At 70.1% G+C, this 57,671-nt stretch carries 46 protein-coding genes (1 of these 46 only partly in view); 28 read left to right on the forward strand and 18 right to left on the reverse strand.

Annotated features, from left to right (window positions below; genetic code table 11):
- From D457_RS0104910 to egtD, 10 genes are all read left to right on the forward strand, one after another.
- Window positions 1-871, forward strand: the end of a protein-coding gene (locus D457_RS0104910; protein WP_017579530.1) for an ABC transporter substrate-binding protein. The gene continues 977 nt to the left of window position 1, outside the view; only the last 871 of its 1,848 coding nucleotides appear in the window; the start codon falls outside the window, past its left edge; the stop codon is at window positions 869-871.
- Entirely contained in the window at window positions 868-1,938 is a 1,071-nt protein-coding gene (locus tag D457_RS0104915; RefSeq protein ID WP_017579531.1) for an ABC transporter permease, read from the forward strand. The genes D457_RS0104910 and D457_RS0104915 overlap by 4 nt, the downstream gene beginning before the upstream one ends.
- A complete protein-coding gene (locus tag D457_RS0104920) occupies window positions 1,935-2,927 on the forward strand; it encodes an ABC transporter permease (protein ID WP_017579532.1) in 993 nt (330 codons plus the stop codon). The genes D457_RS0104915 and D457_RS0104920 overlap by 4 nt, the downstream gene beginning before the upstream one ends.
- Window positions 2,924-3,976, forward strand: a complete 1,053-nt coding sequence (locus D457_RS0104925) for an ABC transporter ATP-binding protein (protein ID WP_017579533.1) — start codon at window positions 2,924-2,926, stop codon at window positions 3,974-3,976. The genes D457_RS0104920 and D457_RS0104925 overlap by 4 nt, the downstream gene beginning before the upstream one ends.
- Window positions 3,973-5,073 (forward strand): ABC transporter ATP-binding protein, encoded by a 1,101-nt coding sequence (locus D457_RS0104930; protein WP_017579534.1) that lies wholly within the window; start codon window positions 3,973-3,975, stop codon window positions 5,071-5,073. Before D457_RS0104925 ends, D457_RS0104930 begins: the two co-directional genes overlap by 4 nt.
- 106 nt (window positions 5,074-5,179) lie before the next feature.
- A complete protein-coding gene (locus D457_RS0104935) occupies window positions 5,180-6,130 on the forward strand; it encodes an arylamine N-acetyltransferase family protein (RefSeq protein WP_017579535.1) in 951 nt (316 codons plus the stop codon).
- Window positions 6,131-6,343: 213 nt separating this feature from the next.
- Window positions 6,344-7,636 carry an ergothioneine biosynthesis glutamate--cysteine ligase EgtA gene (gene egtA / locus D457_RS0104940; RefSeq protein WP_017579536.1) on the forward strand — a complete coding sequence of 431 codons (1,293 nt, stop codon included), beginning with the start codon at window positions 6,344-6,346 and terminating at the stop codon, window positions 7,634-7,636.
- Window positions 7,636-8,982 carry an ergothioneine biosynthesis protein EgtB gene (gene egtB, locus D457_RS0104945; protein WP_017579537.1) on the forward strand — a complete coding sequence of 449 codons (1,347 nt, stop codon included), beginning with the start codon at window positions 7,636-7,638 and terminating at the stop codon, window positions 8,980-8,982. The genes egtA and egtB overlap by 1 nt, the downstream gene beginning before the upstream one ends.
- Window positions 8,982-9,761 carry an ergothioneine biosynthesis protein EgtC gene (gene egtC / locus D457_RS0104950; protein ID WP_017579538.1) on the forward strand — a complete coding sequence of 260 codons (780 nt, stop codon included), beginning with the start codon at window positions 8,982-8,984 and terminating at the stop codon, window positions 9,759-9,761. Before egtB ends, egtC begins: the two co-directional genes overlap by 1 nt.
- Window positions 9,762-9,853: 92 nt before the next feature.
- A complete protein-coding gene (egtD, locus tag D457_RS0104955; RefSeq protein ID WP_017579539.1) occupies window positions 9,854-10,825 on the forward strand; it encodes an L-histidine N(alpha)-methyltransferase in 972 nt (323 codons plus the stop codon).
- A 25-nt stretch (window positions 10,826-10,850) separates the two neighbouring features.
- Here egtD and D457_RS0104960 read toward each other — a convergent pair whose 3' ends face one another.
- Window positions 10,851-11,555: a VIT1/CCC1 transporter family protein gene (locus D457_RS0104960; protein ID WP_017579540.1), complete on the reverse strand. Its 705-nt coding sequence runs from the start codon at window positions 11,553-11,555 to the stop codon at window positions 10,851-10,853.
- Window positions 11,556-11,624: 69 nt separating this feature from the next.
- On the opposite strand from D457_RS0104960, the gene dapB reads away from it, so the two are divergent.
- Window positions 11,625-12,368 carry a 4-hydroxy-tetrahydrodipicolinate reductase gene (dapB, locus tag D457_RS0104965; RefSeq protein ID WP_083926675.1) on the forward strand — a complete coding sequence of 248 codons (744 nt, stop codon included), beginning with the start codon at window positions 11,625-11,627 and terminating at the stop codon, window positions 12,366-12,368.
- A gap of 85 nt (window positions 12,369-12,453) precedes the next feature.
- On the opposite strand, the gene D457_RS0104970 is transcribed toward dapB, so the two are convergent.
- The 5 genes from D457_RS0104970 to D457_RS0104990 form a co-directional block, all read right to left on the reverse strand.
- Window positions 12,454-13,140, reverse strand: coding sequence for a class I SAM-dependent DNA methyltransferase (locus D457_RS0104970; protein WP_017579542.1), 687 nt, complete (start codon window positions 13,138-13,140; stop codon window positions 12,454-12,456).
- 67 nt (window positions 13,141-13,207) lie between these two features.
- Window positions 13,208-13,702: an NUDIX domain-containing protein gene (locus D457_RS0104975; RefSeq protein WP_017579543.1), complete on the reverse strand. Its 495-nt coding sequence runs from the start codon at window positions 13,700-13,702 to the stop codon at window positions 13,208-13,210.
- A gap of 85 nt (window positions 13,703-13,787) precedes the next feature.
- Window positions 13,788-15,338 carry a serine/threonine-protein kinase gene (locus tag D457_RS33990; protein WP_051072869.1) on the reverse strand — a complete coding sequence of 517 codons (1,551 nt, stop codon included), beginning with the start codon at window positions 15,336-15,338 and terminating at the stop codon, window positions 13,788-13,790.
- A 66-nt stretch (window positions 15,339-15,404) separates the two neighbouring features.
- Complete coding sequence (locus tag D457_RS0104985; RefSeq protein ID WP_026116340.1) at window positions 15,405-16,277, reverse strand: 1,4-dihydroxy-2-naphthoate polyprenyltransferase; 873 nt, start codon at window positions 16,275-16,277, stop codon at window positions 15,405-15,407.
- A 129-nt stretch (window positions 16,278-16,406) separates the two neighbouring features.
- Window positions 16,407-16,961: a GNAT family N-acetyltransferase gene (locus tag D457_RS0104990; protein ID WP_017579545.1), complete on the reverse strand. Its 555-nt coding sequence runs from the start codon at window positions 16,959-16,961 to the stop codon at window positions 16,407-16,409.
- Between the two features lie 115 nt (window positions 16,962-17,076).
- Between D457_RS0104990 and D457_RS0104995 the strand changes: the two genes are divergently transcribed.
- The 9 genes from D457_RS0104995 (at window position 17,077) to D457_RS0105035 (ending at window position 27,924) form a co-directional block, all read left to right on the forward strand.
- A complete protein-coding gene (locus tag D457_RS0104995) occupies window positions 17,077-17,457 on the forward strand; it encodes a phage holin family protein (protein WP_017579546.1) in 381 nt (126 codons plus the stop codon).
- A gap of 420 nt (window positions 17,458-17,877) precedes the next feature.
- The gene (gene dapA, locus D457_RS0105000) at window positions 17,878-18,849 is read left to right on the forward strand and encodes a 4-hydroxy-tetrahydrodipicolinate synthase (protein ID WP_017579547.1); all 972 of its coding nucleotides are present in this window, start codon (window positions 17,878-17,880) and stop codon (window positions 18,847-18,849) included.
- The gene (locus D457_RS0105005) at window positions 18,846-20,531 is read left to right on the forward strand and encodes a ribonuclease J (protein ID WP_017579548.1); all 1,686 of its coding nucleotides are present in this window, start codon (window positions 18,846-18,848) and stop codon (window positions 20,529-20,531) included. Before dapA ends, D457_RS0105005 begins: the two co-directional genes overlap by 4 nt.
- Window positions 20,532-20,764: 233 nt before the next feature.
- Window positions 20,765-23,251: a DNA translocase FtsK gene (locus D457_RS0105010; RefSeq protein ID WP_026116341.1), complete on the forward strand. Its 2,487-nt coding sequence runs from the start codon at window positions 20,765-20,767 to the stop codon at window positions 23,249-23,251.
- 158 nt (window positions 23,252-23,409) lie between these two features.
- A complete protein-coding gene (locus tag D457_RS0105015) occupies window positions 23,410-24,597 on the forward strand; it encodes a helix-turn-helix domain-containing protein (RefSeq protein ID WP_193374446.1) in 1,188 nt (395 codons plus the stop codon).
- Window positions 24,598-24,794: 197 nt separating this feature from the next.
- Window positions 24,795-26,243, forward strand: coding sequence for a 30S ribosomal protein S12 methylthiotransferase RimO (gene rimO, locus D457_RS0105020; protein WP_017579551.1), 1,449 nt, complete (start codon window positions 24,795-24,797; stop codon window positions 26,241-26,243).
- Complete coding sequence (pgsA, locus tag D457_RS0105025; protein WP_017579552.1) at window positions 26,240-26,863, forward strand: CDP-diacylglycerol--glycerol-3-phosphate 3-phosphatidyltransferase; 624 nt, start codon at window positions 26,240-26,242, stop codon at window positions 26,861-26,863. Before rimO ends, pgsA begins: the two co-directional genes overlap by 4 nt.
- A 5-nt stretch (window positions 26,864-26,868) precedes the next feature.
- The gene (locus D457_RS0105030) at window positions 26,869-27,408 is read left to right on the forward strand and encodes a CinA family protein (protein ID WP_017579553.1); all 540 of its coding nucleotides are present in this window, start codon (window positions 26,869-26,871) and stop codon (window positions 27,406-27,408) included.
- A gap of 159 nt (window positions 27,409-27,567) precedes the next feature.
- Window positions 27,568-27,924: a helix-turn-helix domain-containing protein gene (locus D457_RS0105035; RefSeq protein ID WP_017579554.1), complete on the forward strand. Its 357-nt coding sequence runs from the start codon at window positions 27,568-27,570 to the stop codon at window positions 27,922-27,924.
- Window positions 27,925-28,038: 114 nt separating this feature from the next.
- Here D457_RS0105035 and D457_RS0105040 read toward each other — a convergent pair whose 3' ends face one another.
- From D457_RS0105040 to D457_RS0105060, 5 genes are all read right to left on the reverse strand, one after another.
- Window positions 28,039-28,503: an RrF2 family transcriptional regulator gene (locus tag D457_RS0105040; RefSeq protein WP_017579555.1), complete on the reverse strand. Its 465-nt coding sequence runs from the start codon at window positions 28,501-28,503 to the stop codon at window positions 28,039-28,041.
- A gap of 249 nt (window positions 28,504-28,752) precedes the next feature.
- Complete coding sequence (locus D457_RS0105045) at window positions 28,753-30,219, reverse strand: glycoside hydrolase family 3 protein (RefSeq protein ID WP_017579556.1); 1,467 nt, start codon at window positions 30,217-30,219, stop codon at window positions 28,753-28,755.
- Window positions 30,220-30,370: 151 nt separating this feature from the next.
- Window positions 30,371-31,252: a carbohydrate ABC transporter permease gene (locus tag D457_RS0105050; protein WP_017579557.1), complete on the reverse strand. Its 882-nt coding sequence runs from the start codon at window positions 31,250-31,252 to the stop codon at window positions 30,371-30,373.
- The gene (locus D457_RS0105055; RefSeq protein ID WP_017579558.1) at window positions 31,249-32,229 is read right to left on the reverse strand and encodes a carbohydrate ABC transporter permease; all 981 of its coding nucleotides are present in this window, start codon (window positions 32,227-32,229) and stop codon (window positions 31,249-31,251) included. The genes D457_RS0105050 and D457_RS0105055 overlap by 4 nt, the downstream gene beginning before the upstream one ends.
- Before the next feature lie 247 nt (window positions 32,230-32,476).
- Window positions 32,477-33,769: an extracellular solute-binding protein gene (locus D457_RS0105060; RefSeq protein ID WP_017579559.1), complete on the reverse strand. Its 1,293-nt coding sequence runs from the start codon at window positions 33,767-33,769 to the stop codon at window positions 32,477-32,479.
- Between the two features lie 264 nt (window positions 33,770-34,033).
- Here D457_RS0105060 and D457_RS0105065 point away from each other — a divergent pair, with 264 nt between their 5' ends.
- Window positions 34,034-35,248, forward strand: a complete 1,215-nt coding sequence (locus D457_RS0105065; RefSeq protein ID WP_026116344.1) for an ROK family transcriptional regulator — start codon at window positions 34,034-34,036, stop codon at window positions 35,246-35,248.
- A gap of 90 nt (window positions 35,249-35,338) precedes the next feature.
- Here D457_RS0105065 and D457_RS36725 read toward each other — a convergent pair whose 3' ends face one another.
- The 3 genes from D457_RS36725 to D457_RS0105080 form a co-directional block, all read right to left on the reverse strand.
- Window positions 35,339-37,051 carry a serine/threonine-protein kinase gene (locus D457_RS36725; protein ID WP_051072870.1) on the reverse strand — a complete coding sequence of 571 codons (1,713 nt, stop codon included), beginning with the start codon at window positions 37,049-37,051 and terminating at the stop codon, window positions 35,339-35,341.
- Window positions 37,052-37,152: 101 nt separating this feature from the next.
- The gene (locus D457_RS0105075; protein WP_026116345.1) at window positions 37,153-37,632 is read right to left on the reverse strand and encodes a GNAT family N-acetyltransferase; all 480 of its coding nucleotides are present in this window, start codon (window positions 37,630-37,632) and stop codon (window positions 37,153-37,155) included.
- Between the two features lie 110 nt (window positions 37,633-37,742).
- Window positions 37,743-42,314 carry an ATP-dependent helicase gene (locus D457_RS0105080; protein ID WP_017579562.1) on the reverse strand — a complete coding sequence of 1,524 codons (4,572 nt, stop codon included), beginning with the start codon at window positions 42,312-42,314 and terminating at the stop codon, window positions 37,743-37,745.
- A 129-nt stretch (window positions 42,315-42,443) separates the two neighbouring features.
- On the opposite strand from D457_RS0105080, the gene D457_RS0105085 reads away from it, so the two are divergent.
- From D457_RS0105085 to D457_RS0105095, 3 genes are all read left to right on the forward strand, one after another.
- Window positions 42,444-42,638: a DUF3046 domain-containing protein gene (locus D457_RS0105085; RefSeq protein WP_026116346.1), complete on the forward strand. Its 195-nt coding sequence runs from the start codon at window positions 42,444-42,446 to the stop codon at window positions 42,636-42,638.
- Window positions 42,639-42,818: 180 nt separating this feature from the next.
- Entirely contained in the window at window positions 42,819-45,035 is a 2,217-nt protein-coding gene (recA, locus tag D457_RS0105090; protein ID WP_017579564.1) for an intein-containing recombinase RecA, read from the forward strand.
- Entirely contained in the window at window positions 45,028-45,660 is a 633-nt protein-coding gene (locus D457_RS0105095; RefSeq protein WP_026116347.1) for a regulatory protein RecX, read from the forward strand. Before recA ends, D457_RS0105095 begins: the two co-directional genes overlap by 8 nt.
- 67 nt (window positions 45,661-45,727) lie before the next feature.
- On the opposite strand, the gene D457_RS0105100 is transcribed toward D457_RS0105095, so the two are convergent.
- Window positions 45,728-46,537 carry a hypothetical protein gene (locus D457_RS0105100; RefSeq protein ID WP_017579566.1) on the reverse strand — a complete coding sequence of 270 codons (810 nt, stop codon included), beginning with the start codon at window positions 46,535-46,537 and terminating at the stop codon, window positions 45,728-45,730.
- Window positions 46,534-48,657 carry a S9 family peptidase gene (locus D457_RS0105105; protein ID WP_051072871.1) on the reverse strand — a complete coding sequence of 708 codons (2,124 nt, stop codon included), beginning with the start codon at window positions 48,655-48,657 and terminating at the stop codon, window positions 46,534-46,536. Before D457_RS0105105 ends, D457_RS0105100 begins: the two co-directional genes overlap by 4 nt.
- Before the next feature lie 384 nt (window positions 48,658-49,041).
- Here D457_RS0105105 and D457_RS0105110 point away from each other — a divergent pair, with 384 nt between their 5' ends.
- The 4 genes from D457_RS0105110 to miaB all read left to right on the forward strand — a co-directional run bounded on the left by D457_RS0105110 (window position 49,042) and on the right by miaB (window position 55,350).
- Window positions 49,042-50,094, forward strand: a complete 1,053-nt coding sequence (locus D457_RS0105110) for a TAXI family TRAP transporter solute-binding subunit (RefSeq protein ID WP_017579568.1) — start codon at window positions 49,042-49,044, stop codon at window positions 50,092-50,094.
- Between the two features lie 50 nt (window positions 50,095-50,144).
- Window positions 50,145-50,630, forward strand: coding sequence for a DUF1850 domain-containing protein (locus D457_RS31925; protein ID WP_017579569.1), 486 nt, complete (start codon window positions 50,145-50,147; stop codon window positions 50,628-50,630).
- Window positions 50,631-50,674: 44 nt separating this feature from the next.
- On the forward strand, window positions 50,675-53,731 hold the full coding sequence (locus D457_RS0105120) for a TRAP transporter permease (RefSeq protein WP_017579570.1): 3,057 nt from the start codon (window positions 50,675-50,677) through the stop codon (window positions 53,729-53,731).
- 152 nt (window positions 53,732-53,883) lie between these two features.
- The gene (miaB, locus tag D457_RS0105125; RefSeq protein ID WP_017579571.1) at window positions 53,884-55,350 is read left to right on the forward strand and encodes a tRNA (N6-isopentenyl adenosine(37)-C2)-methylthiotransferase MiaB; all 1,467 of its coding nucleotides are present in this window, start codon (window positions 53,884-53,886) and stop codon (window positions 55,348-55,350) included.
- Window positions 55,351-55,437: 87 nt separating this feature from the next.
- On the opposite strand, the gene D457_RS0105130 is transcribed toward miaB, so the two are convergent.
- Both D457_RS0105130 and D457_RS0105135 read right to left on the reverse strand, forming a co-directional pair.
- Window positions 55,438-56,736, reverse strand: coding sequence for a cytochrome P450 family protein (locus D457_RS0105130; protein WP_017579572.1), 1,299 nt, complete (start codon window positions 56,734-56,736; stop codon window positions 55,438-55,440).
- A 19-nt stretch (window positions 56,737-56,755) separates the two neighbouring features.
- Window positions 56,756-57,496, reverse strand: a complete 741-nt coding sequence (locus tag D457_RS0105135; RefSeq protein ID WP_017579573.1) for a TetR/AcrR family transcriptional regulator — start codon at window positions 57,494-57,496, stop codon at window positions 56,756-56,758.
- Window positions 57,497-57,671: the final 175 nt, after the last annotated feature.

The following is a 57,671-nucleotide window of genomic DNA, read 5'->3' on the forward strand; positions in this document are numbered from 1 at the left end:
CAACGACGAGATCGTCCAGCAGGGCGCCAACGGCCAGGCCGTCGCCGCGGGCGGGTACATCCCGCCGCGTTACACGGACTTCCACTGGGCCCCCGAGGGCGACGAGGCCATCCTCGACTTCGACCCCGACGCCGCCAACGAGATGCTCGACGACGCGGGCTACGAGCTGGGCGACGACGGCGTGCGCGTCTCGCCCGACGGAGACCGCCTCGAACTGCGCATGCACGTGCACGCCGACCGCCCGGACAACGTCCAGGCCGGACAGGTGATCGCCGAGCGCCTCGCCGACATCGGCATCGAGATCGACAACCAGACCGTGGACCCGGGCATCCTCAGCGACGCCCTCTACGACGCCGAGTACGACCTCATCTTCACCGGGTGGACAGTCAACCCCGACCCCGACTATGTGTTCAGCATCCACACCTGTGGCTCGCTGCCCACCGAGCCGGGCACCATGCAGGGCGACGCCTACTTCTGCGACGAGGAGTACGACGACCTCTACGCCGCCCAGCTGGCCGAGTACGACCGCGAGGCCCGCGCCGAGATCATCCACCAGCTCCAGGAGGTCCTCTACCGGGAGGCCGTGGTCAACGTCCTGACCTACCCGAACATCATGGAGGCCTACCGGACCGACCACATCGCCAGTATCCAGCTGGAGCCGGCCGAGGGCGGCAACATCTGGGGCCAGGACGGCTACTGGGCCTGGTGGTCCGCCGAACCCGCCGAGGGTGCCGCCAGGGGTGGCGGTATCGGCGGCAGCGGCGTCTCCAGCGGCGTGCTCATCGGGGTGGGCGCCGGTGTGCTCGTCCTGCTGGCCGCCGGAGCTTTCTTCTTCTTCCGCCGACGCTCCACCGTGGAGGACCGCGAGTGACGACCACGCCCACCGAGGCGGACGAACCAACCGGGGTGGGAACGGCTGACGTCCCCGCCCCGGCGGGCCCCCGGGGGCCCGGCCGGGCGGTGCGCGTGGTCACCTACGTGCTCGGCCGCCTGACCACCGCCGTGGTCTCCCTGTTCGCCGTGATCGTCGCCGGGTTCTTCCTCTTCCGGATCCTGCCCGGCGACCCCGTCCGCGCCATGACCGAGGGTCGCGAGGTCTCCGCCGAACAACGCGAGGAGCTGCGCCGCCAGTTCGGCCTCGACCAGCCCCTGTGGCAGCAGTTCCTCGACTACGCGGGCGGTCTGCTCCGCCTGGACTTGGGCATCTCCTTCCAGTACCGCGAACCGGTCGTCGACCTCATCCTGGAGCGCCTGGGCCCGACCCTGCTGCTCGCCGGGACCGGCACGGTCATCGCCGCTCTGCTGGGCCTGTTCCTCGGCGCCCGAGCCGGGTGGAAGCCGGGCGGACGCGGGGACCGGACCAACACCGCGGTGGCGCTGTTCTTCTGGTCGGTGCCCACATTCTGGCTCGGTCTGCTGCTGATCGTGCTGCTCGCCTCCGGGCGCGGCTTCATGCCTGGCCTGTTCCCGACCGGCGGCATGGTCGACCCCCGGGTGAGCGGGACACTGCCCACCGTGCTGAGCACCGCCCAGCACATGGTGCTGCCGGTGATCACGATGGTCGCGGTCATCTACGCGCAGTATCTGATGATCATGCGTTCGTCGCTCATGGACGAGAAAGGCGCCGACTACCTGACCACGGCGCGCGCCAAGGGGCTGCGCGACGCCCTGGTCCGCCGCAGGCACGCCGTGCCCAACGCCCTGCTGCCCACCGTGACGCTCATCTTCCTCAACCTCGGGCAGGTTGTGTCCGGGGTCATCCTCGTGGAGACGGTGTTCTCCTGGCCCGGCCTCGGCCAGCTCTTCTACTCTGGCCTGCGCGTCCCCGACCTCGGCCTCGTCCAGGGCCTGTTCGTGGTCTTCGCGGCCTCGGTGATCCTCATGAACCTCCTGGCCGACCTGGTGTACCCGCTGCTCGACCCTCGGGTGCGCCCATGAGCACACCTGTTGACCCGAACTCCGAAAAGCATCACCAGACCCAATCCACGATCGACGATTCGCCACCGATCAGCGCGCTCTCCGCCCGTAGGCTGGCGCGCAGGCGCCGCGGTGAGGCCCTGCGCCGCTTCGCCCGCGACTACGCCCGCAACCGGGCCGGGATCTTCGGCCTGGCCTCGCTGCTCACCATCGGCCTGCTCGCCCTGACCGCGCCGCTGTTTATCGACCAGGCCCACCTGACCATCACCGGCGCGCCCGGCGAGTCCTACCAGCCGCCCAGCTGGCAGTACCCACTGGGCACGGACAACTTCGGCCGCTCGGTCCTGGACCTGGTGATCTGGGGCGCGCGCGTCTCGCTGACGGTCGGCCTGCTGGCCACGTTCGTGTCGGTGACCCTCGGAACCCTGGTGGGCGTCACCGCCGGGCACTTCGGTTCCTCCGGCGGCCTCGGCGGCCGGGTCGTGTCCACGGTGCTCATGCGGATCACCGACTGGTTCCTGGTCCTGCCCACCCTGGTCCTGGCGGTGGCCCTGGCCGCCGTCCTGCCGCGCGGTACCGGCACGATCATCATCGCGATCGGCCTCACCGTCTGGCCGCCCACCGCACGCCTAGTGCGCGCCCAGACCCTGGCTGTGGAGGCCCGCCCCTACGTGGAGCGCGCCCGCGCCCTGGGCGGCGGCCACGCGCACGTGATGGGCTGGCACGTCCTGCCCAACGTCATGCCGGTGGTACTCGCCCAGACCACGCTGCTGGTGGCCACCTCCATCATCGCCGAGTCCACCCTGGCCTTCCTCGGCATGGGTGATCCCACCACCATCTCCTGGGGCGGCATCCTCGAGGCGGCCCGCACCGCCGGAGCGATCAGCGCCGGGATCTGGTGGTACATGATTCCGCCGGGCCTCGCGATCGCCGTGGTCGCGCTCTCCTTCACCCTGTGCGGACGCGCGGTCGAGTCCGTCATCAACCCACGGCTCAGGGGGCAGAGTTGACCAGCCTTCTCGACGTCAGGAACCTGCACGTCACCTACTCCGGCAGCGTGGGCGACGTCCCCGCCGTGCGCGGGGTGGACCTGTCCCTGAACCCCGGCGACACCCTCGGGGTCGCGGGGGAGTCCGGCAGCGGAAAGTCCACGGTGGCCCTGGCGCTGCTGCGGCTGTTGCCCGCCAACGCCAAGGTCACCGGCCAGATCATGCTGGAGGGCGAGGACGTCCTCCAGATGAAGTGGGGCCGTCTGCGCGCCGTGCGCTGGGTGGGTGCCTCGGTGGTCTTCCAGGGCGCCATGCACTCGCTCAACCCGGTCAAGCGGATCGGTGACCAGATCGCTGAGCCCCTGCTCATCCACGAACTCGCTAAGCCGGACCAGGTCGGCGCGCGGGTGGCCGAACTCCTCGAACAGGTGGGCCTGCCCGCCTCACGTCGGCAGGACTACCCCCACCAGCTGTCCGGGGGCCAGCGTCAACGGGTGATGATCGCGATGGCACTGGCCTGCGAGCCGCGCCTGATCATCGCGGACGAGGCGACCACCGCCCTGGACGTGATGATCCAGGCCCAGATCCTGAACCTACTGGAGCGGCTGGTCGAGGAAACCGGCATCGGCATGCTGATGATCAGCCACGACCTGTCCGTGCTGGCGGCCACCTGCGACCGGGTCGCAGTGATGTACGCGGGGCGGATCGTCGAGCAGGGGCCCGCCAAACAGGTGGTGCACGAGCCCGCGCACCCCTACGCGAGCGCGCTCAGCGCGGCCTTCCCCAAGATCGGCGACCCGGCCTCGCGGCTGGCGCCCCGAGGACTGCCCGGTGACCCGCCGGACCCGGCGAACCCGCCTTCGGGTTGCGTGTTCCGGCCGCGCTGCGCGGTGGTGGAGACGGTGTGCGCCGCGGTGGACCCGCCGCTGTGGCCGCTCCGCCCCGACCGGAACGGTGACTCGGACCGGCACGCCGCCTGCGTGCACGTGGGTCCGGGCGCGGAGGCCGCCGAGCAGGGCCGGAGCAGCAGCAGTGGCAGCAGCAGTAGTGCAGAGGAGACGAGCCGTTGAGCGCCGACACCGACTCACGACAGCCTGCCTCCGCCCCCGAATCGGCGGGGGCCGTCGAGCCGATCCTGCGCGCGGACGGGGTGGAGGTGGCCTTCGCCGCCGGGTTCGCCCCGGGCGGCGGACGCGGCACCGCGCGCGCGGTGGACGGGGTCAACCTGGATGTGGCGGCGGGGGAGATCGTCGCGCTGGTCGGGGAGTCCGGCTGTGGGAAGACCACCCTGGCCCGTGCGCTGCTCGGCCTGGAGCGGCCCACCGGCGGCAGGGTGGTTTTTGAGGGGGCGCCGCTCGGCTACCGCTCCCGCGACCTGCGCTCCTACCGGCGCCGGGTCCAGCTCGTGCAGCAGGACCCGATGGGTTCGCTCAACCCCCGCCGCACCGTCTACGAGGCCGTGGTGGAGGGGCTGCGCATCCACGAGGGCACCACCGCGGACGAGTCCGAGCGGGTGGGCAAGGCGCTGTCCCAGGCCGGGCTGCGCCCGCCGGAGCGGTTCTTCACCCGCTACCCGCACGAGCTCTCCGGCGGGCAGCGCCAGCGCGTGGTGATCGCCGGGGCCCTGGTCCTGGACCCCGAGGTGCTGGTGGCCGACGAGCCGGTGGCGTCGCTGGACGCCTCGGTGCGCGGTGAGATCCTGCGGCTGCTGCTGGAGCTGCGCGCGGAACTCGGGCTGTCCGCACTGGTGGCCACGCACGACCTCGGACTGGCGTGGAACATCGCCGACCGGGTCGCCGTGATGTACCTGGGCCGGGTGGTGGAGCTGGGCACCGTGGAGGAGGTCCTCGCCGAGCCCGCCCATCCCTACACACGGGCGCTGCTGTCGGTACTGCCCGACTCGGGGGTGGCGGAGGGGCCCGTGGTGCTCTCGGGCGAGCCGCCGGACCCCAAACAGGTGCCGTCGGGCTGCCGGTTCCACCCGCGCTGCCCGGTGCTGGCCTCCGGCGAGGCTGAGCGGGCCGGGGTGGCGGACCTGTGCACCACCGTGGACCCGGCGATCTTGGGCGGGGGAGCCGAACGCAGGGTCGCCTGCCACTGGGCGGCCGAGGACGGCACCGGCCGCCTGCGCCCGGCGGGGCCTCCGTCCGGGCCCGTCACCACGTAAGTCTCCAGCTTCTCCCGCTCCACACCTGATTCCCCCGGCCGGTTGCGGCCGGGGGAATCTCTCCGGGGACCGGAACAGTGGCGGGGAGGGCTTGGTTGGCACGGGCATGTCGACCGACGAACACTCCTCCGCAGCTACCTCCGAGCCCGTTCCGGCCGCACCGCCCGGACGGGCGCCCGCTCCCGAACAGGTCTTCACCGAACGCGACTTCTGGCACGGCGGTGACCTCGACCTGGACGCCTACCTGGCCCGGGTGGGCCTTTCCGACAGGCTTTCCGACGACCTTCCGCCCACCCTGGACACCCTCACCGCCGTGCACCGCGCCCACCTGGCGGCCATCCCGTTCGAGAACCTGAACCTGCTGCTGGGCCGCCCGGTCCTGCTCGACGTCCCCGCCCTGACGGACAAGATGGTCCGTCGGCGCCGGGGCGGCTACTGCTACGAACAGAATCTCCTGCTCGCCGCCGTCCTGGACCGGCTCGGCTTCACCCTGACCGCGTTCAGCGCCCGGGTGCTGATGGGCGGGGACGGCCGACCTCGGCCCTCCACCCACGCCCTGCTACGGGTGGAGGTCGATGGCGAGCCCTGGCTGGCCGACGTCGGGTTCGGCGGCGGCGGGCTGGTGGAACCCTTCTCGTTCACGGACGGCCACCAGGTCTCCCAGGGCGGCTGGAACCTGCGCCTGGACCGGATCTCGGAGGTGGGAGAGGAGGACTGGCTGCTGCGCGGGTTCGACGGACAGCGCTGGCAGAACCTGTACGCCTTCACCACCGCCGGGAACCTTGCGCAGGACTACGGCATCTTTAGCCACTACCTGACGACCCACCCGCGTTCGCCCTTCGGAAACCGGTTGATGGTCGCGCGGACGGTGGGCGGGACCCGGTACGCGCTGACCAACACGACCCTGACCGTGGAGCGGGTCGACGGCACCGGGGAGGTGCGGGAGTTGTCCCTGGGAGAGGTGGTGCCGGTGTTGCGGGAGGTGTTCGACATCGGCCTTGACCAGGAGGAACAGGCGGTCATCGAGGACAGGGTGAAGGGCTTCCTGGCCACCTGATTCGGCGAAGGGTTAATGTGATGGTGGTCACGTTTGGGCTGATGTTCGGGGGAGTCCGGGCGTGAACGCCAACGCCAGCGGGTGTGTCCTCCGGGTGGGGCGCGCCCGCCCGCCGGCCCCGCGCCGGTCGCGAGGATTTGGGGTGATCACACACGTTCGCCGTCGTGCGCGGTTGGGCAGGATCTGTGGGGCGAAACTCCGAGGGGGCAGCCCATGGTGCAGATGACCACGGCAGACGTTCACGAGTACATCAACGGTGTCTGTTTCAAGACCGGACCCCCAGGAAAGGTCGGGGCCGAGACCGAATGGCTCGTCACCGACCCCGAACAACCCACCACACCCGTCACCGTCGACCGCCTCGCGGAGCTGCTGGAGGCCTGTGGCCCCCCGCCCGCGGGAAGCCGGATCACCTTCGAACCCGGCGGCCAGATCGAGCTCAGCTCGGCCGCCCTCCCCGGACCCGCCCGAGCGCACGAGGCGCTCGCCCGGGACCTGGACCACATCCGCAAGACCCTCGCCGACGCCGGACTGTACCTGGCCGAGACCGCGCTCGACCCCGTACGGCCCCCCGTCCGCCAGCTCCGGCTGCCCCGCTACGCGGCCATGGAGCGCTTCTTCGCCAACCACCGGCACCCCAGCGGCCACACCATGATGTGCAGCACCGCCTCACTCCAGGTCTGCCTGGACACCGGGGCCGACGCCGCCGACGCGCGCGCCCGCTGGGAACTCGTGCACCGGCTCGGCCCCGTCCTGGTGGCGGCCTTCGCCAACTCCGCCGTGTGGCGCGGTCGGCCCACCGGTTGGAAGTCTACCCGCTGGGCGATCTGGGCCGCCACTGACGGCACCCGCACCAGACCGGTCCTGGAACCGCACACGGACCGGGACCCTGCCACCGCCTGGGCCGAGTACGCCCTGGCCGCCAACGTGCTGGCGATCCCCGAGATTCCGGGCGGCGGCGGGCAGTGGGCCGCCGACCCGGGGATCACCCTGGCCGACTGGGTCGCCGGAGACGGGCCGCGCCCGTTCACCCTCGCCGACCTGGAGCTGCACCTGACCACGCTCTTTCCGCCAGTGCGACCGCGCGGCTGGTGGGAACTGCGCATGATCGACGCCCTGCCGCTGCAGTGGTGGCCGGTCCCGGTGGCGCTCGCCGCCGCTCTGACCGACGACCACCGCGCCCGCGCCGTGGCCGAGGAGGCCACCGAGCGGCTGTGCCGGGGCGCGGTCCCCGATCCCACGTTGTGGCTGCGCTCGGCCCGGCTGGGCCCGGTCGACGAGGAGATCGCCGCCTGCGCGCGGGTGTGCTTCGAGGCGGCTACGGAGGCGCTGCCCCGGATGGGCGCGGCCGAGCTTGCCCAGCTGGTGGATGCCTACGCGCAGCGGTACGTCCGGCGCGGGCTGTGCCCGGCGGACGACGCCCTCGGGGCGTTGGTTCCGGCACCGCGCCAGGCCGATGAGCGCAGTGCCATGGCCGTGCACGGCTCAGGACTCGGGGGAGGTTCGTGATGGGCCACGAGCAGGAACGCGCCAAGGAGCGCATCGCTGCCGAGCTGGACCGCAGCAGGCGGCGCAGCAACGGCCTCACCCTGGACACCCTCGACGAGGCCGAGCTGCTCGCCCAGCACTCCCCGCTGATGTCCCCGCTGGTCTGGGACCTGGCGCACATCGGCAACTACGAGGAGCAGTGGCTGCTGCGCGCCGCGGGCGGGCGCGAGGCGCTGCGCCCGGACATCGACGGCCTCTACGACGCCTTCGAGAACCCCCGGGCCGACCGGGTCACCCTGCCGCTGCTGCGGCCGGAGGAGGCCCGCGAGTACAACGACCAGGTGCGCCGGGAGGTCCTGGACACGCTGGACTCGGCGGACTTGGGCAGGCTGCCCGAGCCCCGGGAGGCCGGTGGGGAGCGCTCCCTGTTGGAAGCGGGGTTCGTCTTCCACATGGTGATCCAGCACGAACACATGCACGACGAGACCATGCTCGCCACCCACCAGCTGCGCAAGGGTGCACCCGTGCTCCTGGAAGAGGAAGGCCCGCCCGAGGTGGCAGGGCCGCCGACGGCCGGGGAGGTCCTGGTCCCGGCCGGACCGTTCACCATGGGTACCGACGACGACCCCTGGTCTTACGACAACGAGCGCCGTGCCCACACCGTGGACCTGCCCGCCTACTGGATCGACACCGACCCGGTCACCAACGCCGCCTACCTGGAGTTCGTCGAGGACGGCGGCTATCGGGACCCGCGCTGGTGGAGCGGGTCGGGCTGGGAGTGGTGCCGGCGGCGCGACGCCGTGGCCCCCGCCTTCTGGAGCAGGGAGGGCGCCGGCTGGACCCGGCGCCGCTTCGGCCGCCACGAGGACGTGCCGCCGGACCAGCCGGTCCAGCATGTGTCCTTCCACGAGGCCGAGGCCTACGCGCGCTGGGCGGGCAAGCGGTTGCCGACCGAGGCCGAGTGGGAGAAGGCCGCCCGCTTCGACCCGGTGAGTGGGCGTTCGCGGCGCTTCCCTTGGGGCGACGAGGAGCCCGCGGGCCGGCACGCCAACCTCGGCCAGCGGGCGCTGGGCCCGCACCCGGTCGGCAGCCACCCCGACGGCGCCTCCCCGCTGGGAGTGCGCCAACTGATCGGTGACGTGTGGGAGTGGACCTCCACCACCTTCCACGGCTACCCCGGGTTCGCCCCGTTCCCCTACCGCGAGTACTCGGAGGTCTTCTTCGACGACGGTTACAAGGTGCTGCGCGGCGGGTCCTGGGCCACCCACCCCACGGCGGTCCGGTCCACCTTCCGTAACTGGGACCACCCGATCCGGCGGCAGATCTTCAGCGGGTTCCGCTGCGCACGCGATGAGGAGCACGCCTGATGTGCCGGCACCTGGCCTACCTGGGGCCGCCGCGTACGGTGCACGAGCTGCTGTACGCGGCGCCCCACTCGCTGCACGTCCAGTCCTGGGCGCCCCGCCAACAGCGGCACGGCACCGTGAACGCCGACGGTTTCGGCGTGGGCTGGTATCCGACCGAGGGGCATCGGACAGGGAACGCGGACGTGTCCGAAACTCCGGAGCCGCTGCGGTACCGCCGGGCGATGCCGATCTGGGGCGACGCCTCCTTCGCGGACGCCGCGAGAGCGATCAGCTCGGGTTGCGTGGTCGCGGCGGTGCGGGACGCCACGGTGGGGTTCGGGTCAGAGGAGTCCGGGGCCCAGCCTTTCCGCGCCGACCGCCTGCTGTTCAGCCATAACGGGGCGGCCAAGGACGACGAGGCCCTGGTGGCAGGGCTGGCCTCGCCGCCGCCCCCGGGCGCCCTGGACGCCCGGGCCCCGGTGGATTCGGCGCCGCTGTTCGCGCACACGGTGCGGCTGTGGCGCTCCTCCGGCGATCTGGTGGGAACCCTGGCGGCGGTGGTCCGGCACGCCCGGGAGCACTCCGACGGCCGGTACAACCTGCTGGCCAGCGACGGAGAGGTGATCGTCGGGACGGCGGCCGGGGACACCCTCTACACCCTGCGGCGTGCGGGGCCCGAGGGGGAAGGGACCTGGTTGGCCTCGGAGCCCTTCGACGACGGGCGCGGCTGGCGGCAGGTCCCTGACCACTCGGTGGTGGTGGCCACCCGCGAGCACACCGAGATCCTCCCCATCGGCTGAACGATGCTCAAGATCTCCCCGATCTCTCCGACCCGCGCCCCCACTGGTTTCACCCCGCCCCGGGTACATCCGTAAGGAACACAGGAGGCACCATGTTCCGGATCGACCGCAACCTGACCGCCGATGAACTCGACAAAGCCCTGCGCGCCGACGTTGCCGAAGGGCTCACCGCACGGCCCAAACGACTCCCGCCCAAGTGGTTCTACGACGAACGCGGCAGCGGGCTCTTCGAGGACATCACACGGCTTCCCGAGTACTACCCGACCCGCTCCGAACGCTCCATCCTGGAGGCGCGGGCGGACGAGATCGCGGTGGCCGCCGGGGCCGTCGCCCTGATCGAGCTCGGCTCCGGGGCCGGGGTCAAGACACGGCTGCTCCTGGACGCCATGCGCCGCCAGGGCGACCTCGTCCGCTTCGTCCCGGTGGACGTGAGCGGGGAGTTCCTGGAGTCCTCCGCCCGCCCGGTCGTCAACGACTACCCGGGCCTGTACGTGCACGCGGTGGTCGGCGACTTCGAGCACCACCTCGGGCTGCTGCCGGTCAGCGAGAGCGGCTGTCAGCTGCTGGCGGTGCTCGGCTCCACCATCGGCAACCAGGAGCCCGGGCCGCGCGCGACCTTCCTGAAGGACATCCACGGGGTGCTGCACCCGGGAGACTCCCTGCTGCTCGGCGCCGACCTGGTCAAGGACCCCGCCCGGCTGGTCGCCGCCTACGACGACGCCCAGGGGGTCACCGCGGAGTTCAACCGCAACGTGCTGTCGGTGATCAACCGGCAGCTGGGCGGCGACTTCAACCCGGCGGCCTTCGAGCACCGGGCGGTGTGGAACGCCGAGTGCGAGTGGATCGAGATGCGGCTGCGCGCCCGCACCGCCCAGCACGTGCGGGTGGCAGACCTGGACCTGGAGGTGGACTTCGCGGCGGGGGAGGAGATGCGGACCGAGATCTCCGCGAAGTTCCGCAAGGAGGGGCTGACCGCCGAACTCGACGCGGCCGGGTTCGACCTCACCCACTGGTGGACCGACTCGGCGGGTGATTTCGCACTGACCCTCGCCACGGCCCGTTGAGTTCGGCGCAGGGGGTTTCAGAGAATCAGAGCCCCGCTGCGGAGCCGATCAGTGAGCCGATCAGGTAGGTGACCAGCATCGCGAAGGACCCGCCGAGCACGCAGCGCAGTGCGCTCCGGGCTGGCAGGGCGCCGCCCATGCGGGCACTGACCGCGCCCAGCAGGCCGGTGGCCGCCAGCACCGCGACCACGGTCACCGGCAGCCGCCAGACGTCAGAGCTCAGCAGCATGGCGGACAGCGGGATCGACGCTCCGAGCAGGAAGGAGAACATGCTGGCGAAGGCGGCCTGCCAGGGGTTGACCCGGTAGCGGTTCAGACCCAGCTCCACCTCCACATGCGCGCGCAGGGCGTCGTGGTCGGTGAGCTCCCGGGCGACTCTGTGGGACAGCTCCTCGCTGATTCCGCGCGCCCGGTACATCCCGGCGAGCTCCTCCAATTCGCCCTCGGGGTCCTCGGCCAGCTGCCGCTGCTCCTTGGCGATCGCGGCCCTCTCCGCGTCCCGCTGGGTGCTCACGGACACGTACTCGCCCGCCGCCATGGACAGCGCGCCCGCCACGGTTCCGGCCACCCCCGCGATCAGGAGCGTCTCCCGGTGCGGGGTCGCGCCCGTCACACCCACCACGAGCCCCGCTGTGGAGATGATCCCGTCATTGGCGCCCAGCACGGCCGCGCGCAGCCTGTTCAACAGCGAACCCAACCGCTTCTGTGACTGCTCCGGGTTCTGTTCCATGGGGCCAGGATGACACGCGTGACCCGACCCGGGACCTCTCACCGTGCCTGACTCCGATACGCTCGTTCCGTGTTCAAGGTAGGAGTTTTCGGCGCCGATGGGCGCGTGGGATCAGAGGTCGTCAAAGCGGTTCAGGCCGCCGACGACATGGAACTCGTCGCGGGCGTGGACAGCGCCGACGACCGTGACGCGGTGCTGGGGGCGGACTACGTCGTCGACTTCACGCACCCCGACGTGGTGATGGACAACCTCGAATGGCTGATCGGCCACGGGATCCACGCCGTCGTCGGGACGAGTGGTTTCGACGAGACCCGCCTGGCGCGGGTGCGCGCTCTCCAGGCCGCCAAACCGGGTGCGAAGGTGCTCATCGCACCCAACTTCGGCATCGCTGCCGTGCTCATGATGCATTTCGCGAAGAAGGCCGCGCCCTACTTCGACTCCACGGAGATCATCGAGCTGCACCACCCCAACAAGGCCGACGCCCCCAGCGGGACCGCCTACCGCACCGCTGAGCTGGTCGCCGAGGCCCGTCGCGAGGCCGGGACCGCGCCGATGCCCGACGCCACCACCTCGGAGATCCCCGGGGCCCGCGGCGCCGACGTCGAGGGCGTCCGCGTGCACGCCCTGCGCATCCAGGGCCTCATCGCCCACCAGGAAGTGGTGTTCGGCACCGACGGCGAGACCCTCAAGCTCCGCCACGACTCCATGACCCGGGCCTCGTTCATGCCCGGTGTCCTGCTCGGCATCCGTAAGACCGCGGACCTGCCCGAGCCCCTCACCCTGGGTCTGGAGCCCCTGCTCGGCCTCGACTAGCGCTCAGTACACGAAGAGGGGACCGTCCGCGCGGACGGTCCCCTCTGTCATCTCGGCAGCCTCAGTGCTTCGGTGGCTGGGGCGGTTACGCGCCCCGGCGGCAGGTGAGGAAGACCTGTACCTCGGGGTGGGCCCCCTCGTCCTTGGGGTGGAAGCTGACCACCCGTTCGTCCTCGATGACCAGACCCGCCTTCTCCACTACGGAGCGCAGTTGGTCCCGTGGGTATCCGGACACCCGGATCTCGGTTCCGAGGAAGGGGATGGGCACGTCGTCGAGGTCGGCCTCGACCATGGACAGGCACAGCAGGCCGCCGGGGACCAGGGAGGCGCGTACCCGGCCCAGGGCCTCGGGGATCCGTTCCTTCGGCAGGCACAACAGGGAGAAGAAGGCGACGATGGCGTCGTAGGACTCCTCCGCCGGGTCGAGGTCGACGATGTCGGCCTGGCGGAACTCGGCCTCCGGGACGTTGTGGCGGGCCAGTTCGAGCATGCGCTCGGAGATCTCGAAGCCGGTCACCCGGGCACCAGCACCGGCCAGCTGGCGGGCGGTGGGCAGGCCGGTGCCCGAACCCAGGTCCAGCACCTGGGCGCCCGGCGGCAGCAGGCTCAGCAGTCTGCGGACACAGTCCTCCTGGCCTTCCTTGTTGGGAAAGGCCTCGTCATAGCGTTCTCCGATCGTGTCGAACGCATCCGCCTGACGGGCGTTGCGTTCGGCCCAGGCCGCCGGGTCGGGGGCTAGCTCGCTGGGGTCGGTGGGGTGATCGCTCGGCACGGTTCTCCAAGGGGGACGTTGGCGGGGCAGGCATCGTAACCGGCGGCAGGTGCTCCGGCGTAGTGCCTCAGGTAAGCCCAGGCAGGACGGCGTGTCCGTGCTCCAGGTAGACGGGTCCGCTCCTGTCATCGTCCGCTGCGACCGCCGCGAGCATCCGCCGGGCGACGCGCGCGGGCAGGTGTTCGGGGAGTTCGGCGGGCGGGACCCACTTCCAGCCGGAGAGCTCGTCGGGCTGCAGGCGGAAGTCGGTGGAGTCGGTGTCGACACGGAACAGCCACTGGCAGGCGGTGGTGCGGGGCGGCTGGGCCGGCACCCAGTCGACCACCAGCAGGGCGAGCACATGCGCGGTCACGCCCAGCTCCTCGGCGATCTCCCTGCGGCAGGCGGTCAGCGGGGACTCCTCGGCCTCCATCATCCCGCCGGGGATCCCCCAGGGCTCCTCGGGCGCGTACACGCGCCGCACCAGAAGCACATCGCCTGTTCCCGAACGGATGAGCCCGCCCGCCGCTCCTCGGGTCGCGGGCAGGTTCGCGAAGAACTCCTCGTCGCTCTGATAGCTCACGCCGTCGATCCTAAGCCGCTGATAGGAAATTCCTGGACCTGCTGTGAATACGGGGGAGGGCTCCGAGGCTGGGAGGAAGCGTGGTTCACTCGCGCGGGGTGAACGACGCGATGGTGTCGCGGATGACGTCGTCGTAGGCGCGGCGTTCGCTCTGTGGCCCGTACCAGGCGATCCAGTACGCGGTGGTGCCCTCCCCGTCGTTCACGTGGATCTGGAGTGCGATGGTGAACCGGTCCGGGTCCTGGTCCCAGTCCATGTTGAGGGCGGTGTTCTCGAAGCCCGTGTAGGTGTCCTCGAAAACCGTCGCGTCCCAGGAACGCGGGAGGTCGGTGAAGTCGTCGGCATCCAGCATCCGTTGGGTGCGGTCGGACATGTCCAACTCGTCCATGGCCGCCTCCCACTCCTCCAGGGACTCGGTGACGACGTCCTCGTGTTCGGGGTCGGAGTACCAGCCGGCGGACATCAGGGTCTCCGGGAACTCCTCCGTTTCCTCCGGCGGAACGAAGGACACCGACCCCCAGTCGCTCAGGGCGTGTGGTTCGTCGCCGCGGACCTCCTGCTCCCAACCCCGTGGGTAGTCGACCAGGAAGCCGTCCGCGGAGTACCTGTCGTATTCGACGGAGAGCCTGTCGGGAGAGAGCAGGTACGCGCCCAGGGCCGTGACGAGTACGAGCGCTGCGACCGCGGCCCCGACCGCGATCAGGGTCCGGCCGCGGCGGCCGGATCCCCCAACGGCCGCTGGCCCCCTTCCCTGGTCCTGCGGGGGCGGTCCGGGATCCGCCCGACGGGTCGGCGCCTCCATGGGCCCTTGGTCGCCCCGCAGCAACGCCAGGGCGGACTCGGCGGTGGGGCGCTGGCCCGGGTCGTGCTCCAGCAGGGCGGTGATGAGCGGGGCGAGGGCACCGGCCCGGGTCGGCGGCGGAGCGGGCTCCGAGAGCACCGCCGCGATGGTCTGGCCGACCTCGTCCCGCAGGAACGGGTGCCGGCCCTCCACCACGGTGTACAGGGCCGCGCCCAGCGCCCACAGATCCGACGGGGGCTCCGCGGGGCCCCGGCCGCGAAGCCGTTCCGGTGCCATGTACGGGGCCGAACCCATCCGGGACCCGTCCCTGGTCACCTCGTCCTCGCCCGCGATGGTCGCGATCCCGAAGTCGGCCAGCAGTACTCGGCCGTCGTCGGCCAGCATGATGTTCCCGGGTTTGACGTCGCGGTGGACGATCCCCCGGGCGTGCGCGGACCGCAGGGCCTCCAGGACCGCCTGAGCGATCCGCGCCGCCTCCGCCACCGGCACAGGGCCGTGCCGGGCGACCTCCTCGCGCAGGGAGCGCCCCCGGACCAGTTGCATGACCACCCAGGGGTCGCCGTCGACGTCGAGGATGTCGTGCACGGTCACCACACCGGGTGCGTCGGCCAGGCGCCCCGCGGACCGGGCCTCGCGCCGCATCCTCGCGTGGAAGGTGGACCGCTGCTCCTCGGGGGTTCCCGGCGGCAGGATCATCTCCTTGAGCGCGACTTCGCGCCCCAGGACACGGTCCCAGGAGTACCAGACCGCTCCCATGCCGCCGCGCCCGAGTTGACCGCGGATCTCGTACCGGTCCGCCACCACACGGGGGTTGTTGTTGGCGCTGCTCGTCATGGCCGCCCTTCCAGGGGGGTTGGGGAGGGGCCGAACGGTGGACGAGCCTAGCAACAGACCGGTCGTCTATCCCAGGGCGAGGGCGATCGAGAACAGCAGACCGAAGGCCATCTGGAGTTTGCCGGTCTCGCCCAGGCCCAGAACCAGGTCGCGGCCGACCTGGCCGCCGAGCACCCGGCGGAGCGGGGGGACGGCCAGGGGGAGCGAGAGCAGGATCAGCGGCACCCACCAGGACACCGAGGTCAGCACGAGGGCCACCAGGAAGGAAGCGATGATCATCCCTGCGAAGAGGCGGCGGGTCCCCGTCTCGCCCAGGCGGACGGCCAGGGTGATCTTGCCGGTCTCGCTGTCGGTGGGGATGTCGCGCAGGTTGTTGATCACCAGCACCGAGCAGGACAACAGCCCCACCGGGACGGAGGCCACCCAGGCCTGCCAGGGCAGCGACTCCATCTGCACGAACACCGTGCCCACCACGGCCACCACGCCGAAGAACACGAAGACCGAGACCTCGCCCAGGCCGCGGTAGCCGTACGGGGTCCTGCCGCCGGTGTAGTACCAGGCGGCGGCGATCGCGGCCACGCCGATCAGCAGCAGCCACCACGAGGTGGTCGCCACCAGCACCAGGCCGACCAGTCCGGCGAAGGCGAAGCTCCCCAGCGCCGCGGCCAGGACCTGCCGGGGCGTGGCCAGCCCGGAGGCTGTCAGCCGGGTGGGGCCGGTGCGCTCCTCGGTGTCGGTGCCCTTGACCCCGTCGCTGTAGTCGTTGGCGAAGTTCACGCCGACCTGGAGCGCCATGGACACCACCAGGGCCAGCAGCGCCTTCCACCACACGAACCCGTCTAGGGAGAAGGCCAGCGCGGTACCGACCGCCACCGGGACGACCGAGTTCGGAAGCGTGCGGGGGCGCAGCCCCGAGACCCATTCACTGACCGTGGCCACGCGCCGGTCCTCCAGTTTCGAGATGGTGGGCACACCGAGGGGCGCGCCCGGACAACTACCCAACGGTAGTGCCTGGCCGCCACCCGGCCGAATTCGCCTGCCCGGCCCAACCAGCGGAACCGTTTCGAACTACTCCGAGATGGCCGCGTGCAGCCGCACCATCGGCAACAGCCGACCCATGTCGATCTCCCGCCGGGCGCCATCCGCGCGCCACCCCGAGGCCTCGAAGAAGGCGCGCAGCGCGTTGTCCTCCTCCGGCACCCATACGTGCACCGTCCCGAACCCGGCCTCCACCAGGTGGTCCACGCAGGAGTTCACCAGGCGGCTGCCGTGCCCCTGCCGGACCCTCTCCGGGTCCACGTGCAGGGCGAACACCTCGGCGTCCTTGGCCGGCCACAGGTCCGGGTCTCCGGCCGGACCGAAGGCGGCGAACCCGACCACCGTCCGCACGCCCCCGTCCTCGTCGGTGGCCACCACGAGCCGGTGTTTGGAGGTGGGTGGTGACTCCAGGGCCGCCGTCCACTGCTCATGGAACTGCCCCCGAGCCTCCTCCCCGGAGAGCCCTTCCCTCACCTCGTCGGGCAACAGTTCCCCGTACACCGAACGCCATGACGCGACCTGGAGGTCCACCACCGTGTCCACGTCGGTTGCACGGGCGGGACGGACGAACTGTGCACTGGACACGAAGGGGCCTCTCGGTTGCTTTCAGGGCTGCGTACCCGGGACGGGACACGCGGCACGACAAGATCACCCACGCCGGAGTTTCCGGACCTTGCACCGGCATGGGAACATCTACGTTGTGAGCCTCATTATCAGAGTTATCGCGAACGCGCTGGCCCTTTGGGTCGCTGTCCTCCTCGTCGACGGAATCGACGTTTCGACGCAGGACACCACCAGTCAGGTCATCACCTTCCTCGTGGTCGGTGCGATCTTCGGCGTGGTGAACGCGGTCATCAAACCGATCGTCAAAACGGTCGGCTGCCTGTTCTACGCCCTGACTCTGGGGCTGATCGGGCTGGTGGTGAACGCACTGCTGTTCCTGCTCACGGAGTGGATCGCCGGGCTGTTCGAGCTCCCCTTCCACGTGGACGGCTTCTGGCCCGCTTTCTGGGGCGCCATCGTCGTCACCATCGTGAGCTGGGTGGTCAGCATGTTCCTTCCGGACAAGAAGGACAGCTGAGCGACGTTCGAATTATCCCCGCCCAACAACTCCCAACTGCGGTGATACCGGGCCCCGCCCGCGTGGCGCGGGCCCGGTGCGGGTAGGTTCACATCTCCAGGGACCCTGTCGGGCGCATAGGCTCAATGGGCTTCACCCCTGCCGGTGCGGTTCCTCACCTCGACCAGCGAGGACGGGGATCGAACCGGGCACGCTCCCACGTACTCCCATGTGCGCGGGGAGCACACAGACTTTCCCGCGTCCGGCACATGTGTTCGCCGGACGCGGTGACGGACGCCCAGCGCCGTCTTCACCCGTGTACGGAGGAAAGCACCCGGCACGGGACGCACCGCTTGTTTCTCACGCACATGGAGAGGAGGAGGGGCACACGAGGGCCCTGACGCCTTCCCGGCCAGGGGCCCGAGAGCCTTTCACATCACGATGGTGGACACCAAGAACCGCCCGTTCGGCAAGATGCTGACCGCGATGGTCACCCCGATGCTCGAGGACGGGGAACTCGACTACGACGGCGCCGCCCGACTCGCCACCTACCTGGTGGACGAGCAGCACAACGACGGCCTGATCATCAGTGGCACGACCGGTGAGTCGCCCACGACCAGCGACGACGAGAAGGACCGCCTGCTGCGCACGGTGGTCGAGGCCGTCGGCGACCGCGCCCAGATCGTCGCGGGGGTCGGCACCAACGACACCCGCCACAGCGTCAGGCTGGCCAAGGCCGCCGAGAAGGCGGGCGCGCACGGTCTGCTGGCCGTCACGCCCTACTACAACAAGCCCCCGCAGGAGGGGCTGATCCGGCACTTCACCGAGATCGCCGACACCACCGACCTGCCGGTCATGCTCTACGACATCCCGCACCGCACCGGGACACCGATCGCCTCCGAGACCCTGGTCCGGCTGGCCGAGCACCCGCGCATCGTCGCCAACAAGGACGCCAAGGACAACGTCGGCGCCAGCTCCTGGGTCATGGAGCGCACCGACCTGGCCTACTACTGCGGCACCGACATCCTGAACCTGCCGCTGCTGTCGGTCGGCGCGGCCGGTTTCGTGAGCGTCGTCGGCCACATCGTCGGCAGCGACCTCAAGGACATGATCGATGCCTTCGAGGCCGGTGAGGTCGGCCAGGCGCTGGCCATCCACCGCCGCCTCACCCCGGTCTACACCGGCATGTTCCGTACCCAGGGCGTCATCACGACCAAGGCCGTCCTCAATCTCTTCGGCCTGCCCTCCGGCCCGGTCCGCACCCCGCTCGCCGACGCCTCGTCCGAGCTTCAGGCACTCCTGCGCGAGGACCTGGCCGCCGCCGGGGTCAAGGGTCCGATCGGGCTCGCCCCGCACCAGGCCGTGCCCGCGAGCGCCGTGCGCGTCGAACGTCTCACGGAGGGTTCCGTATGAGTCACCCGCACCCCGAACTCGGCCCGCCCCCGCCCCTGGGCAAGGGCGCCCTTCGCGTCGTCCCGCTCGGCGGGCTCGGCGAGATCGGCCGCAACATGACGGTCTTCGAGTACGACGGCCGTCTGCTCATCGTCGACTGCGGCGTGCTCTTCCCCGAGGAGGAGCAGCCCGGCGTCGACCTGATCCTGCCGGACTTCGACTACATCCGGGACCGCCTGGACGACATCGAGGCCATCGTGCTCACCCACGGGCACGAGGACCACATCGGCGGTGTGCCGTTCCTGCTGCGCGAGCGGGTCGACATCCCGATCGTCGGCTCCAAGCTCACCCTGGCGCTGATCAGCGCCAAGCTGGGCGAGCACCGCATCAAGCCGGAGACCGTCCTGGTCGAGGAGGGGGAGCGACACGACTTCGGCCCCTTCAACCTCGAGTTCTTCGCGGTCAACCACTCCATCCCGGACGCGCTGGCCGTGGGTATCCGCACCCCCGCCGGGTCGTTGCTGCACACCGGCGACTTCAAGATGGACCAGCTGCCGCTGGACAACCGCCTCACCGACCTCGCCGGGTTCGCCCGATTCGGGGACGAGGGCGTCGACCTGCTGCTGTCAGACTCCACCAACGCCGAACAGCCCGGGTTCGTCGTCAACGAGCGCAACCTGACCGAGGCGATCGACAAGGTCTTCCGCCAGTCTGAGAAGCGCGTCGTGGTGGCCTGTTTCGCCTCGCACGTGCACAGGGTCCAGCAGGTGATCGACGCCGCGGTACGCCACGGCCGCAAGATCGCCTTCGTCGGCCGCTCCATGGTCCGCAACATGAACATCGCGCGCGACCTCGGCTACCTGAGCATCCCCGGCGACACCATCGTCGACGTCAAGCAGCTCGACAAGCTGGCCCCGGACAAGGTGCTCATGGTGTGCACGGGCTCCCAGGGCGAGCCCATGGCGGCGCTGAGCCGCATGGCCAACCGGGACCACCAGATCCGCATCGAGGAGGGCGACACCATCCTGCTCGCCTCGTCGCTCATCCCGGGCAACGAGAACTCGGTCAACCGGGTCATCAACGGTCTGACCCGCTGGGGCGCCAAGGTCGTGCACAAGGGCAACGCACTCGTGCACGTGTCCGGCCACGCCTCCGCCGGTGAGCTGCTCTACGTGCTCAACATGGTGCGCCCGCGCAACTTCATGCCGGTGCACGGGGAGTGGCGGCACATGCGCGCCCACGCCGACCTGGCCAAGCTCACAGGTGTGCCGAGTGACCGCATCGTCATCGCCGAGGACGGCGTGGTGGTCGACCTGTACAAGGGACGCGCCAAGATCGTCGGCGCAGTGCAGGCCGGGTACGTCTACGTGGACGGTTCCTCGGTGGGCGACGTCACCGAGGCCTCCCTCAAGGACCGCCGCATCCTCGGCGAGGAGGGCTTCATCTCCGTCGTCGTGGCGGTGGACTCCAACTCCGGCAAGATCCTGGGTGAGCCCGAGATCCACACCCGGGGCGCGGGGATCAGCGGTGACGCCTACGACGACGTCGTCGACAAGCTCCAGGACGCCCTGGACAAGGCGGCCGCCGACGGGGTCAACGACCCGCACCAGCTGCGCCAGCTCATCCGCCGCAGCACGGGACGCTGGGTCAACGAGACCTACCGTCGCCGTCCCATGATCATCCCCGTCCTGGTCGAGGTCTGACCGGACACGAATCGTTGAACGGCCCGGAGCGCACCCCGCGCTCCCGGGCCGTTCGGCTGTAACCCTTTGGACCTCCTCCCACCCGTCGCCCGAACGGGGCGCGGGGTGCGTACTCACGACACGCCGGGCGGGCTTCGTGCTCCGGGCTGGACGCCTTAGTAGGCTTCCCGCCGTGCCGGGTAGCTGTGCCCGGGCCCCGGAAACGACCCCGTCCCCTGTGGAGGTGACCCCCGATGGCCACGCGTGCCTCCTCAGGTGGTTCAGGGCGCAAGAAGCCCGCTGCCCGCAAGCCCGCCGCGAAGAAGCGCATGCCCGACGGGCCCATCGCTTACGTGGTCACCCTCTTCGGCCAGTTCCTGCTGGTGCTGTGGAAGCTCATCGCGCACACCGTGGGCGGGGCGGCCCGCGCGGTCGGGCGCAGCGCCCGCGGCCTGGACCCGGACCTGCGCCGGGACGGGATCGGGCTGGTCCTGCTGGCCCTGGGCATCCTCGTGGCCTCCGCCGTGTGGTGGCAGAGCGAGGGCCCGCTGCTGGAGGCCACCCGTTTCGTGGTGGTCGGCGCCTTCGGCACCTTCTCGCCGATCCTGCCGCTGCTCTTCCTGCCCATCGCCGTGAAACTGATGCGCACGCCCAGCTCCGGCCGAGAGGGCGACGCCGGGCGGCTGTCCATCGGGGTCACCGCGATCATGCTCGGCCTGCTCGGGCTGATCCACATCGCGCACGGCATCCCGCAGCCCGTCGACGGCATCGAGGGGCTGCAGAACGCGGGCGGGGTCATCGGCTTCGTCGCCTCCGGGCCGCTCAGCGCGGTCGTCACCCCCTGGCTCACCGGGCTCCTGCTGGCCCTGGTCCTGATCTTCGGCATCCTGGTGGTCACCGCCACCCCGATCCGCCGTATCCCGGACCGCCTGCAGACCCTGTTCGGCGCCCTCATGGAGCGCGACACCGGCCCCGACTCCGGGATCGGCATCCTCGGCGCGGACCCGGAGAAGAAGCCGGCCAAGCGCAAGCGCAAGCCCAAGTCAGCGGCCTCCGAGACCGTCGCGGGCGACCACGAGCGCCCCTACGATAGCCCGGTCCTGCCCAGCGAGCCCGAAGCGGAGATCGCCCCCGCCCTCACCGACGAGGAGGAGGCCGCGGCCGCCGCGGCCGCCGTGCCGAAGAAGCCCGCGAAGAAGGCCAAGGCCCCGGTCCCCGACCCCACGCCGCCGCCGGTCACCACTGAGCAGCTCTCCATACCCTCCCGCGTGGTGGAGGGCGACTACGAACTGCCTGTCCCGACCATGCTCAAGCCCGGATCCCCGGTCAAGCCGCGTACCCAGGCCAACGACGACGTGGTCGCCGCGCTGAGCGGGGTCATGGAGCAGTTCAAGATCGACGCCGAGGTCACCGGCTTCACCCGCGGCCCGACAGTCACCCGCTACGAGATCGAGCTCGGCCCCGCGGTGAAGGTCGAGAAGGTCACCGCGCTGTCCAAGAACATCTCGCTGGTGGTCAAGAGCGCCGACGTGCGCATCCAGTCGCCCATCCCCGGCAAGTCCGCGATCGGTGTGGAGATCCCCAACACCGACAAGGACATAGTGAGCCTCGGCGACGTGCTGCGCTCCCCGGCGGCCACTTCGGACGACCACCCCATGCTGGTGGGTCTGGGCAAGGACGTCGAGGGCAGCAACGTCGTGGCCAACCTCGCCAAGATGCCGCACGTGCTGGTCGCCGGTGCGACCGGTGCCGGTAAGTCCACCTGCATCAACGGCCTCATCACCTCGCTGATGATGCGCGCCACCCCCGACGAGGTGCGGATGATCCTGGTCGACCCCAAGCGGGTCGAGCTGACCATGTACGAGGGCATCCCGCACCTGATCACGCCCATCATCACCAACCCCAAGAAGGCTGCGGAGGCCCTCCAGTGGGTGGTGGGGGAGATGGACCGCCGCTACGACGACCTCGCCGCCTCCGGCTACCGACACGTGGACGACTTCAACGCCGCCGTGCGCACCGGGGAGCTCACCGCCCCACCGGGCAGTGAACGCGTCTACGAGCCCTACCCCTACCTGCTGGTGATCGTCGACGAGCTCGCCGACCTGATGATGGTCGCCCCGCGCGACGTCGAGGACGCGGTCGTGCGCATCACTCAGCTGGCTCGCGCCGCCGGGATCCACCTGGTGTTGGCCACCCAGCGCCCCAGCGTCGACGTCGTCACCGGTCTGATCAAGGCCAACGTGCCCTCCCGGCTCGCCTTCGCCACCTCCAGCCTCGCCGACAGCCGCGTCATCCTGGACCAGCCCGGCGCCGAGAAGCTGGTCGGCAAGGGCGACTCGCTCTTCCTCCCGATGGGCGCGGGCAAGCCCATCCGCCTCCAGAACGCCTGGGTGAGCGAGAAGGAGATCCGCGGGATCGTCGACCACTGCAAGAAGCAGTCCGAGCCCAGCTACCGCGAGGACGTCGCGGTCGCCGACACCAAGAAGAAGGAGATCGACGAGGACATCGGCGACGACATGGACCTGCTGCTGCAGGCGGTCGAGCTGGTCGTCACCACCCAGTTTGGGTCCACGTCGATGCTCCAGCGCAAGCTCCGGGTCGGGTTTGCCAAGGCGGGCCGCCTGATGGACCTCATGGAGAGCCGCGACGTGGTCGGCCCCAGCGAGGGTTCCAAGGCCCGCGACGTCCTGGTCCAGGCCGACGACCTCGCGGCGGTACTCACCGACATCAGGGGCGGCTGAGCCCTCGCACCGCCCTGGCCGCACTTGTCACCCCCACGTCCGGGTCGCCCGATTTGGTGTGATCTTGAGTCACGCATAGGGCGTGGTGACCTGCTTAGACGCTCTCCGAGTAGCAGAGTGGGTATACGTAGGCACAGAAAGTCGCGGGGGGAGTGCGCATGGCGACGATCGGCCAGACCCTGTCCGCCGCACGTATCGCGGCGGGTTGCTCCTTGGAGAACCTGAGCACACGTACACGGATTCGCATGCAGGTCCTTCGGGGCATCGAGAATGAGGACTTCGTCCCCTGTGGAGGGGACTTCTATGCGCGCGGGCACATCCGGAGGATCTGTAAGTTCCTCGGGCTTGACCCCGCGCCGCTTCTGGAGGAGTACGACCGCGAACACGCCTCGAACGAGAAGCCCACCTTCGTTCCCCCACCCCGGCACCCGTCGGCCAGAACCAAGGCGACCCGGGTCGCTGCTGCCCAGGGCGGCCGGGCCCACACCGGGACCGACGACCACGAGGCGCCCCAGGACGTTCCCCGAAGCGTCGGTGACGTGAACGAGGACCCGGAACAGCGGGCCGAGAGCTGGGGGCACTTCGAACGCAAACAGAGACTCGCCAGACCGCCGCGGCGCAACCGCCCCAAGGGGTTCGGTAATGCCGGAGCCGGAGCCGGAGCCGGGGCCGCCGCGGCCGAGGTGCCGGCGCCGCGGACACCCGGCAGGCACAGCAAGCCCGCCGAACCGGCCGCGGCCGGAGCGGTCGCCACCAAGGCGGCGGCCCCGCGGTCGCGCGCCACCCGTGCCTGCGCAACTGCGGCCGGCGCCCGTCGGGCGGAGAGCGTGCGGCGGCACTGGCCCTGGGCAGTGGTCGGACTCATCCTCATCGCCGCGGTGTTCGTGGGCGTGCGGACCTGGCAGGGGTGGGACGACGGCAACCCCGTCCGGACCGCCTTCGAGTCGGCCGGCTCCGCAACGGGTGACACCGTGGACTCCGCGGTCATCACGGAGGAGGCCGCAGCTGAGCCCGCCGAAACCGACGACCGGGCCGCGGCGGCCGAGGCAGTCGCTGCTGCCGAGGCGGCGGAAGCGGCCGAAGCGGAGCCGTTCGAGTTCACCGTCGGTCTCACCGCCACCGACCGCAGCTGGGTCAAGGTCAGCGAGGTGGAGGGCGAGGCGCTGTTCACCGGGTTCCTCGTGGCGGGGGAGTCCCGGGATTACGCCACCGAGGTCCCCCTGACCCTGTGGGTGGGCAACGCCGGGGCGATCGAGGTGGCCGTCGACGGACAGGACCAGGGCCCCAGCGGGGGCTCCGGTGAGGTGAGGGAGATCACTGTCGGGGCTGACGGCTTCGACAACTGACAAGCACGTTCACGGCGGGGCGCGCGCTCGCGTGCCAGGAGGCCGGGGTACGGGTGGGTTGGTCAACCACGGTAGTGTGGGGGGCTGCGGGCGGCGCCAGTCGACGCCTTCGTGCGAGCACGAGCCGACCGGGTACCCCGGCCTCCGGCCGCGCCGCGCCCCGCACCACTCGAAGCTCTCCCACACGCTTGGAAGCCATGTCATCGCGACGTACTGTCTCACTCGTCACCCTGGGGTGTGCGCGTAACGAGGTCGACTCCGAAGAGCTCGCCGGGCGCCTTGCCGCTGGCGGCTGGGACCTCGTCGACGGAGACACCAAGGCCGACGTGACCGTCGTCAACACCTGCGGGTTCATCGACGCCGCCAAACAGGACTCCATCGAGACCCTGCTGGAGGCGGCCGAAGGCGGCGGGAAGGTCATCGCCGCGGGGTGCATGGCCGAGCGCTACGGCTCCGAACTCGCCGACGCCCTCCCCGAGGCCAACGTCATCGGGTTCGACGACTACGCCGCCATCACCGACCGGCTCGACGACGTCGTCTCCGGGCGCGCCCTGGTCCCGCACGACCCGCGCGACCGCCGCACCCTGCTGCCGATCAGTCCGGCCGAGCGCGACGCCTCCCAGGTCCACGTGCCCGGGCACGCCTCGTTCGCGGACTCCGAGGGCGCCGACGGCACCGAGCTGCCCTACCGGGCCGCGACCCCGCGCCGCCGCCTGACCGGCGGCCCCGTCGCCAACCTCAAGATCGCCTCCGGCTGCGACAGACGGTGCACCTTCTGCGCCATCCCGGCCTTCCGCGGTGCGTACATCTCCCGCCAGCCCGACGAGATCGTCCGCGAGGCCGAGTGGCTGGCCAGTGAGGGCGTGCGCGAGGTCTTCCTGGTCAGCGAGAACTCCACGTCCTACGGCAAGGACCTGGGCGACGTGCGCGCGCTGGAGAAGCTGCTGCCGCGCCTGGCCGCCGTCGAGGGCCTGGAGCGCGTCCGGGTCAGCTACCTGCAGCCCGCCGAAGTCCGCCCCGGGCTGGTGGAGGTGCTCACCAGCACCCCCGGTGTGGTGCCCTACTTCGACCTCTCCTTCCAGCACGCCAGCGGCCCGCTGCTGCGCCGCATGCGCCGGTTCGGCGACCGCGAGCGCTTCCTGGAGCTGCTGGAGACCGCCCGTAAGGCCGCCCCGGAGGCCGGAGCCCGCTCCAACTTCATCGTGGGCTTCCCTGGCGAGACCGAGGAGGAGTTCCAGGAGCTGGTCTCCTTCCTCAGTGAGGCCCGTCTGGACGCCATCGGTGTCTTCGGCTACTCCGACGAGGACGGCACCGAGGCGCTCACGCACGAGAACAAGGTGCCCGAGGAGGTCGTGGCCGAGCGGGTGGACACGCTCAACCGCCTGACCGAGGAGCTCATGGTCCAGCGGGCCGAGGAACGCATCGGCAGCGAGGTGACCGTCCTGGTCGAGACGGTCCTGGAAGACGGCGCGTACGAGGGCCGCGCCGAGCACCAGGCGCCCGAGGTGGACGGCAGCACCATCCTGTACGGCGAGAACCTCGCCGTCGGCGACCTGGTGCGGGCCACCGTCATCCAGTCGATGGGCGCCGACCTCGTCGCCGAACAGGACGTCGCGGAGCAGGACGGGGAAGCCGGCGACAGATGAGCACCCACGACCCCGCGGCTTCGTCCGCTCCCCAAGCCCCGCTGTGGAACATCGCGAACATCCTCACGATGAGCCGCCTGGTCATGGTGCCGGTCTTCGTCTGGTTCATGTTCCTGACCGGACTCGGCTGGGAGCTCGCGGCCTTCTCGGTCTTCGTGATCGCCGCCATCACCGACCGCGTCGACGGGGAGCTGGCCCGCCGCCACAATCTCGTCACCGACTTCGGCAAGATCGCCGACCCCATCGCGGACAAGGCGCTGACCGGCGCCGCGCTGATTGTGCTGTCCGTCCAGGGCGAGCTGTGGTGGTGGGTCACCATCGCCATCCTGCTGCGCGAGTGGGGCATCACGCTCCTGCGGATCGCGGTGCTGCGGTACGGGGTCATGCCCGCGAGCAGCGGCGGCAAGCTCAAGACCGTCCTGCAGATCGTGGCGATCAGCATCTACCTGTTCCCGCTGTACCTGCTGCCGTTCACCGGCGTGTTCGTCTGGATCGCGCACGGTGTCATGGCCGCCGCCCTGGCCGTCACCCTCTGGACCGGGCTGACCTACGTGATCGACGCGGTCCGCCTGGTGCGGGCCAAGGGCGCCACGGACACCCAGAACGGGACCACGGAGTAACCCCGATGGACGAACAGGTGGAGGTGGGGCTCCGGTTCGAGAAGGCGGCGTTGGCTGCCGCCAGATCGGCCCATGAAGCCCTCCGGGAGGCCGGGGCCACCTGCGCTACCGCCGAGTCCCTCACCGGAGGGCTGATCGGCGCCTACCTGACCGCGGTCCCCGGATCCTCGGCCACCTACCGCGGCGGGGCCGTCACCTACGCCACCGACACCAAGGCCACCATCCTGGGCGTGCCCGAGGACCTGCTGGCCGAGCACGGAGCGGTCCACCCCGACGTCGCCGCCCACATGGCCCGGGGGGTCCGCCGCCTCACCGGTGCCGACCACGGGGTCGCGGTCACCGGGGTGGCCGGGCCCGAGCCCCAGGACGGGCAGCCCGTGGGCACCGTCTACGCGGCGGTGACGGGACCGGACTCACATACACAGGTCGTCCGGTTCAGTTTCACCGGTGATCGTGCGGGTATCCGCCTTGACACGGTCAAGGGTGCGCTGATGCTCCTGAGGACCGCCGTTCGCGGGGACGTGACGGGAAACACCCGGGCCTGATCCCTCCGGCTGCTCCGTATCCCCCGGGGGCTCGGGAACAAAACCACCCCCGGATGCGGTTCCCCCTCCAGCGAACAGGACGGCAAGAGGTGCCCGAATCGGGCGTGGGGCAGGTACGGTGTTGTATATGAAGGTCGCTACCGGCGGGAGGGAGCGCGAATGATGGTCCTGCTTCGTCACCTACTTGGTGACGTCCTCAGGCGGCTGCGTCAGCGCCAGGGCCGCACCCTCCGTGAGGTGTCGGCCGATGCACGGGTTTCCCTCGGATACCTGTCGGAGGTCGAGCGCGGGCAGAAGGAAGCCTCTTCCGAGCTGCTCTCCTCGATCTGCGGGGCCCTCGGGGTCCCGCTCTCGCAGGTACTCAGAGAGGTCTCCGACCAGCTGGCTCTGGCCGAGCTCCAGGAGGCCGCACTGTTGGGCGACGCGGTCACGACCGACCCCGTCCCCGCGCAGGAACTCGGCATCGCGCCCGTACCGGATCGTGTTCCCCAGGTCGCCGACATGGCGGGTGTCTGACACCCGTCCCCACGTTCACACGTCAGCGCACAGCACAACTTTCGCTCAAGGAGCCGGTCACCCCGCGGGGTGACCGGCTCCTTGAGTATGGGGTGCTCCGTGCGGGAGGCCCGCTCAGCGGTGTGTGTGGTTGACCCAGGCCTCGGGGTCCTCGGCCAGGACACGTACCTGTTCGGGGAGTTCGTTGGTGACCAGGTGCTGGAGGTTGACCCCCTCCAGGATGGCGCGCTCGCTGGCGCGCAGGGCGATCCACACCTGTTGCAGGCTGCGGGCCGCCCCGTCGTAATCGACGTGTTCGGGGCGTTCCCCGCGCACGTTGGCGAGCGGCCCGTCGACCGCTCGGATGATGTCCGCGAGGGAGATCTCCGCTGCGGGCCGAGCGAGCCAGTAGCCGCCAACGGGACCCCGTTGACTGCGCACCAGACCGGCACGGCGTAGCTGGGTGAGGATGTTCTCTAGGAATTTTCCGGGGATGGCCTGCGCGCGTGCGAGCTGCTCGGCCGTCACCGGACCGTCGCTGGCGACAGCGAGCTCTGCGGCCGCGCGAAGCGCGTAGTCGACCCGGGCTGAAAGGCGCATGCTGTGATTATGCCGTGGTTAGAAGGGCGAATGGGGCACCGACCGCCGACGAGTCTCGTCGGTGAGCGGGATGCTACAGGTTAAGAGTACTTCTCCTACCGGCTTTCGGGGACATGGGTGACGTTCGGCGCTTCTCAGAAATCTGGAGAGACCGTCGCATCCGGAGAAGGCCGTCGGCCCGGTCCCTGGAGGAGTGGGGGACCGGGCCGACGGCGGAGGAAGGTCGCGGAGAGGGAGTAGCCCCGGGACCTACTGGGTGGCCTTGAGGGCGCCCGCGGAGCCGAGGAGCTCTGCGGCGCTCAGTCCGTTGACGTGCGCGGCACCGTACGTGCTCACGTAGGCGCCGCAGTCGGGACGCCAGATGGGCAGGCCCATCTCCACCACCACGGCCTTGGGCCGGGCGCTGAGCAGGGCACTGACGAACTCCTGGGTGCTCGGGTAGCGGTGCGCGTCCCGAACCACGACGACCAGGTCGCGGTCGGCGGCCGCGGCCAGCACCGCGGCGAGTTCGTCGGCCTCGGGGGAGAGGCGGACGGTGTCGCGGAACCAGGGGCCCAGGCCCCACGGCACCTCGCCGACGGCGATCCCGGCGGGGGCGTCGAACTCGACCACGTACGGGTTGTCCAGCGGCGGGATGTCACCGTCCACCCGGGTGGCGCGGCGGGCCCCTGCCAGCCCGACCGTCTCGGTCACCTCCGTGGCCGTCCTGGCCTTGGCGGACTCCTTGACCCAGTCGCGCAGCCGGGCGTTGCGTTCGGCGGCCTCCTCCAGGCGCTCACCGGTCAGACGGCCCTCACGCACCGCCTGGACCAGCGCGGAGCGGACCTGGGCGACCTGGTCGGCGTACACGAACCGGCCCAGGCACAGCAGGTCGCAGCCGGCGGCCACCGCGAGCACGCTGGCCTCGGGGATGCCGATCTCGCCGCTCACGCCGCGCATGTCCATGGCGTCGCTGACTACGACCCCGGTGAAGCCCAGCTCCTTGCGCAGCAGGTCGTTGAGCAGGGCGCGGTTGAGCGTGGCGGGGCCCTCACCGCCCAGACCGGGCAGCTCGATGTGCGCGGTCAGGATGGAACGGACCCCGGCGTCGATGGCGGCCTTGAAGGGCAGTAGTTCGCGGCGGCGCAGCAGGTCGGCGTCGGCCTCCACCACGGGCAGCGTGTGGTGCGAGTCCTGGGAGGTGGCGCCGTGGCCGGGGAAGTGCTTGGCGCAGGCGGCCACCCCGGCCTCCTGGAGGCCCTGCACGGAGGCGGCGGCGTGCCGGGCGACCAGCTCGGCGTCGGACCCGAAGGAACGGGTGCCGATCACCGGGTTGTCGTCGGCGACGTTGACGTCCACCGAGGGCGCCAGGTCCATGTTGAAGCCCATGCCGGACAGCTGGACGCCCAGCGCGCGCAGGGTGGCCCGGGTGAGGTCGGTGTCGTCCACCGCGCCCAGGGCCGCGTTGCCGGGGTAGTCGCTGCCCCGGGCCTGGCCGATGCGGGTGACGTCGCCACCCTCCTCGTCCAGGGAGATCAGCGGGGTGTCCGTGGCCTCGCACAGGCTCGCGTTGAGCGCGGTGACCTGCTCGGGGCTCTCCAGGTTGTTGTGGAACAGGCAGACGCCGGAGATCCCGTCCGCGAGCCCGTCCAAGATCCATCGGGGGGCCTGGAGGGACTCGAAGGGCACCAGCAGCGTGGCGTTGGCCAGACGCTCCAGTGTCGGGTCGTGCGGCATGACGAACTCCGTTCGGTGAGCAGAGGTGCCCGGGCGAGGGCAGACGCGTGGCGGGGAAAGGGGGGCGTTGGTGGTGGTGCGGTCCCGGGACGGGCTCCGGTGTGGTTGGTCGGTGTGGCTGGTGGAGCCCGCCCCGGCGGTGTTGGGGCGGTCAGCCCTTGACCGCGCCCATGGTCAGGCCGGAGACCATGCGGCGCTGGACGAAGAGGAAGAAGATCATCACGGGGACGGTCAGCAGGGTCGAGGCGGCCATGATCGACCCCCACTCGATGGACACCGCGCCGAAGTAGTACTGCAGGGAGATCGGCAGGGTGTAGGCGCCGGTGTTGTTCTGCAGGAACGTGAAGGCGACGAGGAACTCGTTCCACGCGGTGATGAACGCGAAGATGCTCGCGGCTGCCAGGCCCGGTGCGACCAGCGGCATCAGGACGCGCCAGAAGATCGTCCAGCCGCTGGCGCCGTCGATGGCCGCGGCCTCCTCCAGCTCCTTGGGCACCGCCGACACGAAGTTGCGGATCATCAGGATGGTGATCGGCAGTGCGACCGCGATGTAGATGACGAACACACCGGTCAGGTTGCCGACCAGCTCCAGGTCCAGGGCGTTACCCAGGTGGAAGAAGTTGATGAACAGAGAGATGATCAGTGCCTCGACCGGGACCATCTGGATCACCAGCAGCATGATGATGAACGCCGAGCGCAGTTTGAACTTGAACCTGGCCACGGCGATCGCGGCCAGTAGGGCCAGCAGGGCGGCGAAGGCCACCGAGCCCACGGTCACGATGAGGCTGTTGGTGAGGAACGACCAGAAGGAGGTGCCGGGGATGAGCACGCCCGACAGGACCCGCTCGAAGTGCTCGAAGGTGATCTCGCGTGGGAAGAGAGTGGGCTCACGGGTGAAGATCTCCCCGGTGGGACGCAGCGCGGTGGCCAGGACCCAGTAGACGGGGAAGACCGCGAAGATGAAGACCGCGAGGGCGGCGAGGTAGGCGCCGCCCCTGCCGAGCCTCTTGCGCAGACGGTACACGTTGTTCATCGGGTCTCCTCCTGGCGGATCATGGCGCGCAGGTAGTAAGCGCTGATCACGAGTACCAGGACGGTCATGATCACGGCGATCGCCGACCCCATGCCGTAGTTGGGCGGGGTCGAGGCGAAGCCCAGCTGGAAGATGTAGGTCGGGATGAGGTGGATGTCCCGGTTGGTGATGCCGCCGGCCAGGATGAACAGCTGCGTGAAGATCCGGAAGTCCCAGATCACCTGGAGGATGAGCAGCAGTGCGAAGAGCGGCCGCAGCATCGGGAAGGTGACGTTCCAGAAGCTGCGCCAGGCGCTCGCGCCGTCGATGCGCGCGGCCTCGTAGAGCTCGTTCGGGATGCTCTTGAGCCCGGCCAGAACGCTGATGGCCACGAACGGGAACGACTGCCACACCACGGTGATGATGAGGATCGGGAACAGGGTCTCCGGTGAGTTGAACCAGTTGAACTCGTTCCAGCCCGACCCCACCAGCCAGGTCGGCAGGCTGTTGAGGATGGTGTTGACCAGCCCGTATCTGGTGTCGAACAGCCAGCGGTAGACGATGGCGGCGCTGATCACGGGTGTGGCCCAGGCCAGCATCAGGCCGAGGCCCAGGGTGGTGGAGGCCCACTTCGGCAGCTTGTGCATCAGGATGCCGACGAGTGTTCCGAGGATCATCGTCAGGACGACCATGGACAGGCAGACGATGATGGTGTTACGGAAGACCGACCAGAAGCGCTCGTCGGTGAGCACGTAGATGTAGTGGCCGAAGTTGTTCCATTCGGCCTCCTGCCCTCGCAGCTGCTGCAGGCCGTAGTCGTGCAGCGAGATGTACAGCATCTGGCCGATGGGCCAGAGCAGAACCACGGCCAGCACGGTCAGTGCGGGCAGGATCAGGAAGTAGGGAACGAACCTGAGGCGCGTGCGGCGCGACAGGCCCGACCTCCGCCCGGGCCGTTGGGCCTCGGGCTCCGTGGGGCGTTCCAGCGTTTGTGTCATGAGCCGTTCCTGGCGGGTTGAGCGGGGGCGGCCGCCGTGCGGGCGGCCGCCCCTGGCGTGTTCCGTGGATGCTGCCCGTCGCGAGCGGCGTACCAGTGGTGCTGGCACAAGGCCGACGAAGGAGTCAACCCGGGTTTGGCTGTCGACTGAGGAGAACGCAGTGACAGTGCCGCTGGGGCGATGCGCAGCAGGGTGTGTGTCCGCGGAACATGCCTTCGGTGCGTGCGTGGCGAACACGCGGTGGTGGCTACTCCTCGTCGCGGTTGAGCGCCTCGGTGAGCTCTTCGTTCAGCTCGGGGAGGACGTCGTCCGCGGACTCGCCCTCGGCCAGGCGCTGCACTGCGTTCTGGATGGTGGCCAGCTCCCACTGGACGTGGCCCCAGTTGGCGGTGTCGGGGAACAGGCGCAGGTCACCGGTGGCCTGGGTGGCGGCACCGGCCAAAACCGGGTCCTCCTGGAAGGCGTCGCTCTCCAGGACGTCCTCGAACGTCGGGAACATCGACGACACCTCGTTGTAAGGCAGTGCGTTCTCCTTGCTGTTCAGCACGGTGATGTAGTCGAACGCGGCCTCGGGGTACTCAGAGGTGCCCCACACGGCGAGGTCGGAGCCGCCGCCGAAGGCGGGGGCCATGCCGTCCGTGCCCGGGATGGGCGCGGTGGCCCACTGGTCCGCGTGCTCGTCGTTGAGCTCCTCCAGCTGGGGCTTGGCCCAGGGGCCGTCGATGAACATGCCGATCTCACGGTTGACGAAGTCGGCGTGGGCGCAGTCGACCTCGTTGAGGCCGATGCAGGCGCTCGGGGAGACACCGTCGACGGTGAGACCCGCGTAGAACTCCAGGGCCTCGGAGGTGGCGTCGGACTCGAGCTGGCCGACCCACGCACCACCCTCCTGGGTGGCGAAGTCGCCGCCGTTGGCCCATACGAAGCTGGCGATGCCGTTCATGAAGTCGGTCGGTGCGGCGAAACCGGGAACGCCGTACTCGTCCTCGATATCCGCCGAGACCTCGAGCAGATCGTCCCAGGTCTCCGGTGCCTCGTGGCCGAGTTCGTCGAGCCAGTCCGTGTTGTACCAGAGGGCGCGGACGCCGCTGTACCAGGGCACGCTGTACTGGGCGTCGCCGAAGGTGCCGTTCGCGAACGCTCCTTCGAGGAGGTCTTCTGCCTCGTCCCAGCCTTCGACGTACTCCGAGACGTCGTAGAGGGCCTCGGCCTCGGCCCAGGTGGCGACCTGGTCGTTGCCGATCTCGACGACGTCGGGGCCGCCGGAGACCATAGCGGTCTGGAAACGCTGGCTGAACTCGCCCCAGGGAATCCACTGGACATCGACGTCGGTGTCCGGGTGGATGTCCTGGTACTGCTCGGTCACCGTGTCCATGAAGGCGTTCTGGTCTTCGTTGGCGTCACCCATGCGCCACACGGTCAGGGTGTCGGGTGCGTCGCCGGAAGCGTTGCCGCCGCCGTCGCCGTCATCGGAACCACCGCCGCAAGCGGCCGCGAGCATGACCACGGCCGAAGCCAAAGCGATCTTGGAGAACCTCATGTGAACCTATCTCCCTTCGCACGACGCGCCGGGGCTCGGCGCCTGTGCCCGAAACAACCTGGGATCATGGACAGATCCGGTTGTCTCGATGTCTCTGGTGGGGGTGTGCTGAGACAGCACTGCACTGCTTTGGGCCGCCCCTCCGGCGCGGGTACCGGTGGTCCGAAAATCGTTGCGGACCTGCCGGGACGTGACCTCCTGTGAGGTTGTGAGCTAAATTAACAGGAAACTTTCCTAATAAAAACAGGGTGAGGTGTCACGGTTATGTCTCAACGTCCGGGGACTCCCCGGCTGCTGCGCCAGCTCAACGACCGCGCAGCACTGGAACTCCTACTATCCGGTGGTCCGCTGACCAGGACCCAACTAGGGACGAGGACCGGCCTGTCGAAGGTGACGGCCTCCCAACTCCTGTCCCGTCTTGAGGAACGCGACCTGGTGCGGGTCGTCGGCAGCCAGGCGGGCGGGCGCGGACCCAACGCCGCCCTCTACGCCGTGGTCCCCGAGAGCGCCTACGTGGCGGTCCTCGACGTGAGCGCGGGGCGGGTCACCGCCACCATCGCCGACATCACCGGCCAGATCATCAGCGACGTCACGGTCGACCCCAGCGCCTCCGACGACCCCGTCGCCCTCGTGCACACCGCCGTGATGCGCCTGGTCGAGACCGCCGGGGTCCCCCTGGACAAGGTCCGCGCCTGCGTCATCGGCACCCCCGGCGTCGTCGACCCCCGCACCGGAGACATCCGCTTCTCCTTCGACCTCATGTCCTGGCACGAGGGCGTCCTGGAGGCCCTGCGCGCCGACCTCAAGCGTTCGGTCATGCTCGAGAACGACGTCAACCTGGCCGCCCTGGCCGAGCACTCCGAGGGCGCGGCCACGGGCGTCGACGAGTTCGTGCTCATCTGGCTCAGCGCCGCGGGCGGTGTCGGTATGTCCACGATGATCGACGGCCGCATCCACCGCGGCCGCTCCGGCGGTGCGGGCGAGATCGGCTACCTGCCGGTGCCCGGCGCGCCGATGCCGGTGGACCTCGGCCTGTCCGGAGGATACGAGTCCCTCCAGGATCAGGGGGACCGGGAACTGCCGCACGGTTTCCAGGCCCTGGTCAAGGCCAAGCAGGTGGTCAAGCTCGCCGCCGAGCACGGCATCACCGGTGGCGACGTCACCGAGGTCGTCGCCGCAGCCTCGGCCTCCGACAGCCCCGAGAGCGACGCCTTCCTCGACGCCTTCGCCGACCGGCTCGCCCGGGGTGTGGCCGCGGTCAGCGTGATCATCGACCCCGGGCTGGTCGTGCTGGGCGGCGATGTCGCCAAGGCGGGCGGCGCCAAGCTCGCCGAGCGTGTCCAGGCGGCCACCGCGCGGATAGCGCCCAACGTCACCGAGGTGGCCCTGGGTTCGGTCGAGGGCAGCCCGGTCGTGCGGGGCGCGCTGTTGCACGCCCTGGAACACGCGCGCGACGAGGTGTTCTCCTCCACGGTCTGACCCTGAAGGCTCGATAGTTGTCAGGACAGCGGTCCGCGCCCCGGCACCCTCACCCGCCGGGGCGCGGAGCGCTGTCCGCCCAGGGCCCGGTCAGTCGTCGCCGGGGTCCGGGGCGAAGGAGTCGATCATCGTCTGGAAGTCGTCCTGGTACTCCTCGCGCAGTTCGGCGGGGAAGTTGAAGCTCAGCCGGTAGGACAGGCGGCGGTCCTCGTCGGTGATCGACTTGGAGAACATCCAGCGGCCTGGCACCTCGCGCTCCTCGTGGTGGAAGAGCACCTCGTAGACGGCGCCCTCCATCCCGGGGGGCACCCGCACCGGTTCCAGCCGCTGCTGCTCCACGTCGCTGTAGGAGTCGTCCTCCTCGAGCAGCGTCTGCATCCGCTGCATCGCGCCCTCGGCGTTGTAGACGAGCAAGTCGTACTCGGTGACCACGACCGTCGCCGTACCGGTCTCCACCCCGGTCTCCAGCTCCAGGGAGGTCAACCGGACCGCCGAGCTGCCCCCGCCGCCGGCATCACCGTCCCGGACCTCCCAGTCTTCGGGCAGGACGAACTTGACCACGCCGTCGCTGTAGTGGGCAAAGCCCTCGGGGGTGTCGTCGGTGACCGGCTCAGTCGTCTCGGCGGTGGGTTCCTCACTTGGGGAAGGGGAGGGCGTCGGGGACGGCTCCTGTGCGGCCGGAACGCCGTCGGCGGCCACCTCGGTCCCCTCGGAACCGGGCAGCACGGCGCGCAGGGTCAGCCCGACCAGGACCAGCAGGGCCAGGACCGCGGCGCCGCCGATCCACAACGGCGCACGTGACCGCCGCGGGGTCGGGGCCGCCTGGGCCACAGGGGTCGAGACGGCCCCGGGCGGTGCCACGAAGGAGGCAGCGGCGGCCGACATGTTCGCGCTCACGGGCCGGGGCGGCCCCGAATCCGAGCGGTGCGGCTCAGCCTCGGGGGCGTCGAGCACGGTCAGCGCCTGCTCCGGGAGCAGGCGTCGCCGCGGGTCCCGTTCCAGCAGCCGACCCACCACGGAGGCCAACCGGCCACCGGCGGGCACCGGCGGGACGGGCTGGGTCAGGACCGCGGTGAGGGTCGAGGTGAGCGTGTCCCGCTTGAAGGGCGATTCCCCGTTCAGGGCCGCGAACAGGGTCGCGCCCAGGCTCCACAGATCCGAGACCGCGCTGGTCTCATCGTTCTCCAACCGCTCGGGTGCCGCGTAGGCCGCGGTACCGAGGATGGTCCCCGTACCGGTCAGCGCTGTGCCCCCGTGGTCGGGCAGGTTGGCGATCCCGAAGTCGGTCAGCACCGGGCGTGCGCCGTTCTCGGTGAGCATGATGTTGGCGGGCTTGACGTCGCGGTGGATCACCCCGGCCCTGTGCGCGGCCCACAGGGCGCCTAGCAGCGGGCGGGCGATCCGCTCCACCTCGGCCTCGCTCATCGGCCCCGAACGCTTGAGCCGGTCGCTCAGCGACTCGCCGTCCAGCAGCTCCATGACGATGTAGGGGACGCCGTCCTCCTCCAGGACGTCGTGCACGGTCACCACCGACGGGTGGGCGATCCGCGCCGCCGCCTGTGCCTCGCGCACCACCCGCGCCCGGGCGCGCTCGCGCTCGCGGGGCGGCATGTCGTAGGGGAGGTGGACCTCCTTGATCGCGACCACCCGGTTCAGGCCGGTGTCATGGGAGCGCCACACCGTGCCCATGGCACCGCTACCCAGTTCGCTCAGGAGCTCGTAGCGGCCCACGGACCTGCGCTGGCCGTGCTCGGAGAGGTTCTGAGTGGGACCTGAGGGATCGGGGGGATCAGTGGGGACCATGCAACCATCTTCCCAAACTCCCGAACCCGGACAAACCCCAGGTGAGTGCTGGTGCGAAAGCCGCACTCAGGCAGAGGTTGGCGGCGGGGCGGCAGCCGGGGTCAGCGGACCGGCAGCGCCCGGACCATCGCGGTCCGGGGGCGGACCATGATCCCGGCAGTCTCCTCTGCCTCCCACTGACGGGCCAGGTCGGGGCCCCATTCCGCCCGGGGGAGCACGGCGAAGCCCCGGCGCTCGTACCAGGGTCGGTTCCAGGGCAGATCCCGGAAGGTGGTGAGGGTGACCCGGTCGCGCCCGGCATCGGCCGCGTCGGCGCAGACCGCTTCTAGGAGGGCCCCGCCGATCCCGCGCCGCCCGTGGTCGGGGTGGACGGCGAGCTGTTCCAGGTGGGTGGTCCCGTCCAGGGTGACGGTCGCGGCCAGTCCGCGGACCCGGCCTTCGGCCACGGCCACCAGCACCCGTTCCACGTGGCCGAGCATCTCCCGGGGATCGTCCGGCGGGAGTTCGAGCCCGGCGTCGGCGAAGAGCGTGTCCGCCGCCAGGGAGACCTCCACCAGTTCGTCGGCGTCCTCGGGTTCCATCGGACGGATCACGGCTGACAAGGCCACCTCCACACTGTCGGTTCGCAGGCCAGGGGTGATCCTCGCGGAACCCGGCAGATTCTGCCAGGGGTTTTGCGGGCCTCCGGGGTTCAGCGGCGCAGGCGCAGACCCTTCGGGGTCACGTGGAAGCCCGCCGACACCAGTGCGGTGTCCACCGGGGTGCCGAACACCTCCGCGCCGTCGGCGCGCTCCACCGTCAACGACTCCACCGCACCCGTGTGCACCAGCTCCGCCACGGCGCGGGCGGCCCGATCCAGCAGCGCCGGAGGCGAACCGAAGGTCAGCACCGAGCGCCCGCCCCGGCCCAAGTAGAGGGTGAGTCGGCCACCATCGATCACCACCAGTGCTCCCGCCGTGCGCCCCGGGCGATGCGACTGAGCGATGCCCTCCGAACCGGCCGGCCAGGCCAGCGCCGCTCCGAACGGGTTCGCGGGATCCGTGGCGGCCAGCACCACCGGGGTTTCGGGGTCACCGGGTTCCGCACCGGAGACGGCCCGCAGCCGGTCCACCGCGCCGGGCAGGGCGAACTGCGCACCGCCCAACCCTTCCACGAAGTAGCCCCGGCGGACCTGTCCGGCCTCCTCCATCGACCGCAGCACCCGGTACTCGTCCGGTGAGATGCCCCGCCCCTGCCGCCCCTTGAGCAGCAGCCCGTCGCGTTCCAACCGGGCCTCCACCCGGGCCAGTGTGCGCCGGGTGGGGTCCGGATCGGGCACCGGTAGTGCCGACCAGCGGCCCGCCGCCGTGGGCGGGCCCGAACGGGTGGGCATCACCGGGCGCCGCCGGGCGCGGGAGGAGGACCGGCGCGGCGCGGGCCCGGCGCCCAGCACCGCGCGCAGCGGGGCCAGGGTGTCGTTGGTGACACAGCCCGACCACACCAGATCCCACACGGCCGCCACCAGATCGGCGTCGGAGACCACCGCCCCGCCCAGAGCCCGGGCCACCCGGTCGGCAACGTCACGGAAGAACAGCGCCCCGCCCTCCCGCAGCACTTCCAGGACGGTCTCGGCCAGTGTGCCCTCCTGGGGAGAGAAGGGTTCGGGCAGCAGCAGGGGTGCTTCATCCGCGGGGACCAGAGCCAACCAGCCGTCCTCACCCGGCAGCGTCCCGGTACCGGCCCACACGACCTCACCGGCCTGGGTGAGCGCGTCCAGCCCGGCCGGGGAGTAGCCCTCCACTCGTGCGGGCAGCACCGTCGACTCCAAAGCCGACGCCACCAGGGGCGCGCCCCGCAACGACTCCACCGCCTCGAACACCGCGTCCGGGCCGCGCAGCCGCTCACCCGGCACGGCCCGCTGCCACAGCGGCAGGAACCGGGCCAGCCCCGAGGGGGCCACCGGCTCGACCTCCCGACGTAGCCGGGCGACCGACCCCCGCCGCAACCGGCGCAGCACGTCGTCGTCACACCACTCGGTGCCCGCGCCGCCGGGCCGGAACCCGCCCCGCACCACCCGGCCGCGCCGGACCAGCTCCCGCAGCGCGCCCTCCACCACGTCCGCGGCCAGACCCAGCCGTTCAGCGGCCTCCGCCGAGGTGAACGGCCCGTGCGTGCGCGCGTACCGGGACACCAGGTCCGCCACCGGTGCCGCCACCGGTTCCAGGAACACGGCGGGCACCCCGGGCGGCGGTTCGGCGCCCAGGGCGTCGCGCAGCCGCGCCACGTCCTCCACAGCACACCAGCGTTCGGCCCCGGCCACCCGCATCCGCACCGCGCGCCCGACCGACGCCAGTTCGGACAGCCACTCCTGGCGCGCACCCCGCTCGGCCGCCTCCGCGGTGCTCAGCGGGCCCACCTCCCGCAGCAGATCGGCGGCGCCCTCCAGGTCCTTCACCGGGGCGGCCACCCGCTGCAACAGGGCGCCAGTGTGCGCCACCACCTCCGGGTCCAGCAGCTCCCGCAGGTCCGCGCTGCCGAGTAGATCCGCCAGCAGCGACGGATCCAGGGTGAGCGCCTGCGCACGCAGCTCGGCGGCCGGGGCGTCCCCCTCGTACAGGAACGCCGCCGTGTACTCCATCAGCAGCGACCGGGCGAACGGCGAAGCCTGCCGGGTCTCCACCTCCACCACCCGCACCCGCCGCGCCCGCACGTCGGAGAGCACCTCCGCCAGCGCGGGCACGTCAAACACGTCCCGTAGGCACTCGCGCACCGTCTCCAGCACGATCGGGAACGACCCGTACCGGCCCGCCACCGAAAGCAGGTGCTGGGACCGCAACCGCTGCTGCCACAGCGGCATCCGCCGGTCCGGGCGCTGCCGGGGCAGCAGCAACGCCCGCGCCGCGCACTCGCGGAACCGGGACGCGAACAGCGCCGACCCGGTGAGTTCGTCGATGACCAGCGCCTCCACCGTCTCCGGGGGTATCGACACCAGGTCGGCCAGCTCGCCCGCCCGGCCGATCCCGCCCAGCTCCACGTCCGGCAGGCGCAGCACGATCCCGTCGTCGCCGTGCACCACCTGACCGTCCGTACCGAACCGCTCGCGCATTCGTCCGGCGATGGCCAGCGCCCAGGGCGCGTGCACGCGTGCGCCCAGCGGGGAGTGCACCACCGCCCGCCAGTCGCCCACCTGGTCCTTGAAGCGCTCGATCACCACCGTGCGGTCGTCGGGCACACTCCCGGTGGCTTCCCGCTGCTCGGCAACGTACTCCACGAGGTTGTCGGCGGCCCACCCGTCCAGCCCCGCTGCGGCGGCCAGCTCACGCCCGGCATCGTGGTCGCGTCCGGCCAGCTCACGGGTCATGGCGCCGACCGCGCGCCCCAGCTCCACCGGTCGACCGAGCGCGTCCGCCTTCCAGAACGGCATCCGGCCGGGCCGCCCGGGCGCGGGGGAGACCATCACCCGGTTGGCGGTGATCGCCTCGATCCGCCACGAGGTCGAACCCAGCACGAACACGTCGCCCACCCGCGACTCGTACACCATCTCCTCGTCCAGCTCACCGACCCGGGTGGGCGCCTTCCCGCCGGTGTCCGAGGCCAGGTGGACCCCGTACAGGCCCCGGTCCGGGATGGTACCGCCGCTGATCACCGCCAGCCGCTGGGCGCCCGGCCGGGCCCGCAGCACGTCCTCCTCGCGGTCCCACACCACCCGCGGGCGCAGCTCGGCGAACTCGTCCGAGGGGTAGCGGCCCGACAGCATGTCCAGCACTGACGCCAGTACCGAGTCGGCCAGGTCGGCGAAGGGGGCCGCCCGCCGGACCAGGGCGGCCAGCTCCGCCACCGGCCGATCGTCCATGGACACCATCGCCACGACCTGCTGCGAGAGCACGTCCAGGGGGTTGCGCGGCATCTCCAGCCGCTCGATCCCGCCCGCACGCATTCGCTCGGTCACCACGGTGGTCGCCAGCAGGTCGCCCCGGTACTGGGGCAGGAACACCCCGCGCGAGGTCTCGCCCACCTGGTGCCCCGCGCGCCCGACCCGCTGGAGCCCGCTGGCCACCGACGGCGGAGCGGCCACCTGGACCACCAGGTCCACCGCGCCCATGTCCACGCCCAGCTCCAGGCTGGAGGTGGCCACCACGCAGCGCAGCCGCCCCTCCTTCAGGTCGTCCTCGACGAGCGCTCGCTCGGCCTTGGACATCGACCCGTGGTGGGTGCGGGCGATCACCGGTGCCCCGCCCCGGCTCTGTTCGGACTGCGCGATGACCTGCGCGGCGACCTCCTCCTCGGGGAGACCGCCGTCGACGCGTTCGGCGTACAGGTCGTTGAGCCGTGCGCACAGCTTCTCCGCTGTGCGGCGGCCGTTGGTGAACACGATGGTGGAGCGGTGCGCCTCGACCAGCTCCAGGACCCGACGCTCCACGTGCGGCCACACCGAACCCCGGGCCATGGTGTTGCCCGTGCGCGGGTCCGGGGGCAGGCCCTCGGCGGTCGCGGGCGGGCTGCCCGGATCGTCCAGGTCCGGTACCGGGGCCTCCACCCGCAGCTCCATGTGCGGGGTGTCCGGCGGCGCGACGATCGTGGCGTCGCCGGGCCCGGCCGCGGTGCCGTTCGCACCCGTGCCGCTCAGATACGCCGCGACGGTCTCGCGCGGGCGGACGGTGGCGGACAGGCCGATCCGTTGGGCCGGGCGGTCCAGCAGCTCCGACAGGCGTTCCAGACTCAGCGCCAGGTGCGCGCCGCGCTTGGTCCCGGCCAGGGCGTGCACCTCGTCGACGATGACCGTCTCCACCCCGGCCAGCCCTTCACGGGCCTTGGAGGTGAGCACCAGGAAGAGGGATTCGGGGGTAGTGATGAGCACGTCCGGCGGGTGGGTAGCCATCCGGCGCCGTTCCTGGGCGGGGGTGTCCCCGGTGCGCACGCCCACGGTGACCGGGGACAGGCTCTCGCCCGAAGCCTCGGCCGCCGCCGCGATCCCGGCCAACGGTTGGCGGAGATTGCGCTCCACGTCCACCGCCAGGGCCTTGAGCGGTGACACGTACAGGACCCGGCAACGCCTGGCGCGGTCCTCGGGAATGGGTGCGTGGGTGAGCCGGTCCAGAGACCACAGGAAGGCCGACAGCGTCTTTCCGGAGCCGGTCGGCGCCACCACCAGGGTGTCGTCGCCCGCCGAGACCGCCCGCCAGGCCTGCGTCTGGGCTTGGGTGGGGCCGTTCGGGAAGGCCCGTTCGAACCAGGCCCGGGTCGCCGCTCCGAAGGGTTCCAGGGGGTCACGCGCTCCGCTCATCCCGCCAGTCTGCCCAAGGGCTCCGACAGACCGGGGAGGACACCCGGGGCCGGGGCCGCCGGAGAACCGCCCGGACCCGTCCTGTGGACAACTCCCCGGCGCTTGCCCCGGTCACCCATACTGGAGCCGATGAGACTCACAGCTTTCTGGAACAACATGCACGCCCAGTTCGGGGAGGGCTACGCACACAGCCTCGCCAAGGACTTCGTCATCGAGCAGCTCGGCTCCCGCACCATCAACCAGGCGCTGGCCGACGGCATCGGGGTCAAGGAGGTCTGGCGCGCCGTGTGTGACGCGTTCGACCTTCCCGCCTCTGTCCGCTGACCTCAGCGGACCCCGCCACACGTAAAAACCGAGATGGTCGGGGTTTGCGCCGGACTTCGAACATGAGTTCGGGTATTCTGGGTTTTCGGCACCCGGACGTCGAGCGTCGCGATTGTCGTACCGACCGCGTAGCGTCTTTCCATCATGAAGAAAAAGACATCAACCCAACAGGGGAACCCCGTGGCAGCAGCAGGCCAAGACAAGGCTCTCGAGACAGCGCTCGCGCAGATCGAGCGGCAGTTCGGCAAGGGCTCCATCATGCGGTTGGGCGACGACGAGCGCCCGCCGATCGAGGCGATCCCCACCGGCGCCATCGCCCTGGACGTCGCGCTGGGTATCGGCGGCCTGCCCAAGGGCAGGGTCGTCGAGGTCTACGGCCCCGAGTCCAGTGGTAAGACCACCGTCGCCCTGCACGCGGTGGCCAGCGCCCAGAAGATGGGCGGCATTGCCGCCTTCGTGGACGCCGAGCACGCGCTGGACCCCGAGTACGCCAAGAAGATCGGCGTCGACACCGACAACCTCCTCCTCTCGCAGCCGGACACCGGTGAGCAGGCGCTGGAGATCGTCGACATGCTCATCCGCTCCGGCGCCGTCTCCATCATCGTGATCGACTCCGTGGCCGCCCTGGTGCCCCGCGCCGAGATCGAGGGCGAGATGGGCGACAGCCACGTCGGCCTCCAGGCCCGGCTCATGTCCCAGGCGCTGCGCAAGATCGCCGGTGCCCTGCACACCACCGGCACCACCGCGATCTTCATCAACCAGCTCCGGGAAAAGGTAGGGGTGATGTTCGGGTGCATGAACTACAGCACCCGGGTGACCCTCGCCGACGGTACGCAGGAGAAGATCGGCAAGATCGTCAACCAGAAGATGGACGTGGAGGTCCTCTCCTACGACCCCGAACGGGACGAGGTCGTCCCCCGTCGTGTCGTCAACTGGTTCGACAACGGCGTGGCTGACCACTTCCTCCAGTTCACCGTGGCCCGTTCGGGCAAGAACGGGCGCTCCCAGTTCGCCGCGACACCCAACCACCTCGTTCGGACCCCGGGCGGATGGCGTGAGGCCGGAGAGCTCCTTCCCGGTGACCGGGTGCTCACCGCGCAAACGCACTACCTCAACGAGCAGCAGCGACAGGTGGTCTTCGGCTCCCTGATGGGCGACGGAAACCTCTCCCCCAACACCAGTGGGCGTGACGGAACGCGCTTCAGGATGGGGCACGGGGCGGCGCAGGCCGACTACCTCGACTGGAAGGTCTCCCTGCTCGGCAACATCGGGTGCAGCCGGACCAGCAATGACAAGGAAGCGGTCTTCGCTGACTTCACCCCGCTGCCCGAGCTCGCAGAGTTGCGTGAAGCCGTGTACTTCGGGGACGGAAAGAAGCACCTGAGCTGGGAGTACATCAAGGCGCTCACCCCGATGGCGTTGGCTGTCTGGTACATGGACGATGGTTGCTTCACCGTGCGGTCCAAGGGCATGCAGGTCCGAACCGAGGGTGGCAGCGGCCGTATCGAGATCTGTGTCGAAGCGATGAGCCCCGGAACCCGGGATCGGCTCGTGGACTACCTGCGCGACACCCACGACCTTGACGTCAAGCTGGTCGCGCGTGGCAGTGCGCGCAAGTACTTCATCCAGTTCACCACGGCCGCCAGCGCGCAGTTCCAGAAGCTGGTGGCGCCGTACGTGCACGAGTCCATGGCCTACAAGCTGCTGCCGCGTTACCAGGGCCAGTGCCAGGTGACCCCGGAAGTCTCCGAGCCAGTGGAACGTCTGGTGGCCTCTGAAATCCTGGACATCCAGGTCAAGCCGGAGACCCGCAGCATGCACAAGTTCGACATCGAGGTGGAGGGCAACCACAACTACTTCGTCGACGGCGTCATGGTGCACAACAGCCCTGAGACCACCACCGGTGGTAAGGCGCTGAAGTTCTACGCCTCGGTCCGCCTGGACGTACGCCGCATCGAAACGCTCAAGGACGGCACCGACGCGGTCGGCAACCGCACCCGCGTCAAGGTCGTGAAGAACAAGGTCGCGCCGCCCTTCAAGCAGGCCGAGTTCGACATCCTCTACGGTGTCGGCGTCTCCCGCGAGGGCAGCCTCATCGACCTGGGCGTCGAGCACGCCATCGTGCGCAAGTCCGGCGCCTGGTACACCTACGACGGCACCCAGCTCGGGCAGGGCAAGGAGAACGCCCGCAACTTCCTGCGCGAGAACGTGGACCTGGCCAAGGAGATCGAGAAGAAGATCAAGGAGAAGCTGGGCATTCCCGGTTCGGGTGATGACAGTGCCTCCGCCCCCGCCAAGGACGAGGCCAAGGCCGACCCGGCCAAGCCCGAGGAAGCCAAGGCCCCCGCCAAGCGCCCCGCCGTCAAGACCACCAAGGCCGCCACCCCGGATGCGTGAGCGGCGCTGGTCAGCTGACCGTACCGGAACGGCCGAGACCGATCCGGTGAGCGCCGACGAGGAAACCCCTCCGGGCGGGATTGGCCCGCCCGGAGAGGACCCCGGTAACGGGCAGACCGAGGACAACGCAGACCTGGAGAACAAGGCCAGGAACCTCGTCCTGCGGATGCTCACCCACTCCCCGCGCACCCGCGCCCAGCTTGAACGCTCCCTGCACCGCAAGGAGTACCCGGACGAGGTGGTGGAGAAGGTCCTCAACGGCCTCGACGAGGCCGGGCTGATCGACGACGCGGCCTTCGCTCAGGCCTGGGTCAACTCACGGCAGTACAGCCGACACCTGTCCCGCCGTGCCCTGACCCAGGAGCTGCGCACCCGCGGCGTGGAGGAGGAGACCGTCCGCGAGGCGGTCGCCGAGGTCAGCGACGAGGACGAACAGGACGGTGCCCGTGCCCTGGCCCGCAAGAGCCTGCGGGGCAGCCGCACCAAGGAGAAGGAGGCCCGGATCCGCCGGGCCCTGGGCGTCCTGGCCCGCAAGGGCTACCCGGGCGGCCTCTCCTACCGCATCGTCCGCGAGGAACTGGAGCAGGAGGGCCTGGAAGCCGACCTGGACTCCGGGGAGTTCTGACCCCGCGGTCCAGAAGCACTCGGCTGGAACGTCTGGGCGGGTGGGCACCCTGCCGTGGCTCAGGAACTCAGAGCCCGTCTGTTGCCCCGTCGGGCGACCGCGGTGCGTTACCTCTGAGGGGCGGCATCCGAGTGCCCTGGAAGCCGGCCCAGCAGGTCAGGGCGGGGGCCAGTTTGGCGGCGGTTTCTGGGGCGCTGTGTTCCAGTTCCCCGATGAGGACCGTGACCAGGGCGGACAGGGCTCGGCTGATCTCCAGGGCCGTCAGGGAACGGGGCAGGGTCGGTTCCAGCGACCGCGTGAACTCCTCCGAGAGCAGGTGGGCGCCCTTGGCGTACTCCGTGGGCAGGCCCAGCCGCAGGCAGGACAGGCTGATGACCTGGGTGCGCAGCGCGCCGAGCCAGTGCTCGGCCTGCCACAGGCGTCCGCGCTCCAGGCACACGCGTACGTGCCGGACGTGGTGCCAGGCGAGGCCGACCAGCAGGTCGTGCCGGGGCGCGGGGAAGGGCTCGCGTGCGGGGTCCGGGCCGAACACCGCACGCCAACGCGGACCACGGGCGCCGTACTCGGTCTCGGGGAGGAAGGAAACATCAGCCTCCACCCCGTTGGTCAGCAGATACACCCGGATGACCCGCGCGTCCGCGGTGGGCAGGTCCCAGTGGTGCAGGACCCCGAACTCCGAGTCCAGCCACCGCGTCCACTCGGCCGCCACGGACTCGGGCGGGTGAGCCACGCCCAGCGCCACATCAACGTCGGACCAGCGGTCGGTGTCGCCGATGCCGAGCGAACCGGTGAAGGCCGCGGCGAGCACCGCCTCGTCCGCCCGGGCCTGTTCGACCAGCCGGTCCCGGACTCGGGCGAGGGCCTCGGAGCCGCTCACTCCCGCTCCGCCGTCGTCCTCTCGACCGGCGTGTGCTCCACCGGTTCCCGGACCACCGGTTCGCCGGTTCCGGCGGTCACACCGGAGACCGGGGTGACCTCGGGAAGCGGCTCGGCTACGGGCAGGTCGTCCTCCGGATCCGCGGTGCGGGGTTCGGGGGGTTCGGTGGTCAGCTCCATCGGGGCCACGTCCGGCTCGAAACCGAACACCTTGGCGTAGAAGGCCAGCTCCGTCTCCAGGGTGCGCACTCGCGCCGCCTCGGTGCGGAAGCCGTGCGCCTCGCCCTCGAACTCCAGCAGCGCGTGCGGAACCCGCCGCTCGCCCAGCGCCGTCGCCATCCGGAAGGACTGGTCGGGGGTGACCACCTTGTCGTCCAGGCCCTGGAACAGCAGCACCGGGACGTCGATCTCGCCGATCCGGTTGATCGGAGAGCGCTCCCGGTAGGTCTCCACGAAGCCCGGCAGCGTCCCGACCAGGGTGTCCAGGAAATGTGACTCGAAGTCGTGCGTGGTCTCGACCAGCCCCAGTAGGTCGGCCACACCGAAGTACGACACCCCGCAGGCGAAGGTGTCCCCGGTCAGTGCCAGCAGGGCGGTGAGGCCGCCCGCGCTCGGGCCGCGGATGGCCAGGCGCTCGGGGTCGGCCAGCCCCTGCTCCACCAGGGCCCGGGCCGCGGCGGTGCAGTCCTCGACGTCCACCGCGCCCCACTCCTTGTGCAGGCGCTTGCGGTAGGAGCGCCCGTACCCGGTGGAACCGCCGTAGTCCACGTCCACCACACCGATCCCGCGGCTGGTGAAGTAGGCCTTGACCAGGTCCAGCGAGCGGTTGGCATGGCCGATCGGGCCGCCGTGCGCCCACACCACGTACGGGGCCGGGCCATCGGAGGAGACCTCGGGGTTGGTGGGCGGGTACACGTTGGCGTGCACCGTCGCCCCGTAGCGGCCCGGCAGTGTCTCTATGTGCGGTTCGGGCAGGTAAGCGGGGTTCACCGGCTCCGTCACGGACCGCCGGAGCACCTCCACCGTGCGCTGGACCGGGTCCAGCCGCACCAGGCAGCCCGCGGTGTCCGTCGAGGCGGCGATCGCCACCACGCTGGTGCCGTCCGAGTCCAGCTGTGACCACGAGGTGAGTTCGGTGCTGACCGGCTCCAGGTCCAGGGTGTCGGGGTCGTACACGCTCGGCCGCATCGCGGTGTCGCCGTGCAGGGCCACGACCTTCCCCGAGTCCAGCACGCGAAAGCAGCGGTCGCCCAGCCGCCACGGCGGGGAGTGGAACTCCTCCTCGGCCGGGTACAGGGCGAGCGCCTGACCCTTGAGCCCGGCCTGGTAGAGGTTCCAGAAGCCCGGCCAGTCCGAGGCCAGGTACAGCGTGGCGTCGTCCGCCCAGACGGGGGAGAGCACGGACTCGTCCACCCCGCCTTTGACCGTGTACTCCCCGACCAGCCCGGTCCCGGTCAGTTCGCCCACCCGTAGCTCGGTGCCGTCCCAGGGCATCCTCGGGTGGTTCCACCGCACGTAGGCCAGGCGGGTGCCGTCCGGGGAGAGCGTGGGGGAGGCGTAGAAGTGCGCACCCGAGACCAGCTCACGGATCGCGGCGGGGTCCTGGGCACCCCGCCCGGAGAGCGGGACCGACACGATCGAGCGGCGAGCGGTGCCCTCCGCGTGCTGTTCGCGCACGCACAGCAGCTGCTTGCCGTCGGTGCTCAGCGCGGGGTCGGCGTAGCGCAGCGCCCCGGGCACGACGGGCTCGGGGGTGAGCGGGACGGGTTCCCTGGCGCCGCGTTCCAGCAGGTACAGGCGCTGGTCCGCGGAGTTGGCGAAGACCACGCCCACGCGGGCGATGGCCTTGTCATCGCGGCGGGGAACCGGGAGGTAGGAACGGCCGCCGTACTCGTGCACCCTGGTGCCCACGCTCCAAGGGAGGGGCAGCAGGTCGTGCACGGTACCGTCCGCGTCGCGCCGCACGAGCGTCGTACGGCCCTCCTCGGCCGGGCGGTACTCCTCCCACCAGACCTCGGCGCCCAGAACGGAGGGGTACGCCATCTGGTGCACGCCTCGGGCGACGTCACCGGCGCTGATGGGTGATGGCCAGGAGCCGTGGGGGCTCGACAGTTCAGACATGTCCCGCTCAGGATGGGTCGTGGGTGTGATCAGATGACATGTCGACCTTAGTGCCCAGGTTCCGGTTGGGGGAGGCCGAAAACCACCCTGTATCGCTCCCGGTTTCCGTCACCCCCGCCGTGCCCGCTCCGGCGCGTCGTCACTCACCCGACAAGCCTTGTCCGGTAACGCTTAGCGGGAGTGTGAACACGACCCGGACATCGTTTTCCTTTCGTGACGCCGGTGACACAGGCGAGGCAGGGTGGGGAGTTTATGATTTCGCGGATATCACGTGGTGGCAGATGGGTATCGGGTGGCTCCGGATACGGGTCGGTTCGCGCCGATTCCGAGCTGAACGCCCGGGGAGGGAACATCGTCACCGAACTGCTAGAGAGGATGCCAGCGATGAGCAAGGGACGCAGGACCGCTCGGATCTCCGTGGCGATCGCCGCGGCCGGCGTGGTCGCGTTGTCCGCGTGCGCGGCGCCGGACGACGTCGAAGGTCCGGGCTCCGGCAACGGCGACGGGGATGTGGAGGAAGTGTTCCTCCAGCTGGCGACCGGTTCCACCGGCGGCACCTACTACCCGCTCGGTGGTGAGATCGCCCAGCTGTGGGGTGACAACATCGACGGCCTCCAGGTGGACACGTTCGCCACCGGAGCCTCCGTGCAGAACCTCAGGGCTCTGGAAGGCGAGACCGAGGACGACGAGGCCGGCTCGATCGACCAGAGCGAACTCATCATGTCGGTCAACGGCGTGGCGATGCAGGCCCAGAACAGCACCGGTCCGTTCGCGGACGAGCCGCTGGCCAGCCCGGACGACCTGTACGCCATGGGCAACATCTACCCCGAGGTCATGCAGGTCGTCGTCCGTGCCGACTCGGACATCGAGACGATCGCGGACCTCGAGGGTGCCAACGTGGAGATCGGTCCGCCCGGCAGCGGTACCGAGGTGGCCGCCCGGCAGATCCTCGAGGCCTACGGCCTGGACCCGGACAGCGACATCAACGCGTTCGACAGCACCTTCGGCGACGCGGCCACGGCGCTCGGCGACGGTCAGGTCGACGCCGCCTTCGGCATCCTGTCGGTTCCCGCCGCGGGCATCATGGAGGTCTCCGCGAGCAACGACGTGCGCATCCTGGCGGTCGACGGCGACGAGGCCGAGCAGCTGATCGAGGAGGACCCCAGCTACAGCCCGCTCACCATCGACGGCGGCACGTACAACGGTCAGGACGACGACGTCGTCACCCTCACCCAGTGGGCGACCCTGTACAGCACGTCCGCCCTGGACGAGGACCTGGCCTACGAGCTCACCCGCGTGATGTACGAGGAAGCGGGTTCGATCGGCCACGACGTCGGTAGCCAGGTGGTGCTGGAGACCGCTCTCGACGGTCTCGGTGACATCGAGGTTCACCCGGGGTCGGCCCGGTTCTTCGAGGAGCAGGGCATCCTCGACTGATGATCCTCCAAGGCGGGGCCGTCCGGTGGATACCGGGCGGCCCTGCGCTTGTGCTGGTTCTGTTGATGCTGACGGTGCTGTTGAGCGACTCCGCCGGGCCCGGGCCCGCCTGGTTCGGGGCTCGGGGACACGAGACCGGTGACGTGCTCCTGAGCCTGCCGGTCGAGCTGGGCCAGCGCGTCGAGCTCGTCCACACGCACTCCGTGCACCGGCGGCCGGTACACGAGGTCTACTCGGTCTCGGTCTCCGACGGGCTGCTGATGGAGGAGATCCGGTTCGACGCGCACGGCGCCAATCTTCCTTCGGGGCCCGAAACCATCGGCGGCGTGACGACGACCTTCGAACGCGTGGGTTCCGGGTACCGCGCCGATCACCACGGGCGCCCCCTCGGGACGGTCAGGATGGTGGTCGGCAGCGGGGACGTCGACCACCGTCTGGTGGTCGGAGACAAGGAGATCCGCCTACTGGACCTCGCGGAACCGGGCACGAGGATCGAGTTGTACACCTGGACGCACCTGCGTGATCCGGGTGAGTGAGCTGACGGCCGGGGAGGTCCCCGCCTAGGACAAGGACGTAGCTGATGACATCGGACCACAAGTCCCCCGGAGCGCCCGGGGGAGACACGCCTGACAGCGGGGGCACCGCGGTCAATGAGCCGGGCCCCGCGGCCCTCAAAGGCATCGAAGAGGATCTTCAGGCTCTCGAGAAGCACGATTACACGGAGGACACCGGGGTCGAGGGAACCCGGACCGGGTTGAGCTCGATCTGGCGCTGGGGAGTGTTCTTCGCTGCCCTGGTCCTGGCGACCTTCCACCTGTGGACCGCGTTCACGGGCACTCTTCCGCCGCTGCAGCAGCGGTCGTTCCACCTGGCTCTGGGCCTCGGCCTGGTCTTCCTGCTGTACCCGACCAAGCACGGTCCGGAAGGGGCGCGCGGTCCCTTCTACGGCGCGAGCATGGCGTTCAGCGGCCTGCTGGTCTCCTACCTCATGGTCGGCGCCGCCTCCGGCACCAACACAGCCATGTACCTGTACCTGCCGCAGTGGCTGTTCGGTGTCGTGGCGGCTCTCGTTCTGGGCGGGGCTGTCGGGCTCGTCCGGGCCAGGGGAGTGTCCGAGGACACCTCCCGAGCCCAGCGGGGGGCTGGCTGGACGCTTCTCATCGGCGCCGCGCTCATCTCCCTCGACATGGTCACGAGCGAGTCCGGCGGTGGTTTCTTCTTCCTGCCGACCCTTGGCCTGGTGCTGGTCCTGGCCTCCACGGCCCTTTCCCTCGGCTTCCTGTGCTTCCCCCGAGTCTTCCCCGAAGCCCTCTGGCCCCTGGTCCGCCGCTGGGGTCTGAGCCTCACCGGCGCCGCGATCCTGATCTACATGCTCTCGGCCGGAATCACCGGCTGGAACGTGGTCGGACCGGCGGCGCTCATCCTGATCCTGGTCCAGGCGTCCCGTCACGTGCCCCTGAAGGTGATGGGGATGCCCGCGTTCGACATCGTGCTGTCCGCGCTGGGTGTCTTCGCCGGCATGTACATGTTCGTCAACTACCAGGAGATCGCCAGGACCGTCGGGATCATGAACCCGACCTACGTGATGGTGGGCACGATCGGCATCCTGCTGATCATGGTCGCCGCCTCGCGTGTCCTCGGCGCGGCGCTGGTCGTGCTGTCCGGTGCTCTGCTGGCCTTCGCCTACTTCGGGCAGGCGATGCCGGGGTTCCTGCGGCACCGGGGTTCGAGCGTGGACCAGATCATCACCAACCTGTATGTCGGAACCGAGGGTGTGTTCGGTACCCCCTTGGGGATCTCGGCCACGTTCATCTTCCTGTTCATGATCTTCGCGGCGATGCTGCAGCGCACGGGCATGGAACGGTTCTTCACCGACCTGGCGCTCGGAGCCACGGGCGCCTCCGTCGGCGGTACGGCGAAGGTCGGCATCGTCACCAGCGCGTTCTCCGGCACGATGACCGGAAGCTCGGTGGCGAACACCGTGTCCAACGGGGCTTTCACCATCCCGATGATGAAGAAGTCCGGCTACAAGCCCGAGTACGCGGGCGCCGTCGAGGCCGCTTCCTCCACGGGCGGTCAGATCATGCCGCCGATCATGGGTGCGGGCGCGTTCATCATGATCGAGTTCACTGGCGCCTCGTACCAGCAGATCCTGACCGCGGCGGCGATCCCGGCCGTGATGTTCTTCGTGTCGCAATACGTGGTCGTCCACTACGACTCCAAGCGGATGGGTATCGGCGGCCTGCCCAAGGAGATGCTCCCGAACCTGCGGCGGCTGCTGCTGACACGCGGCTACCTGTTGGCACCGGTCATCGCGATCTTCGCCCTTCTCTCCATGGGCTACTCCCCGATGTTCTCGGCGATGGGCGCGGTTCTGGCGACCGTCGGAATCAACCTGTTTTCGCAGATCGTCGCGATGCCCTGGAAGGTGGTCGAGGGACGGCTGCGCCCCCGGGCGTTCGGTGAGGTCGTGTCGAGCGCGCTGCGCCTCTCCCTGCCGATCATCATCGCCGCTGTCGCGGCGTCCGCACTGGTGTGGGTCCTCGACAACGTGGTGACCGGGCTGGCCCGGGGGATGACCGCTCTGGTGGTCTCGGTGGGGATCGCGTTGATCGGCATCGTGCTGGTCGTGGCCTTCAGGGCCTGGAAGGAGACCAGTGACGACCGGCTGAACCTGCACACCCTGCTGGACGGTATGGTCGGAGCCTCCCGGCTGGCCATCCCCATCATCGTGGCCTGCGCCTCGGCGGGGATCATCGCCGGTGTGATCACCACCACCGACCTCGGTCTGAAGCTCAGCCGCGGTCTCCTGGGGATCGCTGATTCGGTCACCACGGCGTTGGCCAACCTGCTCACCGCGATCGCCGTGTCGCCGATGCTGTCGTGGGCCGGCCTGGGCCCGGAATTCGGGGCCGAGGCGGTGGCCTCCATGCGCGTCGACCTGTTCCTGATCCTCTTCATGTCGATGCTCGCCTGCCTGATCCTGGGTATCGGCCTGCCGACCACCGCCAACTACGTCATCACGGCCACGCTGGCGGCCCCGGCGATCGTCGCGGTCCTGCAGGGCGAGTTCGACACGCGCACTCTGGCCATGATCCTGTCGGCGCACCTGTTCGTCTACTACTTCGGTGTGCTGGCGGACATCACCCCGCCGGTGTGCCTGGCGGCCTACGCCGCCTCCGGTATCTCCGGGGGCGATCCGATCAGGACCGGCTTCTACGCGGTGCGTATCGCGGTCGCGGCGTTCGTGATGCCGTTCATGTTCGTGTTCAACCCGGCCATCCTGCTCCAAGACGTCACGCTGTTCACCGGGTCTGTGGCCGCTGTCTCCGGTGTGATCGGTGCCGCACTGGTCGCCCTCGGCCTCGTCGGCTACATGGACCGGCACCTCCAGTGGTACAAGCGCCTGGCACTGATCCTGGGCGGACTCCTGCTGGTCTCCGAGAGCTGGCTGACCAACCTCTTCGGTCTCTTCCTGGTGGTCCTGGTCATCGGGTACGAGCGCTGGAAGACCAAGAGGGAAGGCGGACCCACCTTCGTTCCGCAGGTGGGATCGGCAGCCGCGGTACCGGGCTCCGTCACCGGGGCGGCGGAACCCTCCGTGGGCAAGGACGCCGAGAACGGGAACCGCGACTGACCGTCGCTCACCGGAGTGCCCCCGGGCCCGGCCTTTCACCGGGCCCGGGGGCACTCCTGCTTGCGCGTGTAACCGAACCGATTCCCCGTGAGGGCCAGCCCGCCCCTGGCACGGGTTAGCCTGGAACGGTGAGCCAGAGTCGTACCTACCAAGTGCGGACCTACGGCTGCCAGATGAACGTCCACGACTCCGAGCGCCTCTCCGGTCTGCTGGAGGACGCTGGGTACGATCGCGCAGCCGAGGGCACCGCCGCAGACATCGTCGTCTTCAACACCTGTGCGGTCCGGGAGAACGCGGACAACCGCCTCTACGGCAACCTCGGGCACCTGCGTCCGGTCAAGGACGCCAACCCCGGCATGCAGATCGCCGTGGGCGGCTGCCTCGCCCAGAAGGACCGCGGCGAGATCGTGCGCCGCGCCCCCTGGGTGGACGTGGTGTTCGGAACCCACAACATCGGCTCCCTGCCGACCCTGCTGGAGCGCGCCCGCGTCCAGCGCGAGGCGCAGGTCGAGATCGCCGAGGCGCTGGAGCACTTCCCGTCCACGCTGCCCAGCCGCCGTGAGTCCGCCTACGCCGCGTGGGTGTCGATCTCGGTCGGCTGCAACAACACCTGCACCTTCTGCATCGTGCCCGCCCTGCGCGGCAAGGAGAAGGACCGGCGCCCCGGCGACGTGCTCGCCGAGGTCCGCGCCCTGGTCGAGGAGGGAGTCACCGAGGTGACGCTGCTCGGCCAGAACGTCAACGCCTACGGCAGCGAGTTCGGCGACCGCCAGGCCTTCTCCAAGCTGCTGCGCGCCTGCGGGGAGATCGAGGGGCTGGAGCGGGTCCGCTTCACCTCCCCGCACCCGCGCGACTTCACCGACGACGTCATCGAGGCCATGGCCCAGACGCCCAACGTGATGCCGCAGCTGCACATGCCGCTGCAGTCGGGCTCCAGCAAGGTCCTCAAGGACATGCGCCGCTCCTACCGCCAGGAGCGCTTCCTCGGCATCGTGGAGAAGGTGCGCGCGGCGATGCCGCAGGCGGCCCTCACCACCGACATCATCGTGGGCTTCCCCGGCGAGACCGAGGAGGACTTCGAGCAGACCCTGCACGTGGTCCGCGAGTCCCGGTTCGCGATGGCGTTCACCTTCCAGTACTCCAAGCGCCCCGGCACCCCGGCCGCCACCATGGACGACCAGGTGCCGCCGGAGGTCGTCAAGGAGCGCTACCAGCGGCTGGTCGCCCTCCAGGACCAGATCTCCTGGGAGGAGAACCAGAAACTGATCGGCCGCGAGGTCGAGCTGATGGTCTCCGATGGCGAGGGCAAGAAGGACGGCGAGCACCGCCGCCTGTCCGGCCGCGCCCCCGACAACCGCCTGGTGCACTTCGCGGTGGGTGACTCCGAGGAGCCGCGTCCGGGCGACATGGTCACCGTCGAGGTCACCTACGCCGCCCCGCACCACCTGGTCGCCGACTCCGGGATCCGGAACCTGCGCCGCACCCGTGCCGGTGACGCCTGGGACGCCCGTCAGGGCAAGCCGGTCCAGGTCAGCAAGCCGGAGGTTCTGCTGGGCATGCCGAAGATCGGTGTTCCGGCCGAGCAGCCCGCCCCCGTCGGCGGCTGCTGCGACGTCTGACGACGCCTGAACAGGCCTGACGACACGCCTGACCCGAAGTCTCACACCGAGGCCCCCGACGCGCACGCGCCGGGGGTCTCGTGTTTCTCAGGCCGTTGTGCCGCCGAGCCGCACCGGTAGCTCGCTCAGGCGCAGCGTCCCCGGAACGGTGTCGGGCACCGGCGGGCGGCCCGGTACCAGTGAGAGTGCGGGGAAGGTCCTGAAGAGGGCATCGAAGGCGACCTCAGCCTCCTGGCGGGCCAGAGCCGCACCGAGGCAGTAGTGCATACCGTGCCCGAAGGCCACGTGCGCCTCTCCGGGCCTGCCGTGGTGGCGGGTGACGTCGAAACGTCCGGGCTCCGGGTGGATGCTCGGGTCGTGGTTGGCTCCGGCGACGATCGCCACCGCCCGTTCCCCTGCGGACACCTTCCCGGTACCGAGCTGGACGTCCTCCGTCGCGTACCGGGCCTTGGCGGTGACGGCGGTCCCGCCGAGGCGGAGCATTTCGTGGACTGCGGCCGTGAGCAGGCTCGGATCGGACCGGAGCAGGGCCAGCTGGTCCGGGTTCTCCAGGAGTGCGCGGGTGCCGTTGCCCAGCAGATGGGCGGTGGTCTCGTGCCCGGCGATTACCAGAGTGAACACCAGTGTCACGAGTTCGTTCTCGGTGAGTCGGCCGCCGCCCTCGTCCCGAACGCCGATGAGCGCGTCCAGGAAGTCCTCGCACGGCTTCTCCTGGCGTTCGGCGATCATCTCCTTGATGTGGTCGATCAACGCACCGAGGATCTCGTTCATCACCTCGGGCCGGGAGGGATCGAACCGGGAGAGCTGGTGGCTCCAGACCAGCCACTGGGCCCTGTCGGCTTCGGGGACCCCCACCAGGTCGCAGATGACCGTGATGGGCAACGGGTAGGCGAAGTGCTCGATCAGGTCGACCACCCCGTCCCCGTCCGCGTGGGAGGGGAGTGCCGCCAGCAGGTCGGCGGCGATCCGCTCGACGCTCGGACGCAGCTCGTTGACACGGCGCACGGTGAAGGTGCGCGAGACCAGCTTGCGCAGGCGGGCGTGATCGGCGCCGTCCTTGTCCAGCAGGGACTCGGTGAGGTAGGTGACCAGGTCCGGCCGGATTCCCAGGGACTTCAGGGCGTGGGAACGCCTGACGCCGGTCGGCCCGTCGGGTGCGTTGTCCGCGTCCACGACGAACCGCCGGTCGCTGAGGATGGTGCGTACGTCGGCGTCGTCGACGAAGGCCCGAGCCGCCTGGTTGTCGACGAACAGCACCGGTGCTGAGCCGCCCGCCGCTCGAATCCGTTCGATGACGCGGAACGGGTATTCGGTGAACTCCGATCCGCGCATGTTGATGGTCTCGGCGGAACCGCCGGGCTGCTGTGTGGCCGGGTTGGCGGACATATGGCCCTCCTCGGGAGGTCTACGTGCTGCGCTTGACGCGTTTCTGTTCCTGGATCTCGTCGGCCAGAAGCCCGCGTAGCCCCTCGAAGAGGGTGATCGCTCCTGCCTGTACGTTCCGCATCGCGTTCTCGGAGACGTCCTGTTCCAGGAGCAGCCGGACACTGCGTGCGATCAGGTCGGCCCTGGCCGTGCGATCAGGGATGGGAAATCCCTGCTGGGCGAGCAGGGGTTCGGAGACCAGGTATCCGATGACGGTGGTGCTGTAGACGTAGTACTGCTGCTCCGCCGGGATCCGGGAGCTCAGCACCCCGTGCTCGGCCAGCAGGCCCCAGTAGTCGCGCAGGACCTTCTGCCGTGCCTCGACCAGGTCGCCGACCAGGTGGGCGACACTGCTGCTGATCGCCCCGAGGGCTTCGGTGTCGTCGGTGTAGAGCCCTCGGATGATCGGGGACTCGAACTGGAGCAGGTAGATGTTGCGGGCGATCTCGCTGGGCCGGATGGCGTCCGGTTCCTCGCGCAACAGCGTGATGAGGCGGCTCACCATGCTGAACTGGGCGCGCAGGACCACGGTCAGGAACAGCCGTTCCTTGGTCGGGAAGTGCAGGTAGACGGTGCCCTTGCCGATACCCGCCCGGCGTGCGACGTCGTCGATGGTGGTCTTGCGATGGCCCCAGGCCACCATGAGCTCCTCCGCCGCATCGAGGATGCGGTCGGCCCGTGCCTCGCGTTCGGTGGGGGCGGGGTTGGCGGACGGGGACACCTGCGGCTCCTTCGGTTCGTGTGACGCCGGCGGTGGCGCCCACCAGCGCTGACGCGACGACCATATCCACACCCCCGATCCCGGTTCTGTCTCCCCGTCCGAACTTCTGACTGTGTGACTAAATTTCAAATTCGGTCACACAGTCAACGCTAGGCGAGGAAACGCCCGTTGGCAA

It is taken from the genome of Nocardiopsis valliformis DSM 45023 (assembly GCF_000340985.1).
GTDB lineage: Bacteria > Actinomycetota > Actinomycetes > Streptosporangiales > Streptosporangiaceae > Nocardiopsis > Nocardiopsis exhalans.

Coding starts and splice junctions, on each gene's coding strand:
- dapA (WP_017579547.1), top strand. CDS start 17,878: ATGGTGGACACCAAGAACCGCCCGTTCGGCAAGATGCTGACCGCGATG.
- D457_RS0105040 (WP_017579555.1), bottom strand. CDS start 28,503: ATGCGCCTTTCAGCCCGGGTCGACTACGCGCTTCGCGCGGCCGCAGAG.
- D457_RS0105065 (WP_026116344.1), top strand. CDS start 34,034: ATGTCTCAACGTCCGGGGACTCCCCGGCTGCTGCGCCAGCTCAACGAC.
- D457_RS0105030 (WP_017579553.1), top strand. CDS start 26,869: ATGGACGAACAGGTGGAGGTGGGGCTCCGGTTCGAGAAGGCGGCGTTG.
- D457_RS0105050 (WP_017579557.1), bottom strand. CDS start 31,252: ATGAACAACGTGTACCGTCTGCGCAAGAGGCTCGGCAGGGGCGGCGCC.
- D457_RS33990 (WP_051072869.1), bottom strand. CDS start 15,338: ATGACGAGCAGCGCCAACAACAACCCCCGTGTGGTGGCGGACCGGTAC.
- D457_RS0105085 (WP_026116346.1), top strand. CDS start 42,444: ATGAGACTCACAGCTTTCTGGAACAACATGCACGCCCAGTTCGGGGAG.
- D457_RS0105130 (WP_017579572.1), bottom strand. CDS start 56,736: ATGTCCGCCAACCCGGCCACACAGCAGCCCGGCGGTTCCGCCGAGACC.
- D457_RS0105005 (WP_017579548.1), top strand. CDS start 18,846: ATGAGTCACCCGCACCCCGAACTCGGCCCGCCCCCGCCCCTGGGCAAG.
- D457_RS0105075 (WP_026116345.1), bottom strand. CDS start 37,632: ATGGAACCCGAGGACGCCGACGAACTGGTGGAGGTCTCCCTGGCGGCG.
- D457_RS0105035 (WP_017579554.1), top strand. CDS start 27,568: ATGATGGTCCTGCTTCGTCACCTACTTGGTGACGTCCTCAGGCGGCTG.
- rimO (WP_017579551.1), top strand. CDS start 24,795: ATGTCATCGCGACGTACTGTCTCACTCGTCACCCTGGGGTGTGCGCGT.
- D457_RS0105080 (WP_017579562.1), bottom strand. CDS start 42,314: ATGAGCGGAGCGCGTGACCCCCTGGAACCCTTCGGAGCGGCGACCCGG.
- D457_RS0105120 (WP_017579570.1), top strand. CDS start 50,675: ATGACATCGGACCACAAGTCCCCCGGAGCGCCCGGGGGAGACACGCCT.
- D457_RS0105010 (WP_026116341.1), top strand. CDS start 20,765: ATGGCCACGCGTGCCTCCTCAGGTGGTTCAGGGCGCAAGAAGCCCGCT.
- egtA (WP_017579536.1), top strand. CDS start 6,344: ATGGTGCAGATGACCACGGCAGACGTTCACGAGTACATCAACGGTGTC.
- D457_RS0104935 (WP_017579535.1), top strand. CDS start 5,180: ATGTCGACCGACGAACACTCCTCCGCAGCTACCTCCGAGCCCGTTCCG.
- D457_RS0105045 (WP_017579556.1), bottom strand. CDS start 30,219: ATGCCGCACGACCCGACACTGGAGCGTCTGGCCAACGCCACGCTGCTG.
- egtC (WP_017579538.1), top strand. CDS start 8,982: ATGTGCCGGCACCTGGCCTACCTGGGGCCGCCGCGTACGGTGCACGAG.
- D457_RS0105095 (WP_026116347.1), top strand. CDS start 45,028: ATGCGTGAGCGGCGCTGGTCAGCTGACCGTACCGGAACGGCCGAGACC.
- egtD (WP_017579539.1), top strand. CDS start 9,854: ATGTTCCGGATCGACCGCAACCTGACCGCCGATGAACTCGACAAAGCC.
- D457_RS0104960 (WP_017579540.1), bottom strand. CDS start 11,555: ATGGAACAGAACCCGGAGCAGTCACAGAAGCGGTTGGGTTCGCTGTTG.
- D457_RS0105060 (WP_017579559.1), bottom strand. CDS start 33,769: ATGAGGTTCTCCAAGATCGCTTTGGCTTCGGCCGTGGTCATGCTCGCG.
- D457_RS0105055 (WP_017579558.1), bottom strand. CDS start 32,229: ATGACACAAACGCTGGAACGCCCCACGGAGCCCGAGGCCCAACGGCCC.
- D457_RS0104920 (WP_017579532.1), top strand. CDS start 1,935: ATGAGCACACCTGTTGACCCGAACTCCGAAAAGCATCACCAGACCCAA.
- pgsA (WP_017579552.1), top strand. CDS start 26,240: ATGAGCACCCACGACCCCGCGGCTTCGTCCGCTCCCCAAGCCCCGCTG.
- egtB (WP_017579537.1), top strand. CDS start 7,636: ATGGGCCACGAGCAGGAACGCGCCAAGGAGCGCATCGCTGCCGAGCTG.
- D457_RS36725 (WP_051072870.1), bottom strand. CDS start 37,051: ATGGTCCCCACTGATCCCCCCGATCCCTCAGGTCCCACTCAGAACCTC.
- D457_RS0105015 (WP_193374446.1), top strand. CDS start 23,410: ATGGCGACGATCGGCCAGACCCTGTCCGCCGCACGTATCGCGGCGGGT.
- D457_RS0105105 (WP_051072871.1), bottom strand. CDS start 48,657: ATGTCTGAACTGTCGAGCCCCCACGGCTCCTGGCCATCACCCATCAGC.
- D457_RS0105110 (WP_017579568.1), top strand. CDS start 49,042: ATGAGCAAGGGACGCAGGACCGCTCGGATCTCCGTGGCGATCGCCGCG.